Source organism: Empedobacter sp. UBA5987, from assembly GCF_002429865.1.
Taxonomy (GTDB): domain Bacteria; phylum Bacteroidota; class Bacteroidia; order Flavobacteriales; family Weeksellaceae; genus Empedobacter; species Empedobacter falsenii_B.
Window position 1 is genome coordinate 1 of the sequence record NZ_DJBB01000040.1, and the last position, 57,671, is coordinate 57,671.

At 31.3% G+C, this 57,671-nt stretch carries 48 protein-coding genes, 3 tRNA genes, 1 pseudogene and 2 riboswitches (1 of these 54 running past the window's edge); of the genes and pseudogenes, 21 read left to right on the top strand and 31 right to left on the bottom strand.

From position 1 onward, the window contains the following. The first annotated feature begins 395 nt into the window (after nt 1-395). The 5 genes from B3J26_RS06060 to B3J26_RS06080 all read left to right on the top strand — a co-directional run bounded on the left by B3J26_RS06060 (nt 396) and on the right by B3J26_RS06080 (nt 5,448). Nucleotides 396-2,078, top strand: a complete 1,683-nt coding sequence (locus B3J26_RS06060; protein ID WP_291073788.1) for a glutamine--tRNA ligase/YqeY domain fusion protein — start codon at nt 396-398, stop codon at nt 2,076-2,078. A gap of 77 nt (nt 2,079-2,155) precedes the next feature. After that, nucleotides 2,156-2,629 carry a hypothetical protein gene (locus B3J26_RS06065; RefSeq protein ID WP_291073789.1) on the top strand — a complete coding sequence of 158 codons (474 nt, stop codon included), beginning with the start codon at nt 2,156-2,158 and terminating at the stop codon, nt 2,627-2,629. Next, the gene (radC, locus tag B3J26_RS06070; RefSeq protein WP_286512688.1) at nt 2,607-3,308 is read left to right on the top strand and encodes a RadC family protein; all 702 of its coding nucleotides are present in this window, start codon (nt 2,607-2,609) and stop codon (nt 3,306-3,308) included. The genes B3J26_RS06065 and radC overlap by 23 nt, the downstream gene beginning before the upstream one ends. Nucleotides 3,309-3,334: 26 nt before the next feature. Further along, nucleotides 3,335-4,564, top strand: a complete 1,230-nt coding sequence (locus tag B3J26_RS06075) for a polysaccharide deacetylase family protein (protein ID WP_291073792.1) — start codon at nt 3,335-3,337, stop codon at nt 4,562-4,564. Beyond that, nucleotides 4,561-5,448, top strand: a complete 888-nt coding sequence (locus tag B3J26_RS06080; protein ID WP_291073793.1) for a hypothetical protein — start codon at nt 4,561-4,563, stop codon at nt 5,446-5,448. Before B3J26_RS06075 ends, B3J26_RS06080 begins: the two co-directional genes overlap by 4 nt. Here B3J26_RS06080 and B3J26_RS06085 read toward each other — a convergent pair. Beyond that, on the bottom strand, nt 5,422-6,117 hold the full coding sequence (locus B3J26_RS06085) for a class I SAM-dependent methyltransferase (RefSeq protein WP_291073795.1): 696 nt from the start codon (nt 6,115-6,117) through the stop codon (nt 5,422-5,424). The two genes, B3J26_RS06080 and B3J26_RS06085, sit on opposite strands and share 27 nt — an antisense overlap. A gap of 106 nt (nt 6,118-6,223) precedes the next feature. Between B3J26_RS06085 and B3J26_RS06090 the strand changes: the two genes are divergently transcribed. Continuing rightward, the gene (locus B3J26_RS06090) at nt 6,224-7,099 is read left to right on the top strand and encodes a polysaccharide deacetylase family protein (RefSeq protein WP_291073797.1); all 876 of its coding nucleotides are present in this window, start codon (nt 6,224-6,226) and stop codon (nt 7,097-7,099) included. Here the strand turns inward: B3J26_RS06090 and B3J26_RS06095 are convergent. The 4 genes from B3J26_RS06095 to B3J26_RS06110 are packed head-to-tail and all read right to left on the bottom strand — an operon-like array spanning nt 7,096 to nt 11,534. Then, nucleotides 7,096-7,899 (bottom strand): class I SAM-dependent methyltransferase, encoded by an 804-nt coding sequence (locus tag B3J26_RS06095; protein WP_125349542.1) that lies wholly within the window; start codon nt 7,897-7,899, stop codon nt 7,096-7,098. The genes B3J26_RS06090 and B3J26_RS06095 overlap by 4 nt on opposite strands. Nucleotides 7,900-7,901: 2 nt before the next feature. After that, on the bottom strand, nt 7,902-9,149 hold the full coding sequence (locus tag B3J26_RS06100) for a polysaccharide biosynthesis C-terminal domain-containing protein (protein ID WP_280049013.1): 1,248 nt from the start codon (nt 9,147-9,149) through the stop codon (nt 7,902-7,904). Then, entirely contained in the window at nt 9,146-10,282 is a 1,137-nt protein-coding gene (locus B3J26_RS06105; RefSeq protein ID WP_125350776.1) for a glycosyltransferase family 4 protein, read from the bottom strand. Before B3J26_RS06105 ends, B3J26_RS06100 begins: the two co-directional genes overlap by 4 nt. Further along, nucleotides 10,275-11,534 carry a lipopolysaccharide biosynthesis protein gene (locus B3J26_RS06110; RefSeq protein WP_125350777.1) on the bottom strand — a complete coding sequence of 420 codons (1,260 nt, stop codon included), beginning with the start codon at nt 11,532-11,534 and terminating at the stop codon, nt 10,275-10,277. The genes B3J26_RS06105 and B3J26_RS06110 overlap by 8 nt, the downstream gene beginning before the upstream one ends. A gap of 51 nt (nt 11,535-11,585) precedes the next feature. On the opposite strand from B3J26_RS06110, the gene B3J26_RS06115 reads away from it, so the two are divergent. The 3 genes and pseudogenes from B3J26_RS06115 to B3J26_RS06125 all read left to right on the top strand — a co-directional run bounded on the left by B3J26_RS06115 (nt 11,586) and on the right by B3J26_RS06125 (nt 13,111). Then, on the top strand, nt 11,586-12,281 hold the full coding sequence (locus B3J26_RS06115) for a YjjG family noncanonical pyrimidine nucleotidase (RefSeq protein WP_125350778.1): 696 nt from the start codon (nt 11,586-11,588) through the stop codon (nt 12,279-12,281). Nucleotides 12,282-12,327: 46 nt separating this feature from the next. Next, nucleotides 12,328-12,954, top strand: a pseudogene (locus tag B3J26_RS06120) (LURP-one-related family protein); the annotation flags it as partial. Nucleotides 12,955-13,037: 83 nt separating this feature from the next. Further along, nucleotides 13,038-13,111 (top strand) — tRNA-Arg (locus B3J26_RS06125). 40 nt (nt 13,112-13,151) lie between these two features. Here B3J26_RS06125 and B3J26_RS06130 read toward each other — a convergent pair. The 3 genes from B3J26_RS06130 to hisS form a co-directional block, all read right to left on the bottom strand. Beyond that, complete coding sequence (locus B3J26_RS06130; RefSeq protein WP_257468033.1) at nt 13,152-13,595, bottom strand: hypothetical protein; 444 nt, start codon at nt 13,593-13,595, stop codon at nt 13,152-13,154. Nucleotides 13,596-13,899: 304 nt separating this feature from the next. Continuing rightward, entirely contained in the window at nt 13,900-14,820 is a 921-nt protein-coding gene (locus B3J26_RS06135) for a PfkB family carbohydrate kinase (RefSeq protein ID WP_291073800.1), read from the bottom strand. A 138-nt stretch (nt 14,821-14,958) separates the two neighbouring features. Continuing rightward, nucleotides 14,959-16,329: a histidine--tRNA ligase gene (gene hisS / locus B3J26_RS06140; protein ID WP_125350782.1), complete on the bottom strand. Its 1,371-nt coding sequence runs from the start codon at nt 16,327-16,329 to the stop codon at nt 14,959-14,961. A gap of 162 nt (nt 16,330-16,491) precedes the next feature. Between hisS and recF the strand changes: the two genes are divergently transcribed. From recF to B3J26_RS06155, 3 genes are read left to right on the top strand one after another with little or no spacing between them, the layout of a single operon-like run. Further along, nucleotides 16,492-17,571, top strand: a complete 1,080-nt coding sequence (gene recF, locus B3J26_RS06145) for a DNA replication/repair protein RecF (RefSeq protein ID WP_291073802.1) — start codon at nt 16,492-16,494, stop codon at nt 17,569-17,571. Then, entirely contained in the window at nt 17,568-17,870 is a 303-nt protein-coding gene (locus tag B3J26_RS06150) for a DUF721 domain-containing protein (RefSeq protein ID WP_291073804.1), read from the top strand. Before recF ends, B3J26_RS06150 begins: the two co-directional genes overlap by 4 nt. Next, complete coding sequence (locus tag B3J26_RS06155) at nt 17,871-18,833, top strand: YheT family hydrolase (protein WP_291073805.1); 963 nt, start codon at nt 17,871-17,873, stop codon at nt 18,831-18,833. A gap of 53 nt (nt 18,834-18,886) precedes the next feature. Here the strand turns inward: B3J26_RS06155 and B3J26_RS06160 are convergent, their stop codons facing one another. From B3J26_RS06160 to B3J26_RS06190, 7 genes are all read right to left on the bottom strand, one after another. After that, entirely contained in the window at nt 18,887-20,329 is a 1,443-nt protein-coding gene (locus B3J26_RS06160; RefSeq protein WP_291073807.1) for a RagB/SusD family nutrient uptake outer membrane protein, read from the bottom strand. Between the two features lie 11 nt (nt 20,330-20,340). Next, nucleotides 20,341-22,767, bottom strand: coding sequence for a SusC/RagA family TonB-linked outer membrane protein (locus tag B3J26_RS06165; RefSeq protein ID WP_291073809.1), 2,427 nt, complete (start codon nt 22,765-22,767; stop codon nt 20,341-20,343). Beyond that, nucleotides 22,764-23,411 carry a TonB-dependent receptor plug domain-containing protein gene (locus B3J26_RS06170; protein WP_291073811.1) on the bottom strand — a complete coding sequence of 216 codons (648 nt, stop codon included), beginning with the start codon at nt 23,409-23,411 and terminating at the stop codon, nt 22,764-22,766. Before B3J26_RS06170 ends, B3J26_RS06165 begins: the two co-directional genes overlap by 4 nt. 327 nt (nt 23,412-23,738) lie before the next feature. Beyond that, nucleotides 23,739-25,226, bottom strand: coding sequence for a RagB/SusD family nutrient uptake outer membrane protein (locus tag B3J26_RS06175; RefSeq protein WP_291073813.1), 1,488 nt, complete (start codon nt 25,224-25,226; stop codon nt 23,739-23,741). A gap of 14 nt (nt 25,227-25,240) precedes the next feature. Next, nucleotides 25,241-28,252, bottom strand: coding sequence for a SusC/RagA family TonB-linked outer membrane protein (locus B3J26_RS06180; protein ID WP_291073814.1), 3,012 nt, complete (start codon nt 28,250-28,252; stop codon nt 25,241-25,243). Nucleotides 28,253-28,635: 383 nt separating this feature from the next. Beyond that, entirely contained in the window at nt 28,636-30,027 is a 1,392-nt protein-coding gene (locus B3J26_RS06185) for a DUF5689 domain-containing protein (RefSeq protein ID WP_291073815.1), read from the bottom strand. 27 nt (nt 30,028-30,054) lie between these two features. After that, complete coding sequence (locus tag B3J26_RS06190) at nt 30,055-32,811, bottom strand: carboxypeptidase regulatory-like domain-containing protein (RefSeq protein WP_291073817.1); 2,757 nt, start codon at nt 32,809-32,811, stop codon at nt 30,055-30,057. A gap of 91 nt (nt 32,812-32,902) precedes the next feature. Here B3J26_RS06190 and B3J26_RS06195 point away from each other — a divergent pair, with 91 nt between their 5' ends. Next, nucleotides 32,903-34,108: an endonuclease gene (locus B3J26_RS06195; protein ID WP_114998068.1), complete on the top strand. Its 1,206-nt coding sequence runs from the start codon at nt 32,903-32,905 to the stop codon at nt 34,106-34,108. Between the two features lie 2 nt (nt 34,109-34,110). Continuing rightward, nucleotides 34,111-34,878 (top strand): tryptophan synthase subunit alpha, encoded by a 768-nt coding sequence (gene trpA, locus B3J26_RS06200; protein ID WP_114998071.1) that lies wholly within the window; start codon nt 34,111-34,113, stop codon nt 34,876-34,878. A gap of 66 nt (nt 34,879-34,944) precedes the next feature. On the opposite strand, the gene B3J26_RS06205 is transcribed toward trpA, so the two are convergent. The 4 genes from B3J26_RS06205 to tyrS all read right to left on the bottom strand — a co-directional run bounded on the left by B3J26_RS06205 (nt 34,945) and on the right by tyrS (nt 38,127). Beyond that, entirely contained in the window at nt 34,945-35,586 is a 642-nt protein-coding gene (locus B3J26_RS06205; RefSeq protein WP_414646911.1) for an FN3 associated domain-containing protein, read from the bottom strand. Nucleotides 35,587-35,672: 86 nt separating this feature from the next. Continuing rightward, nucleotides 35,673-36,182: a family 20 glycosylhydrolase gene (locus tag B3J26_RS06210; protein WP_280050611.1), complete on the bottom strand. Its 510-nt coding sequence runs from the start codon at nt 36,180-36,182 to the stop codon at nt 35,673-35,675. A gap of 70 nt (nt 36,183-36,252) precedes the next feature. Next, nucleotides 36,253-36,696 carry a glycoside hydrolase family 20 zincin-like fold domain-containing protein gene (locus B3J26_RS06215; RefSeq protein WP_291073820.1) on the bottom strand — a complete coding sequence of 148 codons (444 nt, stop codon included), beginning with the start codon at nt 36,694-36,696 and terminating at the stop codon, nt 36,253-36,255. 135 nt (nt 36,697-36,831) lie between these two features. After that, the gene (tyrS, locus tag B3J26_RS06220) at nt 36,832-38,127 is read right to left on the bottom strand and encodes a tyrosine--tRNA ligase (protein WP_291059708.1); all 1,296 of its coding nucleotides are present in this window, start codon (nt 38,125-38,127) and stop codon (nt 36,832-36,834) included. A 129-nt stretch (nt 38,128-38,256) separates the two neighbouring features. Here tyrS and B3J26_RS06225 point away from each other — a divergent pair, with 129 nt between their 5' ends. The 3 genes from B3J26_RS06225 to B3J26_RS06235 are packed head-to-tail and all read left to right on the top strand — an operon-like array spanning nt 38,257 to nt 41,249. Continuing rightward, complete coding sequence (locus B3J26_RS06225; protein WP_291067915.1) at nt 38,257-39,159, top strand: CorA family divalent cation transporter; 903 nt, start codon at nt 38,257-38,259, stop codon at nt 39,157-39,159. 6 nt (nt 39,160-39,165) lie between these two features. Next, nucleotides 39,166-40,167 carry an NAD-dependent epimerase/dehydratase family protein gene (locus tag B3J26_RS06230; RefSeq protein WP_291073821.1) on the top strand — a complete coding sequence of 334 codons (1,002 nt, stop codon included), beginning with the start codon at nt 39,166-39,168 and terminating at the stop codon, nt 40,165-40,167. 14 nt (nt 40,168-40,181) lie between these two features. Next, on the top strand, nt 40,182-41,249 hold the full coding sequence (locus B3J26_RS06235) for a diphosphomevalonate/mevalonate 3,5-bisphosphate decarboxylase family protein (protein WP_291073823.1): 1,068 nt from the start codon (nt 40,182-40,184) through the stop codon (nt 41,247-41,249). Between the two features lie 199 nt (nt 41,250-41,448). On the opposite strand, the gene B3J26_RS06240 is transcribed toward B3J26_RS06235, so the two are convergent. Together B3J26_RS06240 and B3J26_RS06245 are read right to left on the bottom strand one after the other, a co-directional pair. Next, the gene (locus tag B3J26_RS06240; RefSeq protein WP_291073825.1) at nt 41,449-42,351 is read right to left on the bottom strand and encodes a ketopantoate reductase family protein; all 903 of its coding nucleotides are present in this window, start codon (nt 42,349-42,351) and stop codon (nt 41,449-41,451) included. 89 nt (nt 42,352-42,440) lie between these two features. Further along, the gene (locus tag B3J26_RS06245; protein WP_291073827.1) at nt 42,441-43,595 is read right to left on the bottom strand and encodes a hypothetical protein; all 1,155 of its coding nucleotides are present in this window, start codon (nt 43,593-43,595) and stop codon (nt 42,441-42,443) included. Nucleotides 43,596-43,786: 191 nt separating this feature from the next. Between B3J26_RS06245 and B3J26_RS06250 the strand changes: the two genes are divergently transcribed. Beyond that, nucleotides 43,787-45,214 carry an amino acid permease gene (locus tag B3J26_RS06250; protein ID WP_291073867.1) on the top strand — a complete coding sequence of 476 codons (1,428 nt, stop codon included), beginning with the start codon at nt 43,787-43,789 and terminating at the stop codon, nt 45,212-45,214. A gap of 68 nt (nt 45,215-45,282) precedes the next feature. Here B3J26_RS06250 and trxA read toward each other — a convergent pair whose 3' ends face one another. The 5 genes from trxA to B3J26_RS06275 all read right to left on the bottom strand — a co-directional run bounded on the left by trxA (nt 45,283) and on the right by B3J26_RS06275 (nt 48,065). Next, a complete protein-coding gene (gene trxA, locus B3J26_RS06255) occupies nt 45,283-45,639 on the bottom strand; it encodes a thioredoxin (RefSeq protein WP_084106970.1) in 357 nt (118 codons plus the stop codon). A 234-nt stretch (nt 45,640-45,873) separates the two neighbouring features. After that, nucleotides 45,874-46,509, bottom strand: coding sequence for a suppressor of fused domain protein (locus B3J26_RS06260; RefSeq protein WP_291073829.1), 636 nt, complete (start codon nt 46,507-46,509; stop codon nt 45,874-45,876). Nucleotides 46,510-46,592: 83 nt separating this feature from the next. Then, nucleotides 46,593-46,665 (bottom strand) — tRNA-Met (locus B3J26_RS06265). Between the two features lie 6 nt (nt 46,666-46,671). Beyond that, nucleotides 46,672-46,744: transfer RNA gene (locus B3J26_RS06270), tRNA-Met, on the bottom strand. 169 nt (nt 46,745-46,913) lie between these two features. Further along, nucleotides 46,914-48,065: an LOG family protein gene (locus B3J26_RS06275; protein WP_291073831.1), complete on the bottom strand. Its 1,152-nt coding sequence runs from the start codon at nt 48,063-48,065 to the stop codon at nt 46,914-46,916. Between the two features lie 126 nt (nt 48,066-48,191). Then, nucleotides 48,192-48,279: riboswitch (adenosylcobalamin-variant (AdoCbl-variant) riboswitch) on the top strand. A gap of 129 nt (nt 48,280-48,408) precedes the next feature. Between B3J26_RS06275 and B3J26_RS06280 the strand changes: the two genes are divergently transcribed. Both B3J26_RS06280 and B3J26_RS06285 read left to right on the top strand, forming a co-directional pair. Continuing rightward, complete coding sequence (locus B3J26_RS06280; protein WP_114998110.1) at nt 48,409-48,822, top strand: acyl-CoA thioesterase; 414 nt, start codon at nt 48,409-48,411, stop codon at nt 48,820-48,822. A 117-nt stretch (nt 48,823-48,939) separates the two neighbouring features. Continuing rightward, nucleotides 48,940-50,316: a tryptophanase gene (locus B3J26_RS06285; protein ID WP_291073833.1), complete on the top strand. Its 1,377-nt coding sequence runs from the start codon at nt 48,940-48,942 to the stop codon at nt 50,314-50,316. Nucleotides 50,317-50,356: 40 nt separating this feature from the next. Here B3J26_RS06285 and B3J26_RS06290 read toward each other — a convergent pair whose 3' ends face one another. The 5 genes from B3J26_RS06290 to B3J26_RS06310 form a co-directional block, all read right to left on the bottom strand. After that, nucleotides 50,357-51,790 carry a M28 family peptidase gene (locus B3J26_RS06290; RefSeq protein ID WP_291073835.1) on the bottom strand — a complete coding sequence of 478 codons (1,434 nt, stop codon included), beginning with the start codon at nt 51,788-51,790 and terminating at the stop codon, nt 50,357-50,359. 125 nt (nt 51,791-51,915) lie between these two features. Next, on the bottom strand, nt 51,916-52,398 hold the full coding sequence (locus B3J26_RS06295) for an inorganic diphosphatase (protein WP_038336778.1): 483 nt from the start codon (nt 52,396-52,398) through the stop codon (nt 51,916-51,918). A 30-nt stretch (nt 52,399-52,428) separates the two neighbouring features. Next, on the bottom strand, nt 52,429-54,966 hold the full coding sequence (locus B3J26_RS06300; RefSeq protein ID WP_291073836.1) for a DUF5686 family protein: 2,538 nt from the start codon (nt 54,964-54,966) through the stop codon (nt 52,429-52,431). Between the two features lie 76 nt (nt 54,967-55,042). Then, complete coding sequence (locus tag B3J26_RS06305) at nt 55,043-56,020, bottom strand: pyruvate dehydrogenase complex E1 component subunit beta (protein ID WP_114998120.1); 978 nt, start codon at nt 56,018-56,020, stop codon at nt 55,043-55,045. Nucleotides 56,021-56,178: 158 nt separating this feature from the next. Then, nucleotides 56,179-56,430, bottom strand: a complete 252-nt coding sequence (locus B3J26_RS06310; protein WP_291073838.1) for a TM2 domain-containing protein — start codon at nt 56,428-56,430, stop codon at nt 56,179-56,181. Nucleotides 56,431-56,605: 175 nt separating this feature from the next. After that, nucleotides 56,606-56,748, top strand: a riboswitch (cobalamin riboswitch). 34 nt (nt 56,749-56,782) lie between these two features. Between B3J26_RS06310 and B3J26_RS06315 the strand changes: the two genes are divergently transcribed. After that, on the top strand, nt 56,783-57,671 hold the 5' end (the start) of the coding sequence (locus B3J26_RS06315) for a TonB-dependent receptor plug domain-containing protein (protein ID WP_291073839.1). The gene runs 920 nt beyond the window's last position; the window shows 889 of its 1,809 coding nt (coding positions 1-889); its start codon is at nt 56,783-56,785; its stop codon lies off the right edge, out of view.

The following is a 57,671-nucleotide window of genomic DNA, read 5'->3' on the forward strand; positions in this document are numbered from 1 at the left end:
AATACAAATGCACTACGGGTTATAATAGAAATAGAACTCATTTTTTTTATAATTTAGATGATAAACATTTGATGTTATTTCTGATAAAATAGCTATTAAAACAATATTGTTTATTCCATAAGGTCCATTTATAATAAGAGATAAAAATACGATTAAGCTAAAAATAAATAGATTTACTCTATAAAAAATGGAAAAAAACATAAAGTTTTGACATTCAGTGGATTTATGGTGTTATAAAAATAGAAAAATAAATTTAATTATCGTTAATTTATTCTTTTCTGGTTTATAAAACCAAACTTTCAATTTCATATATATTTCTTGAAAATAGAAGTGTTTAAAATCATATCTAAATGAGTGATTTTTTGTACCTTTGCACACTCAATCGTAATTAAGAAATGGAAGAAGAAAAAAAATCATTGAATTTTATTGAGCAAATCATTGAAGATGATTTAGCGAATGGGATGCCAAAAGAAAATTTACGTTTTCGTTTCCCTCCAGAACCAAATGGTTATTTGCATATAGGGCATGCAAAAGCAATCTGCTTAAACTTCGGTTTAGGACAGCGTTACAATGCACCTGTAAATTTACGTTTTGATGATACAAACCCTGAGAAAGAAGAACAAGAGTTTGTAGATTCTATTCGTGAAGATGTAAAATGGTTAGGTTTTGAATGGGCAGAGGAACGTTATGCTTCTGATTATTTCCAGCAGCTTTACGATTGGGCTGTACAATTAATCAAAGAAGGAAAAGCTTACATCGACGATCAAACATCGGAATTGATTAATGAGCAACGTAAAACTCCTTTCGAACCAGGAGTTAATTCTCCTTATAGAGATCGTTCTGTAGAAGAAAACTTAGAGTTATTCGAAAGAATGAAAGCTGGAGAGTTTGAAGAAGGTTCTCATGTTTTGCGTGCAAAAATAGATATGACTTCTCCGAATATGAATATGCGTGACCCTGTGATGTATCGTATTTTGAAACGTCCTCATCACCGTACTGGAGATACATGGAAAATGTACCCAATGTACGATTGGACACATGGAGAATCTGATTATATCGAAGGAATTTCACACTCATTGTGTTCGTTAGAATTCAAAAATCACCGCGATTTATATGAATGGTATGTGAATAATGTTGAGTTGCCAAATCAACCTCAAAAACCAAAACAACGCGAATTTGCTCGTGGTAATGTTTCGTACATGATTACAAGTAAACGAAAGTTGATGAAATTGGTACAAGAAGGAGTTGTAATAGGTTGGGATGATCCACGTATGCCTACAATTTCAGGTTTGCGTCGTCGCGGTTATACGCCAGAATCGATCAAGAATTTCTGGAATACAGCCGGTGTTGCAAAACGTGATAATGTTTTAGATATTTCGTTATTAGAATTTTCTGTTCGTGATCATTTAAATAAAATTGCTCCTCGTGTTTTTGCTGTCATTGATCCAGTAAAAGTTATCATCGAAAATTATCCTGAAGGGCAAGTAGAGGAATTAGAAATTGAGAATAACCCAGAAGATGAAACTGCTGGAACTCGTATCGTTCCTTTTACGCGTGAAATCTATATCGAACGTGAAGATTTTATGGAAGAAGCGCCTAAAAAATTCTTCCGTTTATCTTTAGGAAACGAAGTTCGTTTGAAAGGTGCATATTTCATTAAAGCTGAAAGAGCAGAAAAAGATGCTGAAGGAAATATCACAACAATCTATGCAACTTACGATCCTGAAACGAAGTCTGGAAGCGGAACTGAAGCTTCTAAACGTAAAGTAAAAGGTACATTGCATTGGGTTTCTGCAACAGAAAATATTCCAATCGAAGTGCGCGAATATGATCGTTTATTTACAGTTGAATCTCCTGATGCAGAGAAAGATGTTGACTTTTTACAATTTGTCAATCCAAATTCTTTAACTGTAAAAGAAGGTTTTGCTGAGCCTGCTTTGAAAGAAGCTAAAGTCGAGGATAAATTCCAATTTCAACGCATTGGATATTTTGCTTTAGATCGTGATTCTTCTACAGAAAAATTAATTTTCAATAGAACAGTTACGCTTAAAGATACATGGGCAAAAGTGAATAAATAAAAAATCTATTTTATTAAATATCAGGCTCGAACAAATTTGTTCGAGCTTTTTTATTATATTTAATCTAAATTTTAACCATGAAAAATAAAATCACTCATATCATATTTACTGCATTTATTGCCTTATCAAGTTGCAAATCAACCAAAGCAACAACAGAAAAAAAAGCGAATGATTCTACTGATAAAATCGAAAGAACTCAAGAGCCAACACTTATAGGGAGATGGAAATTGGTAAAATTATCAGCTGGAATCGTAGGACGCGAACAATTACCACCTGCAGACCGTGTTACAGTTATAGAATTTACGCCCACTGAGATGATTACAATTATCAATGGTAAGGAAACAAATCGAGTAACTTATAATTTAGCAAAAGGGAAAAGTATTCATAAAACAGAGCTTGTTCCAATGATTTACACCAATGGAAATACATCGATGGGAAAAAGTTTTCATCTTGAGCAAAATACACTCGGAATTAGTGAAGAGTTTCATGACGGTTTTTATTATACTTATATAAAAATTACGAACGACGATGACGGATTACTTAGAGAATAAAAATTCGATAAAAAACTGGAATGAAGATGATCGTCCTCGCGAAAAACTAGCTTTAAAAGGACGTTCGTCGCTTTCTGATGCCGAATTGTTAGCGATTATCATGGGAAGCGGAAATCGTGAAGAATCGGCTGTAGAATTGGCAAAACGAATCTTAAATTCTGCGAACAATAATTGGAATGAATTAGCTAAATATTCAATTGTAGATTTATGCAAATTCAAAGGAGTTGGAGAAGCAAAAGCTATTTCGATAATCACAGCAATGGAAATTGGAAGAAGAAGAAATTCGCAAGAGGTTTTGGAGCGTGATAAAATTACTTCGAGCAAGGACGCCGCGATCATTTTACAGCAACAAATTGGCGATTTACCAAACGAAGAATTTTGGGTGATGTTTCTTAATCAAGGAAATCGAATCATTAAAACTGAGCAAATTTCACGAGGTGGAATTAATCAAACCGCTGTCGATATTCGAGTAATTTTTAAACGTGCCTTAGAGTTAATGGCAACTGGAATGATACTTTCTCACAATCATCCTTCTGGAAATCTTACTCCAAGTCAGTCTGATATACACATTACTCGAAAAATAAAAGAAGGTGCCACTCTTTTAGATATTCAAGTTTTAGATCACATTATTGTTTCTCAAAAAGATTTTTATTCGTTTGCGGATGATGGCCTAATTTGATATCTTTAAGCTTTATTGAAAACTATTTGAGTCAAAAAATCATCATATTTACAGAAAAAATCACAAGTCGAATTGAATATATTTTCGATTTTATTTTTCATGATTTTTTGGGAATTGACTACAAAACGACTACAGATTTTGAAGAATTTTCACAATCAATTTTACCAAAAATCAACTTTTCGAATCAATTTTTAGATAATGAAATCAATTATAAAGTTGATGATATTTTATTAGAAACAACTATTCGAAAAAATATTGATTATTCAATTTTAAATGAATTTGGTAAATGTTTTTATTGGCTTTCTCGTTATGAAGAATACATTGCTAAACCAGGACAATTTGATCAACATGATCGTTATTTAGGTTCGGATTTAGATTATTCGAAACCAATTGTAGATGAAATTTGTCTTGAAATTCAACAAAAAATAAAGTCTAAATTTCCTAAAATATATTTTAAACAGAGAGTTTTCAAACAGATTAATACTCACGACGTAGATTATGCATGGAAATATTTGCATCATTTACCTAAAGTAAAATTTGGTTCACTTTTTAAGAAAATTATTAAGGGAAATTTTTCGGAAGCAAAACAGCAAATCAAGGTTTTGAATCAGAAAGAAAAAGATCCTTATGATACATTTGATTATTTGAAAGATTTAGCTGAAAAACATCAAGTCGAAACAATTTTCTTTTGGTTATTGGGTGATTATTCTACTTTCGATAAAAATCATCATTGGAAAAATAATGCTCAAAAAGATTTAATAAATAACATTTCAACTTGGGCAAAAATTGGAATTCATCCTTCTTATCAATCTAATTTCGAACAAAATAAATTAACAACTGAAATTAATCGATTAGAAAAAATCATCAATCAACCTATAAAAAAATCACGTCAACATTTCATTAAATTGAGCATTCCTCTCACTTATCAACAATTGTTAATAAATGAAATTTTAGAAGATTATACCATGGGATTCCCTCATCAATTAGGCTTTAGAGCTGGCACTTCTACTCCATTCAAATGGTTTGACTTATCAACAAATCAACAAACATTGTTAACTATATATCCTTTTGTTGCAATGGATGTTACATTGAAAAATTATTTAAAATTAACACCGCAACAAGCTCTAGAAGAAATAAAACGATTGAAACAAACAATTAAAGCCACAAACGGAACGTTTATAACATTATTCCACCAATCAAACTTGAACGAAGATTGGGCTGAATGGCGAAAAGTTTACGAAAGTATTTTTGAATGATAAAAAGAGTTTCTCGAAAAAAATTAGATGTTAATAAATACACCGAATGTCTCAACAGATCGGTGAATTACCGCATTTATGCAGAAGTTTTTTATTTAGATGCTTTAGTTGAAAACAATTGGGATTGTTACGTTTTAAATGACTATGAAGCCATAATGCCTTTACCTTTTGTGAAGAAATTTGGGTTTAAATTCATTGTACAACCAATTTATTGTCAACAATTAGGAGTTTTTCATCAAGCAAATTTTTCGAAAGAAACTTTCAAACGTTTTGAAAAAAAACTACATCGAAATTTAGTGAGAGCTTATGCTTTTAATGAAGAAAATACAGAGATGTTTGAGCCGAAGGGACAGAAAAAGGTTAATTATATCTTAGATTTGGGTCAAGATTATGAAAATTTATTTTCAAATTATAGCAGAAATCGAAGAAACAAAGTTAGACAAGCAATAAAATTTGATTATAACTTAAACAAAACTAATCAATTAAATAACTTTCATAAAATAAATTCTTCTTACGAGTATATGACTTCAAATAACTTAATTAACTATTCAAAAGATAAACTTGAGCAGTTATTAAGTAAAAAAATCATTAATGTTTATGAAATTTTTGACAATGAAAAGAACTTACTTGGTTGTCAATTAATCATGATTTCTAAAAATCGAGTTTATAATTTTGCTTTTGCAAGAAATAAGAATTCAAAAAGTAATTTTGGATCAGCTTACATAATAGATTACATTATCAAAAACTTTTCTAATTCAGAATTAACACTTGATTTCGAAGGTTCTATGATTCCTTCTATAGCTAAATTTATGCAAGGTTTTGGTGCTATAAAAAATCATTATACAAACTATTCTAATTTAGACTTTTTGACAAAGAAAAATTAATTCACGATAGCCATTTCCAACAGAAAGTTTCTTTGCTAAATTATGATCAATTTTATTTCGATAATCTATTTTTTCGACAATTATATTTTCACGTTTTAATCTTTCTTGAAAGTCCTGTCCATGCAATCTCAATAAATCTTTTTCGCCATAATTTTTTAATCGTTCTTCTTCTGTCTTAAATTCAGCATTTTCAAACGTATTATTTATTGGATGAATAGGAGTTTGAATCAAAGCTTTTCCTCCTTTTTTTAGAACGCGAAACAATTCATCAATTGCCTTTTTTTCGTTTGGAATATGCCCTAAAACATGACAACAAATTATATAATCAAATGTTTTATCAGGATAATTTATTGAAGTAATATCCATTTCTTCATCAGCAAGATTAATGTTAATATCAGCATTGATATAACGTAAATTATCGGTCTGTTTAAAAATATTTTTCAATGCGTCTTCTGGAGCAATATGCAATAATTTATTCGGTTTAACCAATAAATCTGTTTCATTTTTTATAAACTCTAACAAAACTCTTGTCCTTTCTAATGAACCACAATTTGGACATTCAGCATTTTCTCGGTTATCTATACCGTTTGATTTATCCAAAAACTTAGAAAAAGATTGTTCGCAACAATTACAATAAAAATTATTTCCTTTCAGAAATAATCCATTCAATTTCTTTAAATTTTTTCTATTATTAATTCTTATCTTTTCGGAAAATATTTTTTTATAAAATGTTTTAATTGCATTCATTACTTACAAACGTTAAGACTGCTATTTTATGATATTAAATTTATTCAAAAAAAATATATTTCCTTTTTACCATACAGTTTCAGATAAAAGATTAATTCATATCGATCAATTATATCCATTAAAATCTATTGATCAATTTCAACGTGAATTAGATTTTTTTCAGAAAAATTATGTCAATATTTCTATGATTGAATTAATTGATTTATACGAAAAAAATGGTTCTATTCCTCAAGAAAATTACTTTCATCTTAGTTTTGATGATGGTTTGAAACAATGTTACTCTATAATTGCTCCAATATTAAAAGAACGAAATTTAGATGCAACTTTTTTTATCAATCCAAATTTTATTGACAATCAAGAAATTTTTTATCGGTATAAAGTTGCTTTCATTTTAGAAAACATTACAGACAATAACCTTAAAAAAGAACTTTTAAATTATTCTATTCATGATCTTAAAAAAATTAATTCATTAATTTTAAAACAAGAAATAAAACTAAATGATGTTGAAATTTATTTGAATGAAAATGAAATTAAAGCATTAATTCATCAAGGCTTTACAATTGGCGCACATTCAATGAATCATCCTTATTATCGCGATATTTCTTTTGAACAACAACTTATAGAGACAAATGAAAGTTTAGATTTTATCCAACAAAAGTTTAATTTGGATTATCGAGTTTTTTCTTTTCCTTTTACAGATGATGGAGTTTCTATAAACTTTTTTAATACTATAAAATCCGATTTTACATTTGGTACGGCAGGAATAAAAAACGATGAGATTTCAACAAATATTCAGCGACTTCCGATGGATAATTGTATTTCTAACCCAGCAATTTTTATAAAAAAGAATCGTTATAAATTTTATATTCAGAAACTACTACAGAAGCATGTTGTTTCTCATTAATTAATTTTTAAATCTATAGAAAAAATTCTCTTTGGATTATCGTAAAGTTTAAGAATATTTCCTTCATAATTCTTTGGTGTATAAATAGCACACATTGTATTTTCTACATGATATAGATTTTTATGAAATTGTTTAGGAACTCCTTTTATAATTGCATTCAATATTTCAAAACGTATCTTTTCTGGCGAGAATGCATAATCATGCCAAATAACGATAGAGTTTTCATGAATCAGATGTTCAAAAACATTTTTTGTATCCGAAACTACAAAATCAAAACGATGATTTCCATCGATAAAAATTACATCAAATTTTTTATTCAATCCTGAAAAATCAAATTTAGTCGAGTCTCCTAAATGTTGTTTTATTTTAGATTTATCTTTTATAAAAAAACCATGTGCATTTTCATAATCTTGTGAAAAGTTATACGTTTTATAATCCTTTGTATCTAAATCTAACGTATTCAAATCATCAGCAACATCAATCAAATTAACAATACTTTCTCCTCTCCAAGTTCCAATTTCGAAATATTTACATTGTTCAAATTCTTTACACGCATTTTTCAGCAGTAATAAATCTGTAATCAAAGAACCGCCATCTAAAAAAGCAACTGTATCTAATTTTCCGTCAAAATTTGGAAATAATTGATCTAAAGAAACTTGATTTAGTCCTTTCTTATAATGATTTGGCGTTTTCTTTTCCCAATTTTCATTTTGGTCAATGATAATATTTAATAACCAAGGATTCTTACAAATTTGAAAAAATCCATTTATAAATTTTGATATTTTTTTTGATAATGACATTTTTAAATATTTTTTAAATACTTATTAAACAAATAATATGCGTATAATCCAGAAATTAAGAAAGTTATTAACATACCTAAAGCTGCTCCTTCTATTCCATAAAAAGGAATTAATAGCGCATCAAAAATAACTAAACAAACAATTGAGAGGATTGATACTCTTACATTCCAATCTGATCTTCCTATTGTACTATTCAAGTTAATGTATAATACTCTAAACAACATTGCTAAAACAACTGCTATTGTTGCAATAAAAAAAACTGTACCACCAGTTAAATAACTTTTATTGAAAAATAACTCGATTATAAAATCTCTAAGAAAATAACTTCCTAAAAGAATACTAATTCCTATAGGAATGAATAGCTTATAATAATTTTTTATATAAAATTTCAGAAAATCCTTGTTCTGACTATTTTTAATAATTCGAGGAAAATCGGTTTGAAATAATATAGTCGGAATAAATAATAAATTCATAGGCAAAAGAATCGCAACTTTATACAAAGCAATATCTTTATCTGTCATAAAAATCGCAATCATTCCAATATCAATCGAAAACAATAACTCTGAAGCGAAATAAGCCAAAGATTCCATTCTTCCATATTTCCACATCATTTTCCAATTCATTTCACTTAAACCACTTATTGATTGTTGTAAAATTGTTTTAGAATAGAAAAATAAACTAATAAAAGGTGTAATCGCCAGCGAAATCATATAACCAATTGCTCCAAAGTTGATGGTTAAGAAAAATGTAAAAATCAGTCCCAAACAGTTAATCAATATATTTAATGAAGCAAACTTTTTATTAAAACCATTTATACGATAATCAATTGTAAGATGTGATTGGAAAAATAAGCCCAAAAGACGAACAGAAAACAAGAGAATAATCCACAATAAATGATCAAATTTTATGGCATAAAAATTAGCAATTACAATAAAAAGACTACATAAAATAAGCTGATTAATAACACCATTTCTAAATAATTTTCGACTTAGGTCTTTACGTGTTTGTTCATTTTCTTCACCAGCACCAAATTTCATCAAAACCTGTAATGAACCTAATCCATTCCATGGCGTAACAAACCCAATGATAGATGCGATAAGTGTTATACGACCAAATTCATCTTGAGGAATCATTTTTACAATGAAAATGGTATTAATCAACATCACTAATTTTTCTACCACAAAAGATAAAAAAACGTAAAAACCATTGTTTTGTAAAAAGGATTGTATGAATTTGATTAAATCTTTCATTCTAAAACTTTCGTGTAGACATCATCAAATTGTTGAGCAATTTCTTCCTTAGAAAAATTATTCAAAACATAATTATTTAATTCCTTTGGTGTTGCAAATTCATAACCTTCTATCACCTCAACCATTGCTTTATAAAGTGCTGATTCATCATTTTTATTCACAATAAATCCAAAATTATTTGGCATAAATTCTTTAATTCCACCAACATCACTTGCGATAACAGGAATTCCCGAAGCAAAAGCTTCTATTTGTACACAAGGTTGATTTTCATAATTACTAAAAAGTACAAAACAATTCACATTTTTCATCTTTTGATTCACTTCAAAATGTTGTAATCGCCCAAAAGATTTTACAAAAGCAGACAAATTATTTTCTTCAACAAAATTATTAATCAAAGTTAAATCTCCATTTCCTCCAATCTGAAATTCAAAATTATAGCCATTATCAACTAACTTTTTAACAACATTCAACATTCCTAAAATATTTTTATGTTCATTTTCTAAATGCGAAAGATGTAAAAAAGTTATTCTTTTTATTTTACAATCTTCTTTTACCGAAAACAATTCTACATCCACAACATTTGGAATAATTTTTACAATTGTTATAGGATAAATTTTAAGTATTTTCTGTGCTAAATCATTTGAAACAGGCGTTAAAACATCTACCTTTCTAAGTATTTTTTTAATTAAAAACTTCTTGTAAAATGGAAATGAAATAAAACGTTCTGGAGAAAATCCTGTCCAATGCTCTGTTAAAACTATTGGTTTTTTGTATTTATTTTTCAAAAATAAAGCAACTAAACCTGCCGGATAAACAACATTGAGATGAATTATATCAAAATTATTAATCAAAGAAACTCCTTTCAGAAAAGCTATAAATTGTTTGATTAAATTAAACGGGCGAAAAAAAGATGGTTTAAAATAAACAATTATTTCTCTTACATTTTGGTTGATAGAATCATCTATTTCAAAATTAGATTTTAAATTTTCATCTTTTACTGCATGAACAAGCGTCACATTATTTAAAGTAGAGATAGAACGTAAATGGCGCTGAATAAAATCTCCATTATCTAAAAAAATTCTACTCGGATACCAAGATGCTAAAGCTAAAATATTTTTTCTCGAATTATTCACCTAACTTTTTATAACGTTTCAGTTCTTTCATTACAAAGTAAAGTTGAACCAAATAGCCCATTCCTGCAAAGAAAGAATATAGAGATAACGTCAAAAGTATGTTTTTATTTAGTCCGCCAATCACACAAGTAATCAATGTGACGAAAACCAAATAAATATTGAAGTATAGTGCGTAATGATTTTTCTTGATAACCACGACTATTTGCTGAATAGGATTCATTGCAGAACGACACAAAATCCAAAATGAAAGTATCCACGTCATAATATGCAGGCCTCGCCATTCTGGTCCAAGCATCCACTCGAGAATAAAAATTCCGATACAATTCATCAACAAAAGAAAAACAGCAATTGCTCCAACGTTGTACAGTACCACTTTTTTCGATAAATCATATAATTGATGCGAACGATGATCAATCATTGCAGCAGATTTCTGAAAGAAAACTTTCGACATCGAATTGGAAAGTAATGTCAAAGGAACAACCAAAATTTTAGCTGAATTTCCCACAAAAGCTACATCTTCTTTCATAAAATAAATCGCAATCATAATTGGTAACAAATTGTTCGCAATTGCATTCAACGATTCTGAGGGTAATGTATATTTTAGGATTTCTTTGTTCTTAGAAATTGTTCGTTTAGCCAACCCAAAATCAATCGAAGAAAATCGTCCTTTTGTAATTGAAAAATAGTATGCACAAGACAAAATAGTTCCGAAAATTGTTCCATAAATCAATCCTGTTTCTTTGTAGCCTATCCAATAAAAAATGAACTGGAAAAAGACCGAAAACAGTGCATTAATCACAAATCCAGTTGAAATACTTTTGAATAATTTATACTTCGTAAACAATGTATTTTGAACATTATTCCAAGCTGTAAATAATCCTGCAACACAACTTAAGAAAACAATAAATAAGGAGGTTTTGAATGTGAAAATTTTTTCTAAAATAGCATAACCCAAAAAGAATAAAATCGTTACAATACTACTCACTAATAATAGGGTTGTAAACAAATTTCGAATCGCTTTTGATGATTTCGAAATCACGAAAATATTCTCTAAACGAAACGTTGTCAAAATAGAAAGAATGGCCACAAAACTTAAAAAAGCATTGTAAGTTCCCGACGCTTCTGGACCATAAATTCGAGCCAAAATAATTCCGCCAATAAACATAATCACTTGCGCAATTGTGTTACCTGCCAACAAAGACAAAACACCTTTGGCATTCTTCGTTTTAAATTTTTCTAACTTCGCTTTCAATTGATATTTTCTTCATCAGCAAATCTACATAAAATCCTTAGCTTTGCATTTATGAACACAATAAAACACGTTTTTTTCGATCTTGATAACACACTTTGGGATTTCAGAAAAAATGCAAAACTCGCGCTAGATGAGCTTTACAAAAAGTATGATGTAGAAAATAGATATGGTTTTACATTCGAGGAATTTCATCCATTTTATCACGATAGCAACGAAGGTCTTTGGGCTTTGATTCGTGACAAAAAAATTACAAAAGAAGAATTACGTGCTCGTCGTTTCAAAGAAGCTTTTGATAATCTTGGGATTGATAATGATGCTCTAGCAAAGATTTTTGAAGAAGAATACATGGAAACGATTACCAATTACAATGAAGTGGTGGATGGAGCAATGGAATTGTTGGATTATTTGAAACCAAAATATCAATTACACATTATCACAAATGGATTTATCGAAGTTTCGAAACGTAAAATTGAAACATCAGAATTAAATGGTTATTTTGATACGGTAACTTATGCAGACGAAATCAAAATCTTGAAACCTGATCCTCGTATTTTTTCTTTGGCAATGGAAAAATCTGGTGCTAAAAAAGATGAATCAATTTACATTGGTGACGATTGGATTGCGGACGCTGTTGGCGCAAAAGCTTTCGGAATGTCGGCGATTTTCTTTGATCGATTAGATGATAATTTTTCGATGGATGATGTTCCAACGATTACACATTTAGATGAAGTAAGAAATTATTTATAAACTTAAGGTTCAGAAATTCTGAACCTTTTTTTATGTCCGAAAAAAATCTATTTTTGATAAAAATTACTCAATACTTATGAATTTAAACAACCTAAAATTTCCGCTTGATATAAAGTTTCATATTACAACTTTTTCCAATGATTTTTCTGTAACAGATGCTAATAATCAACCTGTGTTTTATGTACGCGAAAAAATTCTTTCGTGGCGAGATGTGATTAAAATCTACCGTGATTCATCAAAAAAAGAAGAACTTTTTCAACTTCGTTCGAATAAAATCATCGATTTTCAACAAACTTTTACCATTACAGATGCGAACGGAAATGTTGTTGGTAAAGCAAAACGAAAAACTTTCAAATCCTTTTGGAAAGCGACTTTTCATATTTACGACGCAAATGATAATCATTTATTTACAATCAACGAACGTAGTGGTTTTACACGCATGATGGACGGAATGGTTGGTGAAATTCCCGTTGTAGGATTTTTCTCCGGTTATATTTTCAATCCAAAATATGTTTTAACTGATTTACAAGGAAGAGAAATGATGGAAGTATCAAAAGAACCTTCATTCTTTGGACGAAAATTTAAACTAAATCAATATCAATCAACTGAAAATGATACACTTTTTGTTTTGAGTTTTATGATGATGCTCATAAGCGATAGAGATAGAGGATAATTTTATTAAAAAATATTTGCAGATTCAAAAATAGTCTTTATATTTGCAGTCCAAAATAAGAACAATAGTTTCTTATCAGGAATGGCCGAGTGGCGCAACTGAATAGCGCACTTGATTACGGCTCAAGAGGTTACAGGTTTGAATCCTGTCTCGGTCACAAAAGCAAAAGCTCATCAAAATTTGATGAGCTTTTTATTTTAATACACTTCTGTTTCTTGCGGAATTTCTTCTACTTTTTGAGATTTTTTTGTCATAAAAAATATACAATTCCCAAACCACGTAAACCAAAAAATATAAAATCCGAAATGGAAAGTCTTTTTCAATAAACGATGTGAGGTTTCAGTAAAATCGTAATAGCAATAAATTAATCCAATAATTCCCATAAAAAGGAAAATGAGAGGCAATAACAAACGTTTAAAACGTTTCGTTGTTTTCTCATTCCAAATGGATAATACGATAAAAATAACAGCTTGTATAGCGAATAATAACAAGGCTGTTTTCCACCACGATTTCAGGATCGTATATTCGTTGTAAATAATTGTGATTCCTATTTTACCGATGAATGACATTTTCGAAATCATTATTCCAGAAAGTAAAGAGGAAAATGCCAATATGAGAAGATGTATAATTTTGTTTTTCATTTTAATTAAAATATAAGAAAGCAACACCAAATATTAATCCAATTAGAATTAACAAACCTACTACTGCATTATAAATTTATGCCAACCTGATTCATTTTGAGAAAATTCCTCAAAATTTAACTTTGGATTAAATAGTTTTAAAATAATATATCGAACTCGTATTCCAAAAATTTCTATTATAAGTTCACTAATCGCAATAAAAATTATTTCAAAAATAGCTTGCATATAAATAAATTTACAATCTAATATAAAACAAAAAAGCCTTGCAAATGCAAGGCTTTAAATATTTTGATGAATAATTTTCTTATAAATTTATTGAGAAATCCATTAATTTATTGAATTCTTTCAAACGTTCAGCTAAACCATCACGTGTTAAAGCTCCTAATGATTCTGTTCCAAATTTTTCACATGTTACAGATGCTAATGCAGATCCGTAAACAATTGCACGTTTCATGTTATCGAAAGAAAAATCGTTTGTTTTTGCTAAGTATCCAGAGAAACCACCTGCGAATGTATCTCCAGCTCCTGTTGGATCGAAAACATCTTCTAATGGTAAAGCTGGTGCAAAGAAAACTTGTTCTTCTTGGAATAATAAAGCTCCGTGCTCACCTTTTTTGATGATAACTGTTTTTGGCCCGAATGTCATAATTTTTTTAGCTGCTTTCACTAAACTATATTCACCTGACATTTGACGCGCTTCTTCATCATTAATAGAAATTACATCAACATCTTTGATTACATCCATTAACTCATTCCAAGCACAATCCATCCAAAAGTTCATTGTATCTAAAACAACCAAACCTGGACGATTATCTAACTGTGTCAACACTCCTTTTTGTACCAATGGATGTAAGTTTCCTAACATCAAAACGTCTGGAGATTTGCGATCTTGAGGTACAATTGGATTAAACGTTTCTAAAACATTCAATTCTGTTGCTAACGTATCACGTGTGTTCAAATCGTTGTGGTATTTACCTTCCCAAAAGAATGTTTTTCCTTCTTTTACGATTTCTAAACCATCTAAATTAATTCCTTTTGAAATTAATAAATCGATGTATTCTTGTGGAAAATCTCCACCAACAACTGAAACGATTGCTGTATCCACGCCCAATAAAGAAGACGCCATACCGATATATGTAGCGGCACCACCTAAGATTTTATCTGTTTTTCCAAAAGGAGATTCTAATTTATCAAAGGCAACTGTACCAACTGTTAATAAACTCATTTTATATTCTTGATTAAATAGTTTGCAAATATATTGAATAGATTTGAATTAAGGCATAATGCCTATTTATTATTTTGTATCTAAACCTTATTTAACTTGTTATATATTAAACAAATACAATTAGATTCTTTCCAAAATCTATAACGCATTAGCCAAATCAGCAAAAGCAACTTCAGTTTGTTCTCCCGAAATCATATCTTTTACAGTCGCTTTTTGCTCTGCAATTTCTTTCTCACCCAAAAGAATTACTTTCTTAATTCCTTTTTTATCAGCATATCCCATTTGTTTTTTCATTTTTGCATCATCAGGATAAACCTCTGTATTAATTCCACTTTGACGTAATTGTTTCACCAATTTCATTGCTTCAGTAGCTTCTTTCGTTCCGAAATTAATGAACAACGCTTGAATATTTGTTGAATCTTCTAAAGCTGGGAATAAATTATTTTCTTCTAAAACTAAATACGTACGATCTAATCCAAAAGAAATTCCAACACCAGAAATATCTTTCAATCCGAAAATTCCTGTCAAATCATCGTAGCGACCTCCACCCCCAATAGATGAAGAGAATTCTCCGATTTTCGCTTTCACTTCGAAAATAGCTCCTGTATAATAATCTAAACCACGCGCTAAAGTTAAGTTTAATACTAATTCAGCAGATTGTAAACCAATAGTTGTTGTATTTTCAAAAACAAATTCTAATTCTTCAATTCCTTTTAATCCAGTTTCCGAAGATTTTAAAATTTCTTTTAATTGAGCAAATTGTGTTTTACAATCTCCATTCATTGAGAATAAAGGTGATAAAATTTCAATCGCAGAATCAGAAATTCCTTTTCCACGCATTTCTTCTTTCACCGCTTCTTCACCAATTTTATCCAACTTATCTAAAGCCACAGTAAAATCAATCAATTGAGCCGAAATATCTGCTACTTCTGCTAAACCTGATAAAATTTTACGATTGTTGATATGAATTTCAACTGGCGTTTTTAATTCTGTAAAAACTGAATCATATAATTGTATAAAATCAACTTCTTGTAATAACGAATCCGAACCTACAACATCCGCATCACATTGAAAAAACTCACGGAAACGACCTTTTTGAGGACGATCGGCACGCCAAACTGGTTGAATTTGGTAACGTTTGAAAGGAAATGTAATTTCATTCTGATGTTGTACCACATAACGCGCAAAAGGCACGGTTAAATCATAACGCAACGCTTTTTCAGAGATTTGCGCAATTACTTTTTGACTATTTCTATCTGTTAACAATTGCTCATCAACTTTTGCTAAATAATCTCCAGAATTCAAAATCTTGAAAATTAATCGATCTCCTTCTTCTCCGTATTTACCTGTTAAAGTTGATAAATTTTCGAATGATGGAGTTTCGATTGGAGAGAATCCGAATAACACGAATTGTTTTTTAATCGTGTTGATAATATATTGACGACGATTCACTTCTAAAGGTGAGAAATCTCTTGTCCCTTTGGGAATCGATGGTTTTTGAATTGCCATTTTTCTAAATCTTACTTATAAAGATGCAAAAATACATCATTTTGATTTTTAACTCGACATTTTGTTTCAAAATCATTGTTTTAGGATTGAAAATCATTATAAAAAATCATAAATCAAACTTCGTCAATCGTAAATCTTAATTAATATCGTAATTTTGCTTTTATGTATTTAAAAGAACTTAAAGCGCGACAATTCAAGAATTTTGATGAAAATAATTTCGAATTTTCACCAAAAATTAATGCTTTTGTAGGACAAAATGGAAAAGGCAAAACCAATATTTTGGATGCTATTCACTATTTGGCTTTAAGTAAATCGTATCTGAATCATTCGGATGCGATGAATATTCAGTTTGATTGTGATTTTTTTACATTAGAAGGTACTTTTGATCGAAACGAATCTGATGATGTGATTTTTTGCTTGGTTCGTTCTGGTCAGCCCAAACAATTAAAACGAAATTCGAAATCGTATGATCGTATTTCTGATCATATTGGACAATATCCTTTGGTAATGATTTCACCTTATGACAGTGATTTAATCAAAGAAGGAAGTGAAGTTCGACGCAAATTTTTGGATAATATTATTTCGCAATCGAATAAGCAATATTTAGCTGATTTGATGCGATACAACAAGGTTTTAGTTCAACGAAATGCCTTGCTAAAATACTTTGCTTCAAATAATACATTTGATTCAACTTCTTTGGAAATTTATGATGAAGAATTGATTCATTTAGGAAAGAAAATACATGAAGTTCGAAAAGAATTTATTCAAACTTTTTTGGAAGCTTTCCTAAAATATTACAATGAAATTTCAGAAGGTCGAGAAAAAGTGAACATCGAATATGTTTCGCAATTAAATGATGCACCTTTTGAAACGGTTCTGAAAGAGGCTTTGTACAAAGATCGTTCGACACAATATTCGACAGCCGGAATTCATAAAGATGATTTATTGTTTACGATTACCAATTATCCAATCAAGAAATTTGGTTCGCAAGGTCAACAAAAATCGTATTTAATTGCATTGAAATTGGCCCAATTAGAAGTTATCAAATCTTCATTAAACATCACTCCATTATTATTATTGGACGATATTTTTGACAAATTGGATGAACATCGTGTGACACAATTGATAAAATTAGTGAACGAAGAACGATTCGGTCAAATTTTTATCACCGATACACATCCCGAAAGAACAGAGCAAATCATTAAACAAATTAATTCTGAAAGTAAAGTTTTCCGTTTATGAAAAAGTACGAAAAAAGAAGTAATCAGCAAACACTTGGTCAAGCTTTGGAGCATTTTATTAAACAAAGTGGAAAAGAAGAATTGATTTGGGAAGTGAAAGCAGAAGAGGCCTGGCAAACGGTGATGGGAAAGTTTTTCGAGAAATATACGGACCGAGTTGAAGTAAGACAAAGAGTTTTGTATGTAAAAATTAATTCTCCTGCAATGAGACAAGAATTATTGATGGGAAAATCGAAGATTCTAGCTAATATAAATGAAGAAATTAAAAAGGATTTCTTAATTGACGTAAAAATATTTTAAATGCCTTACATAGAAAATTCTAACTATCCGAAACCTAATTTCATTAATCGAAACGCACATCTTTCTACTATTATTCCAGCAAAATTCAAGAAATATCCTATACCAAACTACACAAGAGAAAGAATAGAAACCAATGACGGTGATTTTCTGAATTTGGATTGGCGTTTTCAAGAAAATAAAGAAAAACTTATTATACTTTTTCATGGATTAGAAGGTGATTCAAAACGAACTTATCTTAATTCGTGTTCAGATTATTTTTATAACAAAGGATTTAATATTTTGGCTTGGAATCACAGAACTTGTGGAGGTGAAATGAATAAAACTTGTCGTTTGTATCATCATGGATCGATTGATGATGTACATCGCGTGGTTGAAAAAGCAATAGCAGAAAATTACCAAGAAATTTATTTGATTGGTTATTCGATGGGTGGTGCTTTGGTTTTGAATTATCTTGGAAATTATGAAGTTTTGAACAAAATAAAATCTGCTGTTGTATTTTCTGCTCCAATTTCTTTGAAATCTTGTGCCGATACATTGAAAAAATTTCCAAATACTGTTTATTTTAAAAATTTCAAACGCACTTTAGTTCCAAAATTTAAAGCTAAAGCAAAACAATTTCCAGGAGTATTGAATGAAGAAATGATTGATAAAATCAAAACTTTTGATGAAGTAGATGAATATTTTACAGCAGCTTTACATGGTTATTCATCTAAAGAAGATTATTATCACAAAGCTTCTCCTGCAACTGTTTTGAATAATATCAAAACACCATGTTTGATTGTTAATGCAGTAAATGATCCTTTTTTAGGGAAAGATTGTTATCCTATCGAACGCTTCAAAAAACATAAATTCTGCACCTTCGAAATGCCTAAATACGGTGGACATTGCGGCTTTCCATTAGAAAATAACATACATTCTTGGGCAGAAATTAGAGCTTGGGAGTTTGTTAAGGGTATTAAATGAAAAAACCCTCGAAGTAAACTTCGAGGGTTTGTTATTATGATATGAATCTATTATTATCTTCCATTATTTACAGATTCGTCAATAAATGGATTATTATCAATTTCAATCTGTGGAATTTTCAAGATAAATCTCTTATCATTTGGTTCAAGTGTAACTTTTACCAAATGATTTCCTCCTCTTTTAATTCCTCTTTGCAAACGTTTTGCATCAAACCATTCAACCCCATTTTCAGCATAAAGTTCTTTGCGTCGTTCTAATAGAATCTCTTCTAACAAAGCTGTCCCCGTTAAAGATTCGTTAACAAAACCTTTATAACGCGTTGATTTAAATTGGTTCAAAATCGTTTGAGATTCTGAAATTTTACCTTGTCTATAAGCTGATTCCGCTGCGACTAAAATAAATTCTGGAGTTCTAAATATTGGCATAGAAGATTCAAAATTAAATACAAATTTAGTTGTTATCCAGTATCTTACGTCTGTAGGAGGTAAAGAATTTGATAAAACCTTAATAGCCTCTTTTCTTCTATCATTTTCAGCAAATTTAGCTACAAAATCTGAATTTAAGAACCCATTATTATAACCAGGTCCATAATCCATGAAAACATGAGGCGCAGCATAATAGTAGTTAGACTGATCCCCTTGTTGGGTCATCGACCATAACCATTCTTTATCTCCTGCATTGTCAAAACCTGTTGGAACATAAGATGAAACTGTATGTAATGCATTTAAAACATTTCCTCCATAGGCAACTTTAGCCATTTCTTCAGCTTTCACCCAATTCTCCATAGATAAATATACATTCGACAAAATTGCTGCGGACACTTCTTTGTTTATCCAAGAATTATCTGTTCTAGATGAAACTCCATTAGCTACGGCATATTCCAAATCTGTAGTAATTTGCTTATACAACTCTTCTAAAGTTCCCATTGGCTTTCCTTCTAAATCAATATCTGTATAAACAGGAGGTGCAGCTGCTGTTGGATTAAACTTATAAGCATGGTTAAATTCTAAAGCCAATTGATAGTAATAAAAACCTCTCATAGTCCTACCTTGGGAAAGCAAATCTTTTTTATCTTCTTCAGAAATAGTTAATGAACCTTCTACTCCTTTTATAAATAAGTTTGCACGCCCTATCATCATATATGGAAACCTCCAATTAAATTGTGGTCGACGATACGTTGGCTCTCTATTATCGTTTTGATAATCAAAATTATAATGACTCCCACTTAACTGTACATCAGCTCCTTTTACTACCCTAGCAAAAAGTAATGAATACAACCCCCCTGAATCTGTCGTTTGAAACACACTCCATTGTGTACGTTGTTGTCTTAACATTCCTGCCATTACTGCTTTTGCATTTGTTGCTGAAGCATATGCACCATCTGGTGAAATTGTTCCTGTTTCAGAAGAAGATGGTTCGTTTAAATAATCATCCATACACCCTGTAGCAGTAAGAAAAGACAAAGCTGCTAAGGATAATACTATATATTTTTTCATATTATCTTAAATTATAATTTAACATTAAATCCAACCGTATATATTCTTTGTTGATAAGATCTACTGTTTGTTGTACCAGTGATAGATTGCTCTGGATCAATCCCTTTATGAGATTGGAAAGTCAACAAATTATCCCCTTGAAAATAGATTCGTAATCCTTTTATCCCCATTTGTTGTAAATTTCTTTGTGAGAAATTATAACCTACATTTAAAGCTTTTAATCTCAAATAATCATTTTTGTATAAAAATCTTGTAGATGTCGAATTATAATTATTTTGAGATGTTGTTAACTTTGGCGTATTTGTAATATCTCCTAGATTTTGCCATCTATCATAAATATCTGTAGACCACTGATAACCAGCACTTGCTCCTGTATTCATTAATCCAGCATAAGTTGAATCATAAATATATGCTCCCACACTAAAATTAAATAATACATTTAAATCAAAATTTTTATATCTGAAATAATTCGTAAATCCTCCTTCAAAATCTGGTAAAGATGATTTCCCTTGTTTATAACGAGTTGCACTAGAATAATCTTTTGTAGTCACTTTATTTCCATCAGCATCATCTTTGTACCACATAGCTGCTCCATCTGTAGGATCTACACCTGCATATTCCCAAATATAAAATTCATATAAATCACCTCCAACTTCAAGTCTTTTAGTCCCATCAATAATGAATTCAGCACCATTTAATTTTGTGATTTCATTTTTAACGGTACCTACATTAATACCTGTTGTCCATTCAAAATTATCGTTGCGTACATTTACAGTATTTAAATTAACTTCTATACCATAATTTTTCATAGAACCTATATTTGTTGTAATACTAGTGAATCCCATTCCTCCAGAAGGAGCCAAAGCAGTACCCATAATTAAATCCTTAGAAGCTCTATTATAATACTCTACAGATCCCGTAATTCTATTTTTAAAAAAACCAAAATCTAAACCAATATTAGTTGTTGCTTGCTTTTCCCATGTAATTAAATCATCTACTAAAGCAGTTGCATTTAACCCTGTTTCATTTAAATTAGACCACCCAGCTGCATAATCTTGTGAGTACGGGAAATAACTAGATGTTCTATTATTACCTGTCTCACCATATGATCCACGAAGTTTTAAATTAGAAACAACATCTGATCCTCTTAAAAAGTTTTCTTTTGAAATAATCCATGAAGCACCTACCGAGAAGAAATCACCCCAACGTACATCTTCAGCAAATCTTGTTGATGCTTCTTTTCTAAAAGATCCTTCTAAGAAATATTTACTTGCATAATCATAAGATACACGACCCATATATCCTAAAATTCTTTCTCTATAAATAGCTCCTCCAACTGATTCTGGTTTTGTAGTTCCATTCAATACACTAATACCTGGTAAAAAACCAACACCTTGAGCACTCATAGTTTCATATGAAAAATCATACATATCCATAATTGCATCAACTGATAAATTATGATCACCAAAACTTTTGTTGAAATTTAAACTATTGAATAAATTTTTAGTATCTTGGGTATCTCTGTTTTTTGTTATACGTCCATCTACTGATGCTGCGTTACCATATAAATTACTTGACCATCCACTATAGTCATAAAAATATTTCTGATAAGACATAGTTGTTTTAAATGATAAAAAGTCGGTAAAATTAATTTTAGCGTACCCATTAACATTTAGATTTAAACGCTTATTTGTTGCTTTATAACCATTTAGCAATGCACCTACAGCATTCTCAGTAGCTAATACGGGTCTTGCGCCATTAACTAAATCTACACCTTCTCCATAATCATAATATTTTTGACCTAACGCATCAAATAAGAAATTACCAGAAGCATCTCTTTTATACAAAGGATAGATATTTGAAACTGAATTTATCCATTGTATTGGAGATTGATAAGAACTTCCAGATTGAGTTGGTCCATTTTCATATCCAAAACTTGCTAAAGAGTTCAATCCTAATTCTAACCAATTATCAACTTTTGAAACAACATTAGCTTTAATAGTAGTTCTTTCAAATTTAGAAGTAATAATTGATCCTTCTTGGTTTAAATAGCTTGCCCCAAAATTGTATGTTGTATTTTCATTACCACCATCTACATTAACTCCATATTCTTGTCTTATTGCTGACTTATTTAAAATTAAATCTTTCCAATCTGTATCCCATAATAATTTAGCACCACTCACTACATTACCATTAGCATCGATAGGTTTAGCAAAACTACTACCATAAGGATTGTATCTTAATCTTGCAATTAAATTGTCTGTTGCATATTGACCACTTCCTCCATTAGCATTTTTTAGGGCTTCCCAAGTATATTTCATATAATCTTCAGCACCAACAGTTTCATGCATTTTTACAGCTTGATCAGCTACACCAAATTGAGATGTAAAAGTAACACGAGGAGTTGAAGATCTTCTTCCTTTCTTAGTTTCAATCAAAATACCCCATTAGCTCCTCTTGCTCCATATAAAGCAGTTGAACCCGCATCTTTCAACACGTTAATAGATGCAATCATATCCTGACTAATCATTGATATATTTCCATTAAACGGAACACCATCAACAACAATTAATGGATCAGCTGAAGCATTAATAGATCCGATACCTCTAATACGAATTGTTGGAGTTGAACCAGGTTGACCACCTGAATTAATAATATTAACCCCAGCTACAGATCCTTGAATTGCTGATAATGCATTTGTTGCTTGTTGTTTTTCTAATACTTTTTCATCAACAACTGCAACTGCACCAACTATTGCCTCTTTTCTTTGTTTACCAAATGCAACTGTAATCAACGCTTCCTCTAAGTTTACAGTATCAGCGGCAGAAATAGTACCTAACGTAGTTGATGTAACTTTATATTCTTTACCATTAATTACCAAAGTATCCCCTACTTTAGCATCAATATTAAAGTTTCCACTTTCATCAGTATAAGCTACTTTATTAGTGCCTTTAACTTTCACTTCTGTATCAACTTCAGGTAAACTATTAGAATCATTTACAGTTCCGGTTACCTGAGCAAAAGTAAAAGTACTTAGACCTAAGAAAGCTAAAAAGCTCAAAGATGTTAATCTTCTCCTCATAGTTTTATATTTTATAACATTTTAGACAAAACTCTAACTTTTTTTAAGATTTCCAAAAACTTAAGTATTTTTTTTAATTATCAAGTATTTAAATAATTTTTCTATAAAAACATATCTTAACAAAAATAAAACTAGTATTTTATCTATATAAACGAATACAAGTACAATATTTATGAAATTAACTTCATTAAAAATTAACTTTATTAGATTATTGTTGATAATAAAACGTTAAAAATATATTAAACTTTAACATTTCACACAATAAAAAAAAGAGACTACCAAAATTGGTAGCCTCTTTTAATGCTAAAAAGCTATAAAAAATTATAATTAGTACCCAGGAGTTTGAGTCATATTTTTATTTAAGTTTAAAACGGATTGAGGAATAGGTAATTGCCATTTGTGGTCTCCAGCTTTTAATGTTTGTTCTGAAGAAGCAGTTCCTGTACCATTTGCTAAATAACCGTTTCCACTACGTTGAATACCGCTTGTGTAAACAGAAGAGATACCAGCAACTCCTTGTAAACGTTTTAATGTAAACCAACGATCTCCGTTTTCGAAAGCTAACTCTTTACGACGCTCTAATTGAATTGCATCAAAAATTGCAGTTCCAGTTTCTCCACCTGCATAATTAGAGTAACGTACATCTCTTAATTTATTTAAAGTAATCAAAGCGGCACCTTGATCTCCAGATAAATATTGAGCTTCAGCTAAATTAAGAATTGCTTCTTCTACACGTAAGTAACGTGCGTTATTCAATCCTAATTTTACTTTACCATTTATGTATTTATTAACGGCAATAACTGCTTGACTATCGTGGTTACTAGGGTTGAAAATTTTGAAGTACGCATTTATACGCTCTGATTCCGTTTTTTGATTATACAAAGCATAGAAATCTTTATCTACTGCATATTCAATTACAATATTTTCGTTCGTTGCTCCTTGACTATAGTTAGTACCAATTGTTGGATCTCCAGAATTGATAAATGGAATTTCAAATAAAACACCATTACTATTATTAGAAGTCCATAACCCTGCTAATTGAGCTTGAGTTGCTGGAGCAACTGCATCAACAGCCGGTTTAGAAAATTCAATCGATTTTTTATAATCTCCTTTATATAAATATACTTTTCCTAATAAAGCCTGCGCTGCAGATTTACCCATAACAGAAGTTTCTGAAGAAGCTTCTAAATTTGGAATTGCAGCTTCTAAATCTGCTATAATTTTATCATAAGATTCTGTAATCGTAGCATCACGTTTTGGCATTGCTGTAGGATCATACTTGTCTACGTAAGCAATACCAACAGTAGAACTTGCTTCTGCAGACTGTGTTGGAATCTCAGCATATGTACGAGCTACTTCAAAATGAGCCAATGCACGAACTGCTTTTGCTTGTGCAATTACATTATTTTTGAAATCTCCATCTTGTAAATTATCTGTATTTGCTAAAATAATATTAGCTCTAGAAATAATATTATAAGATGACGAATAAATACTCGTAGGAACTGAATTTGAGTTATATGACCAAGTGTGTGCTCTTTGACCTGCACGACGTCCATTTGGATCTAAGATTAAATTATCTGCTAAGATATCTCCTACAGAAACAATATCACTTGCATTACTTAAACCTGCATAGTAACCTGCTTGAGAAAATCCTTGATAAACACCATTTAATGCCGTTGTGAAATCAGATTCGGTTTTATAATAATCAGCAAATTCAATTTTATCGTAAGGTTTTTGATCGATATCATCATCACTACAAGATGTAAAACTTAATGCACAAGCTAACAATGATAATACTAATATATTTTTTTTCATTTTGTTATAATTTTTTAGAATGATACATTAAATCCGATAGAATAAGAACGAACTAATGGATAAGAGAACGCCGTAAAAGAGTTTGATACATATCCTGACGAACCTACTGCACTACTTTCACTTGTTCCTGTACCTGCAATTGGGTTACCATGGTAATTTGTCCACAATGCTAAGTTTTGAACTTGAGCAAACATTCTTAAGTTTTTGATAAATGTTCCTTTTACTAAATCAGTAAAATTATATCCTAATGATAAACTACGGAATGCGATATAATCAGATTTTTCTAAATATTTTGTTGAATATTCTGGCCCTGTTGTATTTGGCAAAGCAAATGAAGCATTATCTCCAGCTTGTTTCCAATAATCAGCAGCTTCTACAACATGGTTATCTAAAGATGTTGGATCTGTTAAGTAAGCATATGTATTGTTATACATATATCCACCTGCAGAATAAGTAAAGTCTGCATTAATATCAAATCCATAGATTTTAGCATTCAAACCGAAACCACCCATTAAAGTTGGAAGTGGAGTTTTGTTAGTCGCTACTGCATCACCTCCATCATAAACGTCAGTTACGTTTCCATCTTTATCTAAGTATAAATCTTTACCAGTATTTGCATCAACACCTGCATGACGTACTAAATAGAATTGATAAGGTTTACCTCCTTCAACATGAATCATACTTTCGTATGAATCAGACATAATTAAAGAATTATTGCCATCTGCTAATTCATTAATTTTATATTTTAGATTTGTTACATTTCCGTAAACAGATAAATCAAAGTTTTTAGAACGGATTACATCATAGTTTAATTCTAATTCAAATCCTTCAGTTTTGATTTCACCTGCATTTACTATTGTAGTAAACCCACCAGCTTCTGGAGCTAATTGTTGATTAAAAATAAAGTCTGATCTCAATTCATTAAAGTAAGCCATCGATCCTGTTAAACGATTCCCAAAGAATCCAAAATCTAAACCTACATTGAATTTCTTATTTGTTTCCCAAGTAGTATTTCTATTTGATAAATTACCATCAGGGAATGCAGATGCTTGACCGTTATAAGTTTTATCTAATTGTAAAAGAGTTAAATTTGCGTAACGTGAAATTGCCGAGTCATCTCCTACTTCACCATAAGATGCTTTAAGTGTTAAATTATTAACAGCTTTTACATCACGTAAAAAACCTTCTTTCGCTATGTTCCATCCTAAGGCAACACCCCAGAAAGTTCCATATTTGTTATCTAAACCTGCTAATGAAGTACCATCACGGCGAACATATGCATCTACGAAATATTTATTAGCAAAATCATAAGAAGCTGCTCCTAAATAACCAAATTTAGAAACTCTCCATCTTTCTGATTTAGAATCTTGTTCGATTAACGTTGCTAAACCTTGTGTTTGTAAATAATCATTAGGGAAACCAATTCCGTACATTGTCATCGAATATAAACTTTGGTTGATATATTCTGATGCCGCTGTAACACGTAAATGATGTTTACCTCCAAAAGTATTTTCGTAAGAAACCTCATTACGCCAGTTGTAATCAAAACGGTCTGTACTCCTATCTGTTTTAGAACCTCCGTCCCCTAATAATTGAGATAAAACTGAAGATGGTTTTAAGAAATTTTCGTATTGTGTACGGTTATAAGTAGCACCTAAAGTTGTACGAGCAGTTACATTTTTAGCAAGATCTGCTTCAACGAAACCAGTTCCATAAATACGTAAATATCTTGTTTGAGCATCCGTTTTTTCCATTTCATCAGCAACAGGATATCCCATGTAGTTCGCATTAGGATTGTAAACTTTATTTCCATCTGCATCTAAAATTACATTTCCGTTCGCGTCCATTGAATAAAAAGTCTCGTAAGGACGGTTTAACAATGTATTATAGAATGGAGATTGTGCGTTTACACGGTCACGAGGAGAATCTAACGTTGTGTAAGATCCGTTCACATTGATTCCGTAACGTAACCAATCTTTTACTTTTGTTGTGTTATTGAATGTAGCTGTAATTCTTTCTAAACCATCGTAGTATCTAACAGCTCCTTCATTTTTATCATAACCTACAGAAAAGTTATTTGATGATTCACCATCATTTTTACTAATCGAAATAAAGTGAGATGATGTAATACCGTTTTTGTATAAATCATCAGACCATTTATGATTATTTTTAGACAAAGTTGCAATCTCTTGTGATGTACGAGCTTGTCCCAAACCTAAATTACCAATAGTACTTAAACCATTTTGGTAATTTAATAATTGTTCTGCATTCATCAAGTTGATGTTTGGTAAATCGACCATTTGATTCACTCCAATACGAGATGAATAAGAAACAATTGCTTCACCTTTTTTCGCAGATTTTGTTTTCATGATGATTACACCATTTGCTCCACGAGAACCGAAAATTGCTAATTGAGAGGCATCTTTCAATACTTTTACTTCTTCAATATCAGCTGGATTAATAGCATTAACATCAGCAGCTGTCATATATGTACCATCAACAACATATAATGGAGATTTTACACCACCATTCAAACCAATTGCACCACGAATTGTAACATTAGCAGTTGCACCAGGAGCACCACTCATCGCTTGAGATGACAAACCTGCTACTTTACCTCCTAACATTTGGTCGATAGATACAGATGGATTCATCTGTTCTAAATCTTTTGCTTTTACAGTTGTAACACCTGATTTAGATGGAGCATTGAAAATAGATTTCACAACAACTTCACTTAAATCAACCGTAGAATTTGTAGCAGCAGCGTACTTTAATGTACCTAAAGCGTTACTTGTAACACTAAATTCTTTTCCATTAACAACTAAAATATCTCCAATTTTAGCATCAATGTCAAATTTTCCGTCTTGGTCAGTATAGACAACTTTGTCCGCACCTTTTACAGATACTTCTACATCCGCTTCCGGAAAATTATCTGCGTCATTTACAACACCTGTTACTTGAGCAAATGCAGCTGTTCCTAAACCTAAGAAAGCTAACAAACTCAAAGATGTGATTCTTCTCCTCATAGTCTTATTTTTATAAAATAGGGAAACAAATCTGAACATTATTTTTTAGAGAAAAAAGAAAAATGATATATAATTAACATTTTATCTAAATAAGACATAATTTACTTTTTTTTATCAATTATCCATTTTTAATTACTTATTAAATAATTAATAAATCTTTTTTTAACTTTTTTTAATAAAATTAAAATTGATTTTATGTTAATATTTTTTCAATAACATAAAATCAATATTATATAAAAGATTATTTTTATTTGAATTTTATACATTTCAGAATGTGAAATCACTTTAAAAAATGAAGAATATTTAGGAATTTATTAACCTAATAAAAACAAAAAAGGCAACCAATTGGTTGCCTTAGATATTATAGTATTGAAACTGATTAATTAGTCAATTTTGATATTATCGATAACTAAATCATATGCCGATTTTGATCCTACTTTTAATGCAAAAACATCTTGACCTGATGTTTTCATTAAATCAACTCCTGTTAGATCAAGTGTAACTAAAACCCATTCTCCTTTCGTGTCAATAGTTCCTGTATAACTATTTGTACCATTATTACTACTATTTAAAGCAGCTTTTGTTAAAGTTACAGAAGAAGATAAATCTCCTACGTTGTACACATCATAACCTCCTGCAGCTCTATAAACATTTAAAGACAATGATTTTGCAGATGTACCTTTCACATAGAATGTAATTTTTTTAGAAGTTGAAGCTGGAGTTAACGTATTAATCGCTGTAAAGACGTAATCATTAGCATCTGGAGTTCCTTTTATTTGTAATCCATTACTATTATCTCTTCCTAATCCAACTCCACTTGTAGCATAACCTTTTAATCCGAATGATGTATTAATAGAAGCTAAAAAGTCTGCCCAAACATTAAAATCAGAACCTTTAAATAACAAATTAGCTGCTTCTGCTCCTGGAGTTGTACCTCCTCCTCCTGTAGTAAATCTATCTTGATCAAATTTCACATCTTTCGTATCGCGGATAAATACTTGATAAGTTGAATTGTATCGAGAAACTACTACTGTAATAGACCCGCTTTTTTTAGGTAAAGCATCTGCATACCACGTTGCGTAGCCAGAGTTACGTAAATCTGTTTCTTTTCCTTTTTTATCTACAATCACTCTATTCACTGTAGTACCTGAAACTCCATACGTTTTATCTCCGTCAGGATCAATGAATTGAACTCCATCTATCGTTACTAATGTATTTAGATTTTCAGGTTTTAAAGCATCTGTTAATGAAGAAACAACTTTGGGTTTAATCGTTTGGATTGCTTCACATGTTTTAACCATATAAGTTGACATAACAGCACTTGGAATACGACCAACAGTATATTGTGGATCTACAGAACCTATTTTCATTACTCCACGATCATTCGCAACTATTAACCCTTTCAAATTAATTTGTACTTGCGCTCCCAATGGATAAGAATTATATAAATTACTTCCGTCAATTTCTATTTGGATACCTGTTGTAGGGTTCTCAACTTTATCTTGTAAAGAAATCGTTTTGAAAAAATTCCCCGTTTCGTCACTAGATATAACATATGCTTGTACGATTAAATCTTCTGCTATTGCTTTATTAGCATCTAATTTTATAGATCCAGCAGTTACTTTAGAGACTAAGTCAGCCAAAGAAATATTAGGACTTGGTAAATTACATTCAATTGGAGGTGTTGCATAATCATCATCTTGCACACAAGATTGCGCTGTAAATAAACCTAAGCTTAAAACACCAGCTATTGTTAATTTTGATATTGTATTCATTTTAAATTGTGTTCGTTGTTAATAAAATTAAAATCTGAAATAAATGTTAGCGAAATAAGTTGTTCCCATTCCGTAGAACATTTTTGAACCAAACATACGTTGGTAGTTTTTATCAATTGCATTATTATAATTACCTGTACGCATTTGTTCAAAACCTCCTGTAACATAGTTTTTATTATTCAGTACATTGTTTACTGTTCCTGAAATCCCTGCTGAATATTTACCAATACGGAACGTTTTTCCTAAATTGATATTCAACATAAACTCATCACTAAACTTCTCTTGTTTTAAAACTTCTTTCAATCCTTCTTCTGTTACTCCATTAATTGGAACCCCATTTTGGGTAATAAAATTAATTGTTCTTCTAAAAGGTGCAGGATCTGCATAATTGTTCATTAAATAGTTTCCAGAAACACCAACCCACCAAAATTTAGGATCACGATACTCAGCACCTAAAGTAAATCCTGATTGAGGTCCAGAAGCAAGTTTATAGTTTTCCAGATAAGCAGTTCCATAATTTTTGTAAGGAATTCCATTAATTCCAAATTCATCAGAATATAGGTTATAATCAGGATTGTCTTTGTATACATATTGTCCAATAGCAGCTACGGCAGAAACTGTAAGAACTGGTAAAACTTGCGCTTCTACAGCCAACTCAGTTCCTAAATATTCTTTTCCAACGCCTGTCATCACCTCAGAAACAAAAATTTGATCCGAAACACCATCAATATATCCAAAAGCCTTCTCTATCTCATCTTTTGTTCTAGTATAAAAAGCCGTCGCACGAGCTTTGATACGTGGAGCTCTTAAAATATAAGATAAATCACTTGAGAATATTTTAGCACTTTCTATTCCATCAACAGTTACATCATTAAGACGTGCATTTGGAAAAATCTCATCAGAAGTAGGCGCTTCTGTCTGATACATTACATTTGCTTGAATAAAGTTACGTCCATCTAATTTTACTAAAAAGTTAGATTTCACACCAAAGTCTACAAAATCATATGTTTTACTCTTTCCGTAAGAATTGTCTTTATACATTTCATTTTGGAACTTTCCATCACGGTAAAACTTAGTTAAAGCAGCTTTCATCCCAATAGTAACATCTAAGTATTTAGATTTAATTTTAGACTGCGCGAATAAATCTGCATAATCACGATTAATTTCGTAGTAATACTCTTGTTTATCTCCTTTCTTAGCTACATAATCGGGATCTAATAAGTTGAAATTATAAAAATGATTAACAGGTAAATTTGTCGTCACATTAAAATCATCTACATTTAATACATATTGTGCACCTAATAAATCTTGAATCTCACGATACAATTTAGATTTTGTATTTTGATAAGATGCTGCAATTGTTAAATCTATATTTGAAGTTAATTCTGTTTGAAAATTAGTATAAGCCGTAGCCGTTTTATCTTCATTAACATCTGCAGTTAACCAATAAGCAGCTCTTCCTGTCGCACTATTTTCATTCGCACGATACATACTTGCCCAATCTAACTGAGAGATTTGACCACTTCTCCATAATTGCTCTCTTTCTGCGATTGCATCAGCAGACGCCCCATTAAAAGCTAAGTAACTCGGCATATTACGGTAATATGTTGGTGAAGGATTATTTGCTTTAAACCAATCTAAACGAGATCCACTTTCTTTTCCAAATTGATAAGAAATAGTTGTCGTTAATTTAGATTTATTATTAATATTCCAATGATGCGTCAACATATTAATAGGCTCGAAAGTTTTCTTTACACGTTCATTACGTTTTTCACCATCTTGCCATCCCCAATAAGAATTGTAATAAATCCCCATCATATCCACAACTTCTTGTGTATTAGGTGAACCTGTAGAACGACGAGTTGGCGCACCAAAACTTGTAAAGTTTAAAGTATGTTTTTCATTAAACTTTTTCTCAACTCCTAAGTAGTAAGCGTATGCATCATAAAAAGTACCTTCTATAATACCTTCTTCTGCCCAACGTCTACTTCCAGAAACCATAAACGCCCAACCATTATCCATCAATCCCGTATTATATGTAGCCATTACACGGTTTCTGTATGAACGATTTGTACTAGAATAAGCCAAACTTACTCCCTTACGCATTGTTGAAGGACGAGTATCAAAATTTGTAACTCCACCTAAATCACCAAAAGCATAATTAGAAGGTTCAATTCCGTATGTTAACTCATCTGGACGACGAGTTACATCATTCAAACCTCCCCAGTTGTTAAAAGTTGCACGACCATTATCCATTTTGTTCATACGAACTCCATTGAATAATACATCATTATATTTGTTGTCTAAACCTCTTGGTTTAAACCAATACGAACCTAATTCGTACGCAGAAACGCGAGCAAAAACATCGCGTGAAGATTGTAAAAGTCCTGAATTTGAAGCTGTCGAACTTTCATCATCAGATAATTCATCATCTGTTAATGTAATAATTCCAACTTCTGCTGTATTTGGATTAAATGTTAATTTAATATCACCTAAGTCAAGCTCTTTTTGCCCTGCTACTGTGATTTCTTTTTCATATGGGTCATAGCCCACGCCATAAACTTGTAATTTGTACGTTCCATCCGGAATATCTACAAACTGAAAATATCCTATACGATCGGTGATAGCAGCATCGCTTACTGCTCCTCCGTCCAAACGTACAGTGAGGTTATAAACCTCTTCACCTGTAGCAGCATTTTTTGCTACCCCAGTAACCTTTGTTTGCGCCTGCGCCATAGCGACAGTTGCTGCAAAGACTGAAAGACTTAACAATAATTTGTTCATTCAAACGAATTTTTATTTATAAATTAGCTCTTTATTTCCTTCATCAGAAAAAATAGGACAACAAATTTAGTAAATTCATAATTAATAACATATGTTTAAAATTAATAAATCTTTAACTTTATTAATAATTTTTAATTTATTCTTAACGTTAAATGTTAAAGCTCAAAGCAAATATTCAAGTGCAACTGTAGCGTTTTACAATGTCGAGAATCTTTTTGACACCATAAAATCAGTTGGATATGTAAATGGAACTTTACCTTTTAATGACAAAAATTATCACATTCAGATTGCAGAATCTGACATATCGAAGTACGAAACAGAAGAATTCAAACAAAGTTATACGTACGAAAATATAAAAGGAAAGAAAATTATCCGCCCATTAATTCTTCAAGAAGAATTTTTACCAAACGGAAATAAAAGATGGAATACAGAAAAATATTTCCAGAAAGTCAATAATATTTCAAAAGTTATTAGCGAATTAGGTGCAGATGTTACAGGTTCTGCTCCAGTAATAGTTGGTATTTGCGAGATTGAGACAAGAGAAACTTTAGAAGATTTAGCAAAAAGCTCTGCTTTGAAAAAATACGATTATGGTGTTGTTCATTTCAATTCATTTGATGCACGTGGAGTTGATACAGGTTTATTGTATCAAAAATCTCGTTTCAAGGTAATTGATGCAAGACCTCATCCAATTTTCAATTATGATGCTGAAGGTAAACGAAAATATACGCGTGATATTCTACAAGTTACAGGTTTATTAGACGGTGAAGAAATCACTTTTTTAGTAAATCACTGGCCTTCTCGTAGTGGAGGAGAAAAAGTTTCGATGCCAGCTCGTATGGAAGCAGCAAAGGTGATGAAAGGAATTTTTGATGAATTAAAATCTAAAAATCCAAATGCAAAAGTAATTGCAATGGGTGATTTTAATGATGATCCTATTTCTCCAAGTATTAAAAATACATTTGATCCAGCTGGAGAAATTGCTAAAGTTTCGGATAACGGATATTACGATCCTATGTTACCTTTATATAAAAAAGGTGTTGGTACTTTAGCTTATCGTGATGCTTGGAATCTATTTGATCAATTTATCTCAACTTCATCATTGGTTACAAAAAATAAAGATTATTCAACGTATAAAATCTTCAAAACTGAAATTTACAACAAAGATTATTTAAAAGCGAAAGAAGGTGCATATAAAGGATTCCCTAACCGTATGTGGAGCGGCGATACTTATCGTGCAAACGGTTATTCTGACCACTTTCCAGTCTATACAATCTTATTAAAACAAGCAAAATAAAAATGAACAAATTAGAGCAATTATTTAGTCAAAAAAATAAAAACCTCATTACAATATACACAACAGCTGGGTATCCGAATTTATCGGATACCCCTGTTATTTTAAAAGAATTAGATCAAAACAATGTTGACATTATCGAAGTCGGTATTCCATATTCTGATCCTTTAGCTGATGGTCCAACAATACAAGCTACAAGTGAAAAAGCGTTAGCAAATGGAATGACGTTGGACATTTTGTTTGAACAATTAAAATCGGTTCAAAATGAAATTTCTTCGCCAATTGTTTTGATGGGTTATTACAATCAAGTAATGACATTCGGATTAGAAAAATTCTTACAAAACTGTCAAGAAAGTGGAGTTTCAGGCTTGATTTTACCTGATATGCCGTACGAAATTTACTTGACGCAACACAAAGAATTATTTGAGAAATACGATCAAAAAGTTACATTTTTAATTACACCTTTAACAACAGAAAAACGCATTAAAGAGATTAATGATGCAACTTCTGGATTTGTTTATATCGTTTCGAGTTCAGCTACAACTGGTGCTACACAATCTAATTATAATGAAGATTTTTTGTCAAATGTTAAAAATTTAGGTTTAACAAAACCACATCAAATAGGATTTGGAATTTCGACAAAAGCTGATGTAGAAAAAGCTTGGAATTACGCAGATGGAGCAATTATCGGAAGTGCTTTTTTACGTGTTTTAGAAAATTCGAATGGAAATCTTTCTGGAGCAATTAAAGATTATCTTTCAGAATTGAGATAAAAAAATAGTTTTCAAAACAAAAAGCAAGCTCTTGTAGCTTGCTTTTTTGGTTTGACTATTTTGTTTTTATTCAAGCGAAATTTCATCAATAAACAACCAAGCCTTATTTCCTGCACCAGCTTGTCCATCTGGAATTATTCCTAAATTTTCAATCACAATCTTAAGATATTTCGCTTGTTGTTTTTGTAAATCAATCTTCATTATTCCATTTGATTTTTCGATTTCAGGAGATGAAATAGTTTTAATTTCTTTAAAATTTTTTCCATTATCTGAAATCAACACTTTAACAGATTTTGGGAGATAAATCCAACTTCCTTTGCGATCTAGCGTAGAAAATTGAATAGTAGAAAACTCCATTTTAGTTTCGAAATCTATTGTTGCAATCACATCTTTTCCAGAAAAACCTAACCACGATTTACCATGATTTTTAAGACTTCCTTTTATTCCATCCACCAAAGTAGACGCTCCACCAACCGAATATGCCTCAGCAGGTTGATACTCTAATGTGATTTTTTTGGCTGTTGATTTCGTAATTACAAAATCCTGAGAAGTTGTTGCACTTACTTTTTTGCCATCTTCAAAATAGGCTGATTTTACCGTTTGAGATTTCGTAATTTCTAATGGTTTTTGATACACATTCGAATTAATAATTGGCTCTGAACCATCTGTTGTAAAACGAATTCGTGAAGGTTCATTCGCCGAACTCAACTCATATTTTATCTTCCCATTTTGATCAACAGAAGCCTTTCCATCAACCTCATAAATCGCCGTACTATGTTTGATTCCTTTTTCATCTAAAATCGCAAAATGACGGCAAAAGAGTTTTCTTTCAAGCGTTTCTTTGACACCTCATCATCCCTAATATGTACATTTATATATGGAAAAAGCGCAATTACCTCATCCATGACATCTTGCAAAAATTGAAACGTTTCTTCTTTTGGACAAAAAATATCTTCCGAAACTCCCCACGTTTTCCACACTTCCAACTTCTCATTCGTACAACCAAAATTAGGATATGCCGCCAACGCAGCCTGCGCATGACCTGGCATTTCGATTTCTGGAATAACATCTATATGCAATTTCGCTGCATAAGCCACTACCTCTTTTATCTGTTCTTGCGTGTAAAATCCACCATATTTTTTATCATCAAATTTCATATCCGAATACGCACCAACCTGCGATCCATTTCGCCAAGCACCAACTTCTGTTAACTTTGGATATTTCTTAATCTCGATTATACAACCTTGATCATCAGTCAAATGCCAATGAAATTTATTATATTTGTAAGCCGCCAAATAATTCAAATAATTTTAGACCACATCTAACGTAAAAAAATGACGAAAAAAGATCTAAATGCATTCCACGATACGTAAATTATAGTTCATCTTTTATTTTGAGATAAGGTAATTTGAGATCCTTTTTATGTTCTTCGATTAATTGTAAAAGTGTTTGTATTCCGAGAAAAATTCCTCGATTTGTAGGCGAAGCAATCAATATCCCGTTTTGATTAATATTCAACTCATAATATTCTTCGTTACTATTTTCTGGAGCAGCCAAGTAAATTATATTAATCGTATTGTCGAAATTGTTAGAAGTAGTTTTCGTTAGATTTTTTCCCGTAATTGATTTGAATTGTTTCATCAAATAATCTATTTCTGGAAAATTTGGATCTGGATTAATCGTAATTTTATTTCCTAAAACCAAAGTTCCTTTCTTCAATTCTAATTGTTGAGGTTGAGGAATAAAACTATTTTGAACAGAAACAAAAGTAGAAACAGCTAACTCAGCTAATAAAGAGAAAAACGGAAGATGTTTCATGTGTTATTTTTTGATAATGACTAAGATAAACTTGTTTTATCAAATAATAACGACGCAACGAGCAAAAACATTCAAAATAAAAAAGCAAGCTTAATTCAGCTTGCTTTCTATTTTGGAAATGTTTTATCTAAAAAATTATTCAACAATTAAGATGAAATAATTCTTTTTACCTTTTTGTAATAAAATGTATTTATCTGCGATTAAATTTTCTGTTGTCAACACAAATTCTTCCGCTACTTTTTCTTTGTTTACAGAAATTGCGTTTGCTTTCAATTCGCGACGCGCTTCTGAATTTGATTTTAAGAAACCTGATTTCTCTGCTAAAGCAGTAACAATATCTAATCCCGCTTCGATATCAATTTTTGCAATTGTTGCTTGAGGTACACCTTCGAAAACTGATAAGAAAGTATCTCCATCTAATTCTTTCAAATCTTCTGAAGTTGATTTTCCGAATAAAACTTGAGATGCTTTTTCTGCTTTGCGTAATTCTTCAACACCATGAACTAAAATTGTAATTTCAGTTGCTAATTTACGTTGTAATTCGCGTAAATGTGGCTCTTGACGATGACGCTCGATTAAATCATCAATCGCTTCTTTTTCTAAAAACGTATAAATTTTGATGTAACGTTCAGCATCCGCATCCGCTTGATTTAACCAAAATTGATAGAATTTATAAGGAGAAGTACGGTTTTTATCTAACCAAATATTTTCCCCACCTTCTGATTTTCCAAATTTAGTTCCGTCCGCTTTTGTTGTTAATGGACAAGTAAACGCAAACGCTTCTCCTTGAACTGTACGTCGAATTAATTCTGTTCCTGTCGTAATATTTCCCCATTGATCAGAACCTCCCATTTGTAATTTTGCACCTAATTCTTTGTACAAGTGTAAATAATCGTATCCTTGAATCAATTGATAGGTAAATTCTGTGAAAGACATTCCGACATTAGACTCTGATGAAAGACGCGATTTTACTGAATCTTTCGCCATCATGTAGTTAACTGTAATATGTTTCCCTACGTTACGAGCAAAATCAATAAAAGAGAAATTTTTCATCCAATCGTAGTTATTCACCAATAAAGCTGAGTTACCATTGTTCGTATCAAAATCTAAGAAACGAGATAATTGCGCTTTAATTCCAGCTACATATTTATTTAATGTTTCTTCATCTAACAAACTTCTTTCTGCAGCTTTACCAGTAGGATCACCGATAAAACCAGTTGCACCACCAACCAAGGCGATTGGACGATGACCGTGACGTTGCAAATGAACCAATAAGAAAATAGGAACCAAACTTCCCACGTGAAGAGAATCTGCTGTAGGATCGAAACCTACATAACCAGAAGTCATTTCTTTATTTAGTTGTTCTTCTGTCCCTGGCATAATATTGTGAACCAATCCTCTCCAAGTCAATTCTTCAATTAATGGATTCATAGTATTTTAATATATTTTTTATCTAATTTTTACAAGATACAAAGTTATGATTTTTCAGTAGATAATAAATGATCTGCCAAAATAAAACTTATTTGATATATTTATTTAAAATTTGAATAAAAGGAATACATGCAAACACTTTTCGAAAATGAAAAATTCGAATGGATTAATTTACAAAATCCAACAAAAATTGAGTTAGATGAAATTGCTACTAAATATTGTTTTCAGAAATTAACGATTGAAGATAGTTTGGAGCCTGGGCATTTACCTAAATATGAATCAGATGATTCAAAAGTTTCGTTTTTGTTAATTCGCTTTTTTGATAAAGAACACCGTATGTTGAAAAACACTGTTCGAGAATTTAGTCACAAAATCAGTATTTACATCGGAGTAGATTTTATTGTGACTGTTCATCAAAAGGAAACGGATATTTTTGAAAAAATTCAGAAAAAATATTTAGCTAATACTGATCCTTCTAAAATCATTATCAAAGGAATTTTGTATCGTATTATTTCCGAAACCATCAAAACGTATGAAGAACCAGCATATCAAATGGACGAAGAAGTCAATCAACTCGAGCATTTGATTTTTACGGATGATTTTAGAAAAATTAAACTTCCTACCTTATATAAAATCAAACGAGAAGCTACAGCTTGCAAAAAAATATTAGATTATACGCTTGAAGCACTGAAAGAATATCGCGCTGATAACAAAAAGACAAGTTCATCACAGGATTTGTACGAAGAAAACGTAAAAATGTTACACTTGCATTCACAAATTGTAGATGACGTACAAAGTTTGTTAACAATTTATCTTTCGTTAAATGGACAGAAATCTAACGAAATCATGCAAACGCTTACCGTTTTTTCGGCATTTTTCTTACCCTTAACTTTTATCGCTGGAATTTATGGAATGAATTTCGATTTCATGCCCGAGTTAAATTACAAATTAGGCTATCCAATTTGTTTACTTGTCATGTTATTAGTGGTAATTTTTATTTACTTTTGGTTCAGGAAAAAAAAATATTTATAATTCAGTATGATTTTCGTAACGGGAGGAACAGGTTTGGTTGGTGCGCATTTGTTGGTAGAATTGGCAAAAAAGCAACAACCTATTCGTGCTTTAAAACGAAAAACATCGAACACAGAAACCATCCAAAATTTCTTTGCGGAACAAAATGCTTCGCAATTTTATCAATTTATTCATTGGATTGATGGTGATTTGTTGGATGTTACTGAACTTCCAAATTTATTAGACGGAATCGAGACAATTTATCACGCTGCGGCTTTTGTTTCATTTGATGAACGTCAAGAAGAAGAAATTTTCAATACGAATATTTTAGGAACTGAGACTTTGGTAAATGAAGCGATTGATTCTGGCGTGAAAGAATTTTTCTTCATCAGTTCTATTGCTTCGATGGATGATTTGAATCCAGCAACTAAAATGATCGATGAGCGCTCTGGTTGGAACAATAGCTTGACGCATTCTTCTTATTCTATCTCAAAATTTAGAGCAGAAATGGAAGTTTGGCGTGCTTCACAAGAAGGGATTAAAGTCATTATTATTAACCCTGGCGTAATCATCGGAACTTTGGACACAAAACGTGCAAGCGAAAGTTTGTTTCAACAAAATTCGTCAAAAAGCGATTATGCTCCTTCGGGTGGAACAGGATTTGTAGATGTACGCGATGTGGTGAAGATTTTTTTAGAATTAATTAATCAACAAGTTTACAATCAAAAATTTGTGGTAATTTCTGAAAATAAAAGTTACCGAGAAGTCTTTGATTTTGTTTCAATGAATAGCAAACGTTCAGTCAAAAATGTTTCGAATACAACCTTGAAAATTATTAAAAATCTATCTATTTTCAGTCGAATTTTTGGTGGAAAATATATGACAAAAGCGAATTATTATTCGTTGATAACTTATACCAAATACGACAATTCTAAAGTTAAAAATTTGCTTCAATACGAATTTATTCCAATCAAAGAAGCAATTGATTATCATTATAAACGTTTTCAAAAGCTGAATTCTACAAAATAGTTTACTTTTGTTTTATGGAACAACAATTCATTTCAACACTTTCAATAACTGCTTCGGAATTAAAATCAGGAAGCGTTTCTGCTAAAAGTCCATCAAATATTGCGTTGGTAAAATATTGGGGGAAAAAGAAAAATCAAATTCCAACCAATAGCTCTATCAGCTACACATTAACGAATAGCTACACAGAAACTGAATTAAAATTTTCACCAAAAACGTCGGATAATTTCGAAGTTGAAGTTTATTTGGAAGGTGAACTGAAAGAAAGTTTTGCTCCAAAAATCATTACTTTTTTCGAAAGAATTACAGCATATATTCCATTTTTGAATCAATTCAAATTTGAAGTTCACACACATAATTCGTTTCCACATAGTTCTGGAATTGCTTCTTCTGCTTCTGGAATGTCGGCAATGGCTTTGTGTTTAGTTCAAATTGAGAATATGTTAGGAGCTAATTTATCTGAAGAAGACGCCAAGAAAAAAGCTTCTTTTTTGGCTCGTTTAGGTTCTGGAAGTGCTTGCCGTTCAATTTACAAAGGTTTGGTTGAATGGGGAGAAAATGATTTTATCGAAGGAAGCTCAGATTTATTTGGAACAAAATATCCTGATACCGAAATTCATGATGTTTTCAAAACTTTTCACGACACCATTTTATTGATTCACGAAGGACAAAAATCGGTTTCTTCTACTGTTGGTCACAATTTGATGAACGGACATCCGTATGCCGAACGTCGTTTTGTGGACGCAAATGAAAACTTAAAAGCGTTATTGCCAATTTTAAAATCTGGCGATATCAAAGCGTTTGGAGAATTGGTAGAACATGAAGCATTGACATTACACGCCATGATGATGATGTCGAATCCTGCATTTATTTTGATGAAACCAAATACAGTTGCTGCTTTAGAAAAATTGTGGGAATTCCGCCGCGAAACAGGAAATCATTTGTATTTTACATTAGATGCTGGCGCAAATGTACATTTATTGTATCCTTCGCAAAATGCGGAAGCTATTGAAATCTTCATCGAAAATGAATTAAAACAATTCTGTCAAAACGGAAATTACATAAAAGATAAAGTGAGTTTTTAATCACTTCTAAAACTAAAAAAGCAAGCTACAAGAGCTTGCTTTTTTAGTTTAACTATTTTTGTCATGTTGAATTCATTTCAACATCGCATATTTTATGAGAATCTGAAACAAGTTCAGATTGACAACGATGATATTTTCTAAAGAAATTTCGATTTCAAATAAAAAAGTCATCGAAAACTGAATGACTTTATGACTATTTTTAATATGTTTCTTCGATTGATTTTACCATATTATAAATGAACTCGTTGTAAGGTGTCGGAATATTATATTGTTTTCCTAAACTGATAATTTCGCCTGCAAATTCGTCCACTTCCGAATATCGTTTTGCTTCGCGATCTTGTAACATCGAAGTTTTACCAAATTCATCCACAATTTTCATCGTTGATTTCATTCGATCCACTTCTTCTTGACCAATTGCAACTCCATGTGCATTCCCAACTGCAAGAACTTCGTTAGAAATCATATCCATTAATATCTCAAGATGCTGATTGGTACGAAATTGTCCATATGGAAATTCCAACAAAAACGTCAATTGATTTCCGACAACATTTACCAAATATTTCGCCCACTGTGCTTTCTGAATATCATCCGATAATTGATTTGGAATTTCAGCAACATTCATCAATTCATGTAAATCGACTAATTTATCATGATTTATTGAATCCATTTTTCCGAAAATAATTTTTCCAATACTCGAAAACGTCACACGATTATCAACTTTTACAGCATCCATATACGCAACTGCATTCACCACACGATCCCATCCAAAATGATCTGCCAAAACACGTTCAGAAGAAATTCCGTTCATCAAACTTACAATCATTGTGTTTTCACCAACAAAAGGTTTCATATCTTCTATCGCTTGCTGTAAATGCGAACTTTTAACGACTAAAAATATATAATCTGGATAATTATTATCCTTGATTTTTGTGACATAATTAAAATCATACGCTTTATCATTCACAAAGATTCGCGATTTTTCGTATCGATTTTTTCGCTCCTCATCTACAATTACACTTACAATTTCTGGATTATATTCATAAAAATTCGCTGCATATTTTGTTCCTAAAGCTCCCAATCCAAGAAAATAAATTGATTTCATTTTTTTGCTATTTAGAAGATAAATTTAAAATAAAATCAGCAACATTTACGAATTTAAGTCTTTGAAAAAATTTAATATTTCGGTTATAATTAGTTTTTATAAACCTTAGACAATTCTTTTGGATTGAGATACAAAGAATAAATCAAATTACGCAAATCATCAAGATTTGAGCTAGAATCTACAGCTATTTCATTGTCTTTTTGAAAATTCTTTTTAAAAACATCATACAATTGATTTATTTTCTTCCAATTATCTTTTGAAGCAATTTTTTCAACAGATTTATTATTCGCAGATTTCGCTAATTGTGAGGGCGTTTTCTGAATCGCTTCAAATAAAACATATAGATTGTTGACATGATTGATATAATTGTATGTTTCATTTACAACAAAATAATTCAGAAGAGTTTTCTCTTCATCCGAAATTTTCAAGCTAGAAATTAACTTCATCTCCTCGCCCAACCATTCGTAAGCCGACATTCCTATTTGAGAAGCATTTGGCGTCACAACCATTCTTGGAATTGGTTCTGCATTTGCAATTTTATTTAAAATAAATTCTGTTTTTTGATTCAAAATATTCAATCGATTATTTGCTGGAGCAAGACATTTCAAAACATAATCGCAATTATATCCTAACGTAATTATCTCCTCAAGTTCAGAAAAAATATCGGCAGAAGTATCACTGTTGAAACTCTCAAAATTTTGCAAACAATTATCTTGGTATTTCTCTTTAAAATCATTCATAGAAGAATAATCTTTTTTCTCAATATCCCAAATAAGATTAAAATTATAAGCAAAAACATTCACAAATTGCATCGTTTTACTTTGAGGATTTTCATCAACAAATTTTTGATACACTTCTACTTTCGGAGATTCTGTATCGTAATCATCCATCAACGCAATTAAAAATCGTTCGTTAAGTGGAGTTTTCGTTCCAAATTTCTTTTCAACAGATTTTTTTAATTTCTCATTATAATCAACAAAATATGATTTTTGATTATCATTCAACATAAAATAAACTTCGAGTTCCGAAAGAAGTCCAACTTTCTTACCTAATTCGATATTATTATCCAACAAATATTTTTCGAAAGTAGGATAATCAATTCCTTTTTCTTTCGTTTTTTCTAAAATCGTTTCATCAGGATAAGCTCTCGAACCAAAAGGTAAAGAATACAAAAAAGGACCATCTGCAAAAAGTTGAACAGAGGTAAATAATGTCAATAGAAAAGTAAAAAATAGTTTTTTCATAAGGTTGATTTTTATAAAATTAGAAATTTTAATTGAATATTTTTTCAAGTTTTAGATGATTTAACATGAATAAAAAAGCGTTACAAATCATTTTCTTAATATTAATTCAAACAAGACAATTCTTCAAATTGTTCTTTTTAAAAATAGTTTTTACATATATTTAACAAATTAATACATCACACGTGAGTCAAATAAAAAATACCGAGGAAAAAGAATTGCAAAGAGGTCTTACAAACCGACATATTCAATTGATTGCTTTAGGTGGCGCGATTGGAACTGGTTTGTTTTTAGGAATTGGACCTGCCGCTGTTTTAGCTGGACCATCTGTTATTTTAGGTTATGCAATTGCAGGAATTATAGCCTTCTTCATTATGCGTCAATTAGGAGAAATGGTTGTTAACGAGCCTGTTTCAGGAAGTTTTAGTCATTTTGCATATAAATATTGGGGATCTTTTGCTGGATTTGCTTCTGGTTGGAATTATTGGATTCTTTATGTTTTGGTGAGTATGTCCGAGTTGACTGCAATCGGAATTTATGTACAATTTTGGTGGCCAGAAATCCCATTATGGGTATCAAGTTTATTCTTTTTTATCGTTATTAATGCATTGAACTTAGGCTCAGTAAAAATGTTTGGTGAAGCTGAATTTTGGTTTTCTATCATCAAAGTAATTGCAATTATTGCGATGATTATTTTTGGAGCTTACCTGTTGATAAGCGGAACTGGAGGCGAACAAGCAACAATTCAAAATCTTTGGAACAACGGAGGTTTTTTCCCGAAAGGTTGGTTATCTGGTGATAACGAAAGTGGTTTTAGCGGATTATTTGCCGCAATGGCGCTCATTATGTTCTCTTTTGGAGGTTTAGAATTGATTGGAATCACAGCTGCTGAAGCTAAAAATCCTGAAAAAACAATTCCGAAAGCAACTAATCAAGTTATTTATAGAATTTTAATTTTCTATGTTGGAGCATTAATTATCTTATTTTCGTTAGCTCCTTGGGAAACGATCACGGATAAAAGTAGTCCTTTTGTGATGGTTTTTGAGAATTTGAATCATTTGAAACTAAATATTTTTGGTAACACAATTGATTTTTCAAAATTAATTGCAAACGCACTAAATATTATAGTTTTGACGGCAGCTTTATCAGTTTACAACAGCTCTGTTTACAGTAATAGTAGAATGCTGTATGGTTTGGCAGAACAAGGAAATGCTCCTAAATTCTTGAAAAAATTAAACAAAAATCACGTGCCTGTTATGGCGATTTTAGTTTCATCTTTTTTCGCTGCAATTTGTATTTTGATTAATAAAATAATTCCAGAAAACGCCTTCCATGTATTGATGTCTTTAGTGGTTTCTTCGTTAGTAATTAACTGGATTATGATTTCGATAACACATCTTAAATACAGAAAACAAAAGAATTTAGAGAACACAAAAACATTATTTCCATCTTTCTTGTATCCTATCAGTAATTATATTTGTCTAATTTTCTTATTTGGAATTTTAGTAATTATGTGGTTTACAGGACTTAAAATTTCAGTAGAATTAATTCCAGTTTGGTTGATCTTCCTTTACATCGCTTATCGAATTGTAAAAGAAAATAAAAAGAAAAATTCTTTATAAGAAGAAACAAAAAATCCGCTCAATGAGCGGATTTTTTAATCGACTTTGGTTGCAAAGCAAACCTATTTTTAAATATATTTTTTGATTTCTGTAACCAATTGTTCTTTTGGTCGTGCTCCACTTTGTTTCCATAATAATTCACCATTTTTGAAAATGGCAAAAGTCGGAACTCCTTGCACTTGATATCGTGCAGCTAAATCTTGATATTTATCAACATCCACTTTTAGGATTTTGACATCATCTCCTAATTCTTCTTTCACTTGTTGCAAAACTGGACCCATCATTTGACAAGGACCACACCAAGTTGCAAAAAAATCTAATAAAACTGGTTTATCTGAATTAATAATTTCTTCGAAAGTCATTGTTTTTGATTCTTCTTTATTATTTGATTGATTTTTATTTCGGTTGAATAAATTTTTAAACATCTTTATTTTTTCTTCTTAAATATACTAAAAAAAGCACTTCCGAAGAAGTGCTTCATAATTAGCTTTACTAATTATTAACCTAACCTATGAAAAATTTATTCTACTGTTAGTGCTACTAACATTTAGATATAATCAAAACAAATACCAAGTTTAAAATACTGACAATCTGTTTTTTACATTTAACATAATTTAAGAAATAGGTTAACGCAAATATGTTTTATTTTAGAAATTCTACTATAATTCACACACAAATTTTGGATTAGCTGACTTTATTTCAGCTATCACTGACATTATTTCTTCTTTGGTTGAATTATCTTCCAATCTTTTCAATTGTTCCGAATTCAAACCAATCATTTGTATAAATGTAACTTTTCCATGCGGCGTATCAATTTCATCTAAATCATCATCCTTGATAAAAGCCAAACCAACAATGTCCGTTTCCGAATCTGTACGAATTGGACCTCCTAAGGGTAAAAATTGGTACTCATCAAACCAAACTTTTGTTTCGTTCACGAATCGTCCCAAATTATTCATTAATTGAACCACCCAAAAAGGATCTTCACCATTATCATCTTTAACAGGTTTCACACGGAAAGAAAACTCAAATCCCCACTTACTAAAATCCGCTCCTACACTTTCCTCAGAATAGTATAAATGCGACATTCCGTAACTCACCAAATGATAATAACCATTGACATCAAAGACCGCAACTCCATCAATTGGATCATCACCTCCTTGAAAAGACATCACTTGAGGCGAATAAAAACGAGGCTCTAAAGTCCCATAAACTTCTTTTAAGCGATTTTCGATCGCAATTGCACCAACCGCTTGATCTGATTTATATTGTTTTTTGTATTCTTCTACATTCATGATGCAAAAATAGTTTATCCAATCTTAATTCTCAGTTAAAGACATAAAAAAAGAGAGCTTCTTGTTAGAAACTCTCTTTGTAGTAGCGAGGACCGGACTCGAACCGATGACCTTCGGGTTATGAGCCCGACGAGCTACCTACTGCTCCACCTCGCGATTTAGTAGCGAGAACAGGACTCGAACCTGTGACCTTCGGGTTATGAGCCCGACGAGCTACCTACTGCTCCATCTCGCGTTATTGGACTGCAAATATACGTTCATTATTTAAAATACCAAACATTTTTCGAAATTATTTTATTTTATTCGGACATAAAACAAATAAAAACCACATAAACCATTTTATTAAAGAGGTTTATGTAGTTTTAAATAATTAAATTTATTTTTAATAATCTTCTAAAATAATTTTAAATCGCTTTGATTGGTGGATGATTTTCGATAAAATCAATTGCTAAATCAGCACTATCTGTTAAAAATAATAACTCTTTATATGGTCTTCCTGTTGCTAATTGATGCAAAACCGAATAAATCGCTGTATCTTCTACATATCTTTTCTTACTCAAAAAAATCATTGGACTGTAATATCCGGAAGTTCCATAATGATTTTGAGCTGCTTCCTGAAAAATTTCTTGTGTCGTTCCTGCACTTCCAGGCGCATAAACTAAACCAAATAAGCTAATTGTTAACAACATATCTTCACGAATACTATTAGAAAAATATTTCGCAATATTCGTGGCAAATAAATTACTTGGCTCGTGACCATAAAACCAAGTAGGAATAGCCAAACTTTCTGCACCATTTGGGTAAATCTCTAAAACCTTCTGTGCATTAGTCATATAATTTTTTGCCAAGTATTCGGTTCTTTGATCATCAATAAAATCTAAATCTGCTAAAATATTAATCGCATTCATCAAATCTTCATCTGCATAGTTTGCCATATAAGCACCTAAGTTTGCTGCTTCCATAATTCCAGGTCCTCCACCAGAAACAACAAAATAACCTTTTTCAGTTGCCAATTTTGCTGCTTTCGCCGTTTCATTATAAAACTCAGAATTGCGCGCAGTAGAATGTCCACCCATAAAACCAATCACTTTTTTCTTCGTCATTCCGTTTTCATCATATTCTAAAATTCGACGCAAACAATCATCAATAGACAAATCGTGTAAACGTTGCGCCAAAGCTTCTGAAACAGATGGATTATATTTATGTTTTTTGAAATGTTTGTAGATTTTAAGATCTATACTTTCATCATTGTCCTGATTATAACCTTCCATCAACTCTTGCCAAGTATACAATTTTCCACGATATGGATTATAGGGAATTGATGCAAATTTTGGATAAACGAATGCTCCTTTTTCGATTAAATAGATTGCTTCATATTGTTTAAACTTACAACCCAAAAACGATGTATTACATAAATTATACTCTTCCCAATTGATTTCTTGACGCAAAAAATTAATATCTTGAACTACTTTATCGGTTAAATCTTTGGTTTGAGAAACTAATTCATTCCATTCTGATAGATTATGAACTAAATCTTTGATTGGTTTTATTTTCATTCTTTTTTCTTACTTCATTAAAAATTCGTAAAATGAATTTACACGAATTATTCCAAACCAACGAATTCGGCACAATAAATCTGCTAATTTTCATTTTTCTAATTTATATTTGCATCAAATTCGTGCTCAACTTATTGGGGAATCGTGTGCAATTCACGAACTGTCGCGCAACTGTGAATCAATATTTTTGATAAGTCAGAATGCCACTAATTGAGTTAATAATTAGTCAAAAACTTTCGCGAAAAAAGTAAAAATTATGTTCTATGAAATCATCAAACCACCACAAAAAAACATTATCAACTCAAAAAATAATGAAGAAAAGTAACGTGTAAATATTATGATAATGGAAGTGGAAAAAACACCAAGAGAAGAGTTGATCGAACAACGTATCATCAATTCTGAAACTCGCATTTTCAAAGCTGTTTTTCCAGGAGATACAAACCACCACAACACAATGTTTGGAGGGTCAGTAATGTATTTGATGGATGAAATTGCTTTTATGACAGCAACTCGTTTTTGTCGCAAACCTATTGTTACGGTAAGTAGTGACAAAATTGATTTTAAACACTCAATTCCAGCAGGAACTATCGTAGAAATGGTAGGAAAAGTGGTACGTGTAGGACGTTCAAGTTTGGATGTACAAATTGACGTTTTTATCGAAAGTATGTATCGTGACGGACGTGATAAAGCGATTTCTGGAACGTTTACATTAGTTGCAATTAACGAAAACAAACGACCAGTTCCTGTTATTGACTAACACGAGCTATAGAAAATTTTTAATCCTTTATCTTTTTGATAGAGGATTTTTTTATGAATTCCAATTAATAATTGATAATATTCTAAAGGTTTCTTAGTTTTACATTAAACACAAAAAATGGAATTACCTTTTGCCGAACCATTTCGCATAAAAATGGTCGAAGAAATTTATCAATCTACTCGAGAAGAACGTGAAAAGTGGATCGAAGAAAAAGATTACAACCTATTTAACCTAGAAAGCCACAAAGTATTTATTGATTTATTAACTGATTCGGGAACTGGAGCAATGTCCGACAAACAGTGGTCTGCAATGATGACTGGAGACGAAAGCTATGCTGGTTCTCAATCTTTCTTAAAACTGAAAGAAACCATTAATACCATCACTGGGTTTGATTTTCTTTTACCTACGCATCAAGGTCGTGCAGCGGAAAATGTATTGTTTTCAGCTCTTGTAAAAGAAGGTCATGTTGTTCCTGGTAATTCTCATTTTGACACCACAAAAGGTCACATCGAATTTAGAAAAGCACATGCAATTGATTGTACTATTGATAAGGCTTTTGACAGCGAATTGATTCATCCTTTCAAAGGAAATATCGATTTACAAAAGTTAGAAAATGTCTACAAAGAATACGGAAAAGAACAAATTCCATTCACATTAATCACTGTTACGTGCAATTCTTCTGGCGGTCAACCTGTGTCAATCGAAAATATTCGTCAAGTTCGTGAATTGTCTAATCAATATGGAATTCCAGTCTTTTTTGATGGCGCTCGTTTTGCAGAAAATGCGTATTTCATCAAAGAAAGAGAAGAAGAATTCAAGACAAAAACGATTAAAGAAATTGTTTTAGAAATGTTTTCTTACGGAGATGGAATGACGATGTCTGCGAAAAAAGATGGTTTGGTAAATATTGGTGGGTTTATTGCACTGAATAACGAAGAGCTATATAAAATTTGTGGTAATTTCGGAATTATTTACGAAGGATATTTAAGTTATGGTGGTTTAGCTGGACGTGATTTAGCTGCGTTAGCACAAGGTTTGCAAGAATCGACAGAATATTCTTATTTACAATCTCGCATCAAACAAATTGAATATTTAGGGAATAAATTAATTGAATTTGGAATTCCAATTCAGCAACCAATCGGTGGACATGCTATTTTTGTTGATGCTGTAAAGTTTTTACCAAATGTAACACGTGAAGAATTTCCCGCGCAAACATTGGGAATCGAATTGTACAAAGAAGCTGGAATTCGTGGTGTAGAAATCGGAACTATTTTGGCTGATCGTGATCCTAAAACACGAGAAAACCGTTATCCAAAATTAGAATTATTGCGTTTAGCAATTCCAAGAAGAACTTATTTTCAAAGTCATATGGATTATATTGCAGTAGCTTTGAAAAATATTTTTGATCGCAGAAACGAGATTAATTCAGGTTATGAAATTTCGTGGGAATCTGAAATTTTAAGACATTTCACTGTAAAATTGAAAAAGAAATAAATAAAAAATCCTTCAGATAATCTGAAGGATTTTTTTGATATTACCATCTCCAATCGCCCGAAATACGAAGTGGAGTTTCTAAATTTCCTTTGATAAGCGCTTCTTTTATTTCTTGCTCGTTCCAACGTTTTGAAGGAATTTCTTTCAAATTACTCAAACGATACAACAAATAGGTTTCCAAAATCACGTTATTTTTCAAACCAATTTCTTCTACATAATCAAATGTATCACAATTTGCATGATAACAATTTAGCGCTCCTTTTGTAAATTGACTATCCGAAAGCCCAATAATAGGCACGCCTTGCAACATAAAAGGTTGATGATCTGAATGTAAATCTACACTCGCAAATGTTTTCAATTTAAAATCTGGAATCACTTTTTGTACATCATTCGCATAATCAGTTAAAATAGGCAAATTACTTTCCATTGTCGAATAATAAGACTTTGGATTTGTTGTCATATCCATGTTCGACATTGCTTTGATTTGATTGATAGAACCATCTTTCAACGCTTGATTGACATAATATTTAGAACCTATCAAACCAACTTCTTCGCCCATAAATAAAACAAATTCTATTGTTCGATCATTTTGAAGATTTAACTTCTTGTACGTTCTCGCAATATCCATAACAGAAAAACTTCCAACGCCGTTATCAATGGCTCCAGTAGCCAAATCCCAACTATCTAAATGACCTCCAAGAACTATTTTCTCGTTTGGAAATTTAGAACCGATTTTCTTTGCAATAATGTTGCGACCTTTCATTTGTCCAACATCATTTTTCATTTCGATTTTAGCAATTTCTTTTCCTTTTGATAGATTTTCTTTGATTTTCAATCCATCTTCTAAACTGATATTAATCGCAGGAATTTTAATAATTTCTCCCGTCACAGAGGCCGTTCCTGTTAATAGAATTCCTCCAGCAGGACGATTAAACAAAATAATTCCTTTCGCTCCGTACTTTTCTGCTAAAGCTGTTTTTTCTGAACGATGTAGATTTTCGGTTTCTTTTGGCGTTCCATCCAACAAACCAAGCGCAGCAAAAACAATCTTTCCTTTTACTTTATCACCAATCTTTTTATAATCTTCTTCAAGTCCATTTCCCAAATCAATTAATTCTCCCGAAAAATTAACATTTGCTGGCGAATGCGCTAAAGCAACTGCTTTTATAGGTTGATTATTGATTTTTAAATCTAAACTTTTACGATTCCACCCGCTAAATGTAAATTCTTGAAAAGACACATCATAACCATACGAACGCAACAAATTTGCTGCATATTCTTCTGCTATTCGTCCACTTTCTGTTCCTGTTGCACGATGTCCGATTGTTTCGGTTGCTTTTTTTAGTTGTTGATAAGCTTCAGAATTTTGTTGTACTTCTTTATTAATCAAGTCTAAAACTTGTTGATTAGTTTGAGCAGATAAACTCATGGTTGTAGAGACTAAACCTAATGTTAATAAAAATTTCGATTTCATGTGTGAGTATTTCTATAAACTTAAAAATGTTTTTGGAAATAGTTGATAGAATGGAAGGAAAATTTACTTAAAAAAAATAGTCCTCAAAAAATGAGGACTATTTATATGAAATTATAAATTATTTCTTAGTGAGCTGGTACGAAACGCTCTCTTGCATCTTGCAACAATTGTTCTGCTTCTGCTTTATCACCGTACCCTTCAATTGTTGTTGTTTTATTTTCTAAGTCTTTATACACTCTGAAAAAGTGCTCAACTTCTTTCAATGTATGAGGATTCATATCAGTGATGTTTTCTAATTGGTTCCATGTTGGATCAGCAACTGGTACACAAATTAATTTTTCATCTTGTCCTTTGTCATCAGACATTTTAAGAACACCGATTGTTTTTACTTCGATTACACATCCAGGAACAGTAGGTTCTGTTAAGAAAACTAATACGTCAATTGGATCTCCGTCTAATCCTAATGTATTTTCTACGAAACCGTAATCAGCTGGGTAGAACATTGGAGAGTATAAAACACGATCAAAACGGATTCTTCCTGTTTCGTGATCCATTTCGTATTTGTTGCGAGATCCTCTTGGGATTTCAATGATTGCATCAAAAGTCATTGTAATATTCTTTTTTTTATTATTTATTTTCTAAAAATTCCAATCTAAACCGATTGTGATGCCAAATTTACGAACATCTGGCAAATTATTATAATTTCCGCGCCAATTAAAATCAACACGTATTGGTCTAATGTTTCCAAAACCAATGTTTTCGATCCCAAACCCGTATTCGTAGTATATTTGTTGATTTGGTGCAAAATATTCTATTGTCGAACGATTAATAGCTTTACTTTTCTCCGAAATGTCTCCGTAAGCCGCTCTCAAGAATCCAACTTCTCTTAATTTTAATTTTTTGATTAACGGAACTTTGTTCAAAATCCAACCGTTAAAATGATGTTCCCAATTCATCGTTACATATTCGTCTGTTACAAATTCATAATAATCTAATTGTGAAAATGTACCATAAACTTGTCCGTAACTCTCATTTCCTGGTAACGCACTCATTAATGATAAAGGAACACCTTGAAATGTTTTTCCTGCTTCTACAGTTACCAATGATTTACCAAAAGATCCAATCAAAATTGGTTGTGTATATAAAAATTGTAATTTATCATATTCAAAATCTGAATTAATTACACCTTTCAATCCTTTTGTATAGCGCAACATTAACGTGGGTGCAAGTGTTGTCATTTCGTAACGATCAATCCCGTATTGCGAATATTTTGCACCTGGACGAGCAATTACCGAAACACTTACACTTGAATTTGTTAAAGTTTCTTTAATCTGACCGTTTTTTTCATATCCAATCGAAAAATGTACTGCATCAGCTGGTTTGATCAATTGATAATTTCCATCAACACGAAACGTTACATTCTTCCAAGGCTCTATCGACGCATACACATTTGTCAAATTATTGTTACTCAAAAATGTATTATCTCCTTGATTGATGATTGACGACGAAGCAAAACTACGGGTCATAATTCCGTCAGAAGCCGTTAACGTTGCAGCCAATTGTTCTACATCACGTTTTGTTCCGATACCGACTTGAAAACGATTATATTTATTGAACATGTAACGAAAATCTGCTCCATATTTGAATTTATCATCTCGAAAACCATATGCCAAGAAACCTTGCGCACGCCACATATCATTTTGCGAAAAATATGTACGAGCTCCAGCTCTCAAACGGAAACCTTCGATTTGGTTGTATCCAAAAGATGAATATAAATTCCCGATATCAATTGCATTTCCGACATTGTAATATCCAGAACCAAAAATCTCGATTGCTTTCACAATATTATTGAATTTTGGTACTTTATTTAATTGCTCTAATGTTTCGTAAATACCTTCTTGATCTTTCGTTAAAGCTTCAGGACGATTTTCTGTCCAAAACTGATTATCTTTTTCGTTAAGCGCAGCTTTTGCTGGATCTAATTTCTCGTAATAAAAAGCTTCGGGATGTGTTGTATCGAAATCGTAATTGTAATAATTCACCGTTTTATGCGCAAAAATTCCTTTCGCACTTTCCTTTTTACTCAACAACGACATATCCAACATCGCATATTCTTTTTTCGGATAGAAAATAGAATCGTTTGGAATATCATATTCTAGATTCATGAAAATATTACGCACAAAATTCACGTTCATTTCTTTCGTCGTTTCCATCACAACCTCTTTCACCGCATAAGCATCTTTCGAAATATATAATTCTCCTTTAAATGTCAATTCACCTTCGCGACGTGGATAATATTTGATTCGATAAGATTCTATTCCATCTACATCAATAGTATCTTTCAATTCGTAATCATAAACCGCGAAACCATCTGTAGCAATTGGACTCACAAATTTAATATCTAAAATATTGACACGATTATCATAAATATCAATATCACGGAAAAGATTTTTTACCGTAGAAGCCACCACTTCATTTTTCTCGAAACCTGATGTTTTATTTGCAATTAATTCTCGACGTTCTCTTGTAGAAGGTTTATTAATTCCTGCAACATTGTAAATTGACTCATTCAAGAAAGCTGGTAAATATGTTTTTCCATTAATAGAAGAAGTATCTACTTTCTCGAAAACAAACTCCATTCCTTTAAAAATCTTACGTTTCATAAAAGTAGAATCGATATTACTAATATCAAATTGCAACTTTTCGTATTCATCATATTGGTAATGTGGTGCTAATTTTAGCCCATTTTTCTTTTTACGCTTCCATACTTCACGCAAAATAGCATAAGCTGGATTTTCTTTCTTTTTAAGACGTTTTTTCTTTGCCGAAACAACCGCAGTTTGTAAATCTACTGTTCCATCATCTTCTTCGGAAGTATTATCTTCTGCTAAAAATAATTGAGCAATAAAATTATAATCAATTTTATTTTCGATTACATAATCAGAAGTTTCGTATCCATTTTTTGATACGACAATTTTATTTGTATTTGAAGCAGATTCGATATAAAAAGTACCATCAGAGTTTGATGTTGCACTTACTTTAAGTTCTGGTAAACGAATATCTGCGTAAGGAATAGGCTTCTGAGTTTCAGAATCGATGACCTTTCCTTGAATTTTTACTTGCGCGTGTACAGACGCTAAAACAACTATAAAAAAAGATGTTATATAACTTTTCATCAATAAGATTTGGTTAAAAAAATAAAGCCTAGCAAAATGTATGCTAGACTTTACAAATATAGTTTATAAATCTTAATTATTTATACATCACAGCTTTTACAGCTTCAACTACATCTTTTGCATTAGGAATCCAAGTCTCATACAAGTTTGGAGCATAAGGCGCTGATGTATCTTTTGTTGTGATACGTTTGATTGGTGCATCTAAATAATCGAATGCTTTTTGTTGAACCATATACGTAATTTCTGAAGCAACTGAAGCGAAAGGCCAAGCTTCTTCTAAAACTACTAAACGATTTGTTTTCTTAACAGATTTGAAAATTGTATCGTAATCTAATGGACGAACTGTACGTAAGTCAATTACTTCTACAGAAATTCCTTCTTTTGCTAATTCATCAGCAGCGATGTAAGCTTGCTTAATGATTTTCCCGAAAGAAACTAACGTTACATCTGTACCTTCACGTTTGATTTCTGCTTTACCAATTTCGATTGTATACTCTTCGTCTGGCATTTCCATTTTATCTCCATACATCTGTTCAGATTCCATGAAAATTACTGGATCGTTATCACGAATTGCAGATTTTAATAAACCTTTTGCATCATAAGGGTTTGAAGGAACAATTACTTTAAGACCTGGTACATTTGCATACCAATTCTCAAAAGCTTGTGAGTGTGTTGCACCTAATTGTCCTGCAGAAGCAGTAGGTCCTCTAAATACAATTGGACAGTTGAATTGTCCTCCTGACATTTGATAAATTTTTGCAGCGTTATTGATAATTTGGTCAATAGACACTAATGAGAAGTTGAATGTCATATATTCTACGATTGGACGACATCCCGTCATTGTAGATCCAATTGCGATTCCAGAAAAACCAGCCTCTGCGATTGGCGCATCAATTACACGTTCTGCTCCAAATTCGTCTAACATTCCTTTCGAAGCTTTGTACGCTCCGTTGTATTCTGCTACTTCTTCTCCAATTAAAAATATAGATTCATCGCGACGCATTTCTTCACTCATTGCCTCTGCGATTACTTCTCTAAATGTTTTTATAGCCATTTTATGCGATTTCGTTCTTTATTATATTTTTTCCTAAAGCAAATGTAATAAAAAACTTGCGAATTATTTAAAACGAATTCATTCAATAAAAAAATCCCAAAATAATCTAAAGTTATTTTGGGATCGAAAAATATTTAAAAAAGAATGTAATCTCTATTTTAGAACCAGCCTTTGTGACCTTCTACATATGTTTTATCAAACTCTTCGTCAGATTTAGTCAAATAAATAATCCTTTCAATAAATCCAATAAGTCCAGCAAATCCAAATGTTACAAAAGTGGCAATAATTTGAATAACTCCTTCTTTTGTATATCCTAAATAGAATTTATGAATTCCTAAATATCCTACTAAAATTCCTAAAATTCCAGCAATAAGTTTTTTCTCTGATTTGTACGGTTGATTGTTTTCCATAATTTTTAAAGTTTAACTAAATAATTGTTTTTGTTGGTTACAAATTTAATTTGTCCATCTTTCTTAAAAATCACTAGATATAATGATTTTGAATATTGTACAAATAAAATAAATCTGATCTTAATTTAAGGTTAACGATTTAACAATCTACTTTTTATAAAATCAATTGCTTTTCTTTACATTTGCATAAAATGGTGCTCAACGAGTGAGTTAAAAGGGAATTTGGTTCAATTCCAAAACTGTCCCCGCAACTGTAAATTCTAACATACTTTTTGTAAAAGAATAAGTCAGGAAACCTGCCATTGCTAACAAATTAATAGAAAATGTTTTCGGAGGAAAAACAGATTTTAATATGAAAAAACTTTTTCTTTGTTTTAATCTTATCGCTGGAATTGCTTTTGCACAGACGGATACCATCAATTTGAAACCTTTGATTTTGAACGATGCTTTTCTTAAAAATCATTACAAATCTCAAAGTATTATCAAACTTAATGATAGTATTTTAGAGCAAAATCCTAATCAACTGACGCAAGTTTTACAAGAGCAAACGCCAATTTATTTTAAAGAAAATGGACGAGGAATGGTTTCTTCACCTTCGTTTCGAGGAACTTTAGCTTCGCACACAGCCGTAATTTGGAACGGAATTAATGTCAATTCGCAAACAACAGGACAAACGGATTTTAATTTATTTGCAAGTAATTCGTTTGACGGAATTTTAGTGAAACCAGGCGGCGGAAGTATTGCGTATGGAACAGGTTCTATCGGCGGTACAATTCATTTGTTGAATAAATTTGAGTATGACAAAGGTTTACAGCAAAAAATAAATTTAGGATACGGAAGTTACGATACATGGTCGGGAAAATATCAATTGAAATATAGTACAGAAAAATTTAGTTCTTCAATCGATTACGAACGAAATCAATCTGATAATGATTATAAAATTCCGAATCACATGAAGAAGAATTTGAACGGAAAATATTATTTCAATACAATTAATGGAAATTTTGGCTATAAAATTAATCCTGAAAACGAATTGAAACTTTATTCAATGATCAATTTTGGGAAGCGCGAATTTCCTTTAGTTGACATTGGTTCAACGCCTTCTGGGTACGAAAATAAGGATTATCGTTTGATGACAGAATGGAATTTCAATCCAAATGAAAAGTGGCTATCGCAGTTAAAATTGGCATATATCCGAGAAGAAAACAGTTATTTCAACAATATTCACAAATCTTATTCGG

Bases quoted from the DNA above. Each gene is read 5' to 3' on its own strand.
- B3J26_RS06060 (WP_291073788.1), top strand. From the start codon at position 396: ATGGAAGAAGAAAAAAAATCATTGAATTTTATTGAGCAAATCATTGAA.
- B3J26_RS06065 (WP_291073789.1), top strand. From the start codon at position 2,156: ATGAAAAATAAAATCACTCATATCATATTTACTGCATTTATTGCCTTA.
- radC (WP_286512688.1), top strand. From the start codon at position 2,607: ATGACGGATTACTTAGAGAATAAAAATTCGATAAAAAACTGGAATGAA.
- B3J26_RS06080 (WP_291073793.1), top strand. From the start codon at position 4,561: ATGATAAAAAGAGTTTCTCGAAAAAAATTAGATGTTAATAAATACACC.
- B3J26_RS06090 (WP_291073797.1), top strand. From the start codon at position 6,224: ATGATATTAAATTTATTCAAAAAAAATATATTTCCTTTTTACCATACA.
- B3J26_RS06095 (WP_125349542.1), bottom strand. From the start codon at position 7,899: ATGTCATTATCAAAAAAAATATCAAAATTTATAAATGGATTTTTTCAA.
- B3J26_RS06100 (WP_280049013.1), bottom strand. From the start codon at position 9,149: ATGAAAGATTTAATCAAATTCATACAATCCTTTTTACAAAACAATGGT.
- B3J26_RS06115 (WP_125350778.1), top strand. From the start codon at position 11,586: ATGAACACAATAAAACACGTTTTTTTCGATCTTGATAACACACTTTGG.
- B3J26_RS06130 (WP_257468033.1), bottom strand. From the start codon at position 13,595: ATGAAAAACAAAATTATACATCTTCTCATATTGGCATTTTCCTCTTTA.
- B3J26_RS06135 (WP_291073800.1), bottom strand. From the start codon at position 14,820: ATGAGTTTATTAACAGTTGGTACAGTTGCCTTTGATAAATTAGAATCT.
- hisS (WP_125350782.1), bottom strand. From the start codon at position 16,329: ATGGCAATTCAAAAACCATCGATTCCCAAAGGGACAAGAGATTTCTCA.
- recF (WP_291073802.1), top strand. From the start codon at position 16,492: ATGTATTTAAAAGAACTTAAAGCGCGACAATTCAAGAATTTTGATGAA.
- B3J26_RS06150 (WP_291073804.1), top strand. From the start codon at position 17,568: ATGAAAAAGTACGAAAAAAGAAGTAATCAGCAAACACTTGGTCAAGCT.
- B3J26_RS06155 (WP_291073805.1), top strand. From the start codon at position 17,871: ATGCCTTACATAGAAAATTCTAACTATCCGAAACCTAATTTCATTAAT.
- B3J26_RS06160 (WP_291073807.1), bottom strand. From the start codon at position 20,329: ATGAAAAAATATATAGTATTATCCTTAGCAGCTTTGTCTTTTCTTACT.
- B3J26_RS06170 (WP_291073811.1), bottom strand. From the start codon at position 23,411: ATGAGGAGAAGATTAACATCTTTGAGCTTTTTAGCTTTCTTAGGTCTA.
- B3J26_RS06175 (WP_291073813.1), bottom strand. From the start codon at position 25,226: ATGAAAAAAAATATATTAGTATTATCATTGTTAGCTTGTGCATTAAGT.
- B3J26_RS06180 (WP_291073814.1), bottom strand. From the start codon at position 28,252: ATGAGGAGAAGAATCACATCTTTGAGTTTGTTAGCTTTCTTAGGTTTA.
- B3J26_RS06185 (WP_291073815.1), bottom strand. From the start codon at position 30,027: ATGAATACAATATCAAAATTAACAATAGCTGGTGTTTTAAGCTTAGGT.
- B3J26_RS06190 (WP_291073817.1), bottom strand. From the start codon at position 32,811: ATGAACAAATTATTGTTAAGTCTTTCAGTCTTTGCAGCAACTGTCGCT.
- B3J26_RS06195 (WP_114998068.1), top strand. From the start codon at position 32,903: ATGTTTAAAATTAATAAATCTTTAACTTTATTAATAATTTTTAATTTA.
- trpA (WP_114998071.1), top strand. From the start codon at position 34,111: ATGAACAAATTAGAGCAATTATTTAGTCAAAAAAATAAAAACCTCATT.
- B3J26_RS06215 (WP_291073820.1), bottom strand. From the start codon at position 36,696: ATGAAACATCTTCCGTTTTTCTCTTTATTAGCTGAGTTAGCTGTTTCT.
- tyrS (WP_291059708.1), bottom strand. From the start codon at position 38,127: ATGAATCCATTAATTGAAGAATTGACTTGGAGAGGATTGGTTCACAAT.
- B3J26_RS06225 (WP_291067915.1), top strand. From the start codon at position 38,257: ATGCAAACACTTTTCGAAAATGAAAAATTCGAATGGATTAATTTACAA.
- B3J26_RS06230 (WP_291073821.1), top strand. From the start codon at position 39,166: ATGATTTTCGTAACGGGAGGAACAGGTTTGGTTGGTGCGCATTTGTTG.
- B3J26_RS06235 (WP_291073823.1), top strand. From the start codon at position 40,182: ATGGAACAACAATTCATTTCAACACTTTCAATAACTGCTTCGGAATTA.
- B3J26_RS06240 (WP_291073825.1), bottom strand. From the start codon at position 42,351: ATGAAATCAATTTATTTTCTTGGATTGGGAGCTTTAGGAACAAAATAT.
- B3J26_RS06245 (WP_291073827.1), bottom strand. From the start codon at position 43,595: ATGAAAAAACTATTTTTTACTTTTCTATTGACATTATTTACCTCTGTT.
- trxA (WP_084106970.1), bottom strand. From the start codon at position 45,639: ATGTTTAAAAATTTATTCAACCGAAATAAAAATCAATCAAATAATAAA.
- B3J26_RS06260 (WP_291073829.1), bottom strand. From the start codon at position 46,509: ATGAATGTAGAAGAATACAAAAAACAATATAAATCAGATCAAGCGGTT.
- B3J26_RS06275 (WP_291073831.1), bottom strand. From the start codon at position 48,065: ATGAAAATAAAACCAATCAAAGATTTAGTTCATAATCTATCAGAATGG.
- B3J26_RS06280 (WP_114998110.1), top strand. From the start codon at position 48,409: ATGGAAGTGGAAAAAACACCAAGAGAAGAGTTGATCGAACAACGTATC.
- B3J26_RS06285 (WP_291073833.1), top strand. From the start codon at position 48,940: ATGGAATTACCTTTTGCCGAACCATTTCGCATAAAAATGGTCGAAGAA.
- B3J26_RS06290 (WP_291073835.1), bottom strand. From the start codon at position 51,790: ATGAAATCGAAATTTTTATTAACATTAGGTTTAGTCTCTACAACCATG.
- B3J26_RS06295 (WP_038336778.1), bottom strand. From the start codon at position 52,398: ATGACTTTTGATGCAATCATTGAAATCCCAAGAGGATCTCGCAACAAA.
- B3J26_RS06300 (WP_291073836.1), bottom strand. From the start codon at position 54,966: ATGAAAAGTTATATAACATCTTTTTTTATAGTTGTTTTAGCGTCTGTA.
- B3J26_RS06305 (WP_114998120.1), bottom strand. From the start codon at position 56,020: ATGGCTATAAAAACATTTAGAGAAGTAATCGCAGAGGCAATGAGTGAA.
- B3J26_RS06310 (WP_291073838.1), bottom strand. From the start codon at position 56,430: ATGGAAAACAATCAACCGTACAAATCAGAGAAAAAACTTATTGCTGGA.